Source organism: Bacillus sp. JK62, assembly GCF_053663455.1.
Genome location: NZ_JBSJQA010000002.1, coordinates 170,657 through 228,327, shown reverse-complemented (window position 1 = coordinate 228,327; position 57,671 = coordinate 170,657). Strand labels below are relative to the sequence as shown.

The 57,671-nt window shown below is 48.3% G+C and carries 54 protein-coding genes and 1 other annotated feature (1 of these 55 cut by a window edge); of the genes, 10 read left to right on the top strand and 44 right to left on the bottom strand.

The window, feature by feature from the left end; all coding sequences use genetic code 11:
• From ACWJJ4_RS06275 to ACWJJ4_RS06265, 3 genes are all read right to left on the bottom strand, one after another.
• Positions 1-162 carry the start of an enoyl-CoA hydratase gene (locus ACWJJ4_RS06275; RefSeq protein ID WP_102421648.1) on the bottom strand. It extends 618 nt beyond the left edge of the window, so only the first 162 of its 780 coding nucleotides appear in the window; the start codon lies at positions 160-162; the stop codon falls past the left edge of the window.
• 13 nt (positions 163-175) lie between these two features.
• The gene (locus tag ACWJJ4_RS06270; protein WP_007408119.1) at positions 176-760 is read right to left on the bottom strand and encodes a TetR/AcrR family transcriptional regulator; all 585 of its coding nucleotides are present in this window, start codon (positions 758-760) and stop codon (positions 176-178) included.
• Between the two features lie 88 nt (positions 761-848).
• Positions 849-2,537, bottom strand: a complete 1,689-nt coding sequence (locus ACWJJ4_RS06265) for an AMP-binding protein (RefSeq protein WP_003152545.1) — start codon at positions 2,535-2,537, stop codon at positions 849-851.
• Between the two features lie 105 nt (positions 2,538-2,642).
• On the opposite strand from ACWJJ4_RS06265, the gene ACWJJ4_RS06260 reads away from it, so the two are divergent.
• Positions 2,643-3,320, top strand: coding sequence for a DUF2711 family protein (locus tag ACWJJ4_RS06260; RefSeq protein WP_353575168.1), 678 nt, complete (start codon positions 2,643-2,645; stop codon positions 3,318-3,320).
• Positions 3,321-3,459: 139 nt separating this feature from the next.
• Here ACWJJ4_RS06260 and ACWJJ4_RS06255 read toward each other — a convergent pair whose 3' ends face one another.
• The 5 genes from ACWJJ4_RS06255 to zapA all read right to left on the bottom strand — a co-directional run bounded on the left by ACWJJ4_RS06255 (position 3,460) and on the right by zapA (position 8,875).
• On the bottom strand, positions 3,460-3,864 hold the full coding sequence (locus tag ACWJJ4_RS06255) for a DUF350 domain-containing protein (protein WP_003152541.1): 405 nt from the start codon (positions 3,862-3,864) through the stop codon (positions 3,460-3,462).
• Between the two features lie 16 nt (positions 3,865-3,880).
• On the bottom strand, positions 3,881-6,238 hold the full coding sequence (locus ACWJJ4_RS06250) for an endonuclease MutS2 (protein WP_454021514.1): 2,358 nt from the start codon (positions 6,236-6,238) through the stop codon (positions 3,881-3,883).
• Positions 6,239-6,258: 20 nt separating this feature from the next.
• Positions 6,259-7,971: a DNA polymerase/3'-5' exonuclease PolX gene (gene polX, locus ACWJJ4_RS06245; RefSeq protein WP_077723170.1), complete on the bottom strand. Its 1,713-nt coding sequence runs from the start codon at positions 7,969-7,971 to the stop codon at positions 6,259-6,261.
• Between the two features lie 105 nt (positions 7,972-8,076).
• Positions 8,077-8,610: a CvpA family protein gene (locus ACWJJ4_RS06240; protein WP_003152534.1), complete on the bottom strand. Its 534-nt coding sequence runs from the start codon at positions 8,608-8,610 to the stop codon at positions 8,077-8,079.
• A 7-nt stretch (positions 8,611-8,617) separates the two neighbouring features.
• Positions 8,618-8,875: a cell division protein ZapA gene (gene zapA, locus ACWJJ4_RS06235; protein ID WP_003152533.1), complete on the bottom strand. Its 258-nt coding sequence runs from the start codon at positions 8,873-8,875 to the stop codon at positions 8,618-8,620.
• 133 nt (positions 8,876-9,008) lie between these two features.
• Here zapA and rnhC point away from each other — a divergent pair, with 133 nt between their 5' ends.
• A complete protein-coding gene (rnhC, locus tag ACWJJ4_RS06230) occupies positions 9,009-9,950 on the top strand; it encodes a ribonuclease HIII (RefSeq protein ID WP_012118136.1) in 942 nt (313 codons plus the stop codon).
• Between the two features lie 36 nt (positions 9,951-9,986).
• Here the strand turns inward: rnhC and pheT are convergent, their stop codons facing one another.
• From pheT to ACWJJ4_RS06215, 3 genes are all read right to left on the bottom strand, one after another.
• A complete protein-coding gene (pheT, locus tag ACWJJ4_RS06225) occupies positions 9,987-12,401 on the bottom strand; it encodes a phenylalanine--tRNA ligase subunit beta (RefSeq protein ID WP_146277289.1) in 2,415 nt (804 codons plus the stop codon).
• Positions 12,402-12,414: 13 nt separating this feature from the next.
• Positions 12,415-13,449, bottom strand: coding sequence for a phenylalanine--tRNA ligase subunit alpha (gene pheS, locus ACWJJ4_RS06220; protein ID WP_003152530.1), 1,035 nt, complete (start codon positions 13,447-13,449; stop codon positions 12,415-12,417).
• A 361-nt stretch (positions 13,450-13,810) separates the two neighbouring features.
• Positions 13,811-14,557 (bottom strand): TrmH family RNA methyltransferase, encoded by a 747-nt coding sequence (locus ACWJJ4_RS06215; RefSeq protein ID WP_003152529.1) that lies wholly within the window; start codon positions 14,555-14,557, stop codon positions 13,811-13,813.
• Between the two features lie 120 nt (positions 14,558-14,677).
• Here ACWJJ4_RS06215 and sspI point away from each other — a divergent pair, with 120 nt between their 5' ends.
• The 4 genes from sspI to ACWJJ4_RS06195 all read left to right on the top strand — a co-directional run bounded on the left by sspI (position 14,678) and on the right by ACWJJ4_RS06195 (position 18,876).
• Positions 14,678-14,893, top strand: coding sequence for a small acid-soluble spore protein SspI (gene sspI / locus ACWJJ4_RS06210; RefSeq protein ID WP_003152527.1), 216 nt, complete (start codon positions 14,678-14,680; stop codon positions 14,891-14,893).
• 60 nt (positions 14,894-14,953) lie between these two features.
• A complete protein-coding gene (locus ACWJJ4_RS06205) occupies positions 14,954-16,039 on the top strand; it encodes a CdaR family transcriptional regulator (protein WP_102421654.1) in 1,086 nt (361 codons plus the stop codon).
• 99 nt (positions 16,040-16,138) lie between these two features.
• The gene (gene glcD, locus ACWJJ4_RS06200; protein WP_094247674.1) at positions 16,139-17,551 is read left to right on the top strand and encodes a glycolate oxidase subunit GlcD; all 1,413 of its coding nucleotides are present in this window, start codon (positions 16,139-16,141) and stop codon (positions 17,549-17,551) included.
• Complete coding sequence (locus tag ACWJJ4_RS06195) at positions 17,548-18,876, top strand: (Fe-S)-binding protein (protein WP_025649708.1); 1,329 nt, start codon at positions 17,548-17,550, stop codon at positions 18,874-18,876. The genes glcD and ACWJJ4_RS06195 overlap by 4 nt, the downstream gene beginning before the upstream one ends.
• Positions 18,877-18,944: 68 nt before the next feature.
• On the opposite strand, the gene cstA is transcribed toward ACWJJ4_RS06195, so the two are convergent.
• The 12 genes from cstA to ACWJJ4_RS06135 all read right to left on the bottom strand — a co-directional run bounded on the left by cstA (position 18,945) and on the right by ACWJJ4_RS06135 (position 33,731).
• Complete coding sequence (cstA, locus tag ACWJJ4_RS06190) at positions 18,945-20,741, bottom strand: carbon starvation protein CstA (RefSeq protein WP_071391525.1); 1,797 nt, start codon at positions 20,739-20,741, stop codon at positions 18,945-18,947.
• A gap of 111 nt (positions 20,742-20,852) precedes the next feature.
• Positions 20,853-22,352, bottom strand: coding sequence for an arabinosylfuranosidase ArfA (arfA, locus tag ACWJJ4_RS06185; protein ID WP_278071220.1), 1,500 nt, complete (start codon positions 22,350-22,352; stop codon positions 20,853-20,855).
• Positions 22,353-22,370: 18 nt separating this feature from the next.
• Positions 22,371-23,198, bottom strand: a complete 828-nt coding sequence (locus ACWJJ4_RS06180; RefSeq protein WP_007612991.1) for a carbohydrate ABC transporter permease — start codon at positions 23,196-23,198, stop codon at positions 22,371-22,373.
• 18 nt (positions 23,199-23,216) lie between these two features.
• The gene (locus ACWJJ4_RS06175) at positions 23,217-24,158 is read right to left on the bottom strand and encodes a carbohydrate ABC transporter permease (protein ID WP_003152513.1); all 942 of its coding nucleotides are present in this window, start codon (positions 24,156-24,158) and stop codon (positions 23,217-23,219) included.
• 41 nt (positions 24,159-24,199) lie between these two features.
• Entirely contained in the window at positions 24,200-25,495 is a 1,296-nt protein-coding gene (locus tag ACWJJ4_RS06170) for an ABC transporter substrate-binding protein (RefSeq protein WP_454021513.1), read from the bottom strand.
• A 31-nt stretch (positions 25,496-25,526) separates the two neighbouring features.
• Positions 25,527-26,711: a sn-glycerol-1-phosphate dehydrogenase gene (locus ACWJJ4_RS06165; protein ID WP_156735632.1), complete on the bottom strand. Its 1,185-nt coding sequence runs from the start codon at positions 26,709-26,711 to the stop codon at positions 25,527-25,529.
• Positions 26,708-27,514, bottom strand: coding sequence for an HAD-IIA family hydrolase (locus ACWJJ4_RS06160; RefSeq protein WP_454021610.1), 807 nt, complete (start codon positions 27,512-27,514; stop codon positions 26,708-26,710). Before ACWJJ4_RS06160 ends, ACWJJ4_RS06165 begins: the two co-directional genes overlap by 4 nt.
• Positions 27,492-28,181 (bottom strand): L-ribulose-5-phosphate 4-epimerase, encoded by a 690-nt coding sequence (gene araD, locus ACWJJ4_RS06155; protein WP_102421661.1) that lies wholly within the window; start codon positions 28,179-28,181, stop codon positions 27,492-27,494. The genes ACWJJ4_RS06160 and araD overlap by 23 nt, the downstream gene beginning before the upstream one ends.
• Positions 28,174-29,859, bottom strand: a complete 1,686-nt coding sequence (araB, locus tag ACWJJ4_RS06150; protein ID WP_454021512.1) for a ribulokinase — start codon at positions 29,857-29,859, stop codon at positions 28,174-28,176. The genes araD and araB overlap by 8 nt, the downstream gene beginning before the upstream one ends.
• 1 nt (position 29,860) lies before the next feature.
• Positions 29,861-31,354 carry an L-arabinose isomerase gene (gene araA, locus ACWJJ4_RS06145; RefSeq protein ID WP_454021511.1) on the bottom strand — a complete coding sequence of 498 codons (1,494 nt, stop codon included), beginning with the start codon at positions 31,352-31,354 and terminating at the stop codon, positions 29,861-29,863.
• 184 nt (positions 31,355-31,538) lie between these two features.
• Positions 31,539-32,504, bottom strand: a complete 966-nt coding sequence (locus ACWJJ4_RS06140; RefSeq protein ID WP_015387871.1) for a glycoside hydrolase family 43 protein — start codon at positions 32,502-32,504, stop codon at positions 31,539-31,541.
• Between the two features lie 141 nt (positions 32,505-32,645).
• Positions 32,646-33,731, bottom strand: coding sequence for a M42 family metallopeptidase (locus ACWJJ4_RS06135; protein ID WP_007408096.1), 1,086 nt, complete (start codon positions 33,729-33,731; stop codon positions 32,646-32,648).
• Positions 33,732-33,914: 183 nt separating this feature from the next.
• Between ACWJJ4_RS06135 and ACWJJ4_RS06130 the strand changes: the two genes are divergently transcribed.
• A complete protein-coding gene (locus ACWJJ4_RS06130; RefSeq protein ID WP_003152498.1) occupies positions 33,915-34,307 on the top strand; it encodes a hypothetical protein in 393 nt (130 codons plus the stop codon).
• A gap of 13 nt (positions 34,308-34,320) precedes the next feature.
• Here the strand turns inward: ACWJJ4_RS06130 and ACWJJ4_RS06125 are convergent, their stop codons facing one another.
• From ACWJJ4_RS06125 to ACWJJ4_RS06090, 8 genes are all read right to left on the bottom strand, one after another.
• Positions 34,321-34,587 carry a DUF1294 domain-containing protein gene (locus tag ACWJJ4_RS06125; RefSeq protein WP_063174678.1) on the bottom strand — a complete coding sequence of 89 codons (267 nt, stop codon included), beginning with the start codon at positions 34,585-34,587 and terminating at the stop codon, positions 34,321-34,323.
• Between the two features lie 57 nt (positions 34,588-34,644).
• Positions 34,645-35,004, bottom strand: a complete 360-nt coding sequence (gene rplT / locus ACWJJ4_RS06120; RefSeq protein ID WP_003152495.1) for a 50S ribosomal protein L20 — start codon at positions 35,002-35,004, stop codon at positions 34,645-34,647.
• Between the two features lie 31 nt (positions 35,005-35,035).
• Entirely contained in the window at positions 35,036-35,236 is a 201-nt protein-coding gene (gene rpmI, locus ACWJJ4_RS06115) for a 50S ribosomal protein L35 (protein ID WP_003152493.1), read from the bottom strand.
• Between the two features lie 12 nt (positions 35,237-35,248).
• Positions 35,249-35,770, bottom strand: a complete 522-nt coding sequence (gene infC / locus ACWJJ4_RS06110; protein ID WP_071543361.1) for a translation initiation factor IF-3 — start codon at positions 35,768-35,770, stop codon at positions 35,249-35,251.
• Between the two features lie 58 nt (positions 35,771-35,828).
• Positions 35,829-35,959 (bottom strand) — a sequence feature (ribosomal protein L20 leader region).
• A gap of 181 nt (positions 35,960-36,140) precedes the next feature.
• Positions 36,141-36,824 (bottom strand): antiholin-like protein LrgB, encoded by a 684-nt coding sequence (lrgB, locus tag ACWJJ4_RS06105; protein WP_063174677.1) that lies wholly within the window; start codon positions 36,822-36,824, stop codon positions 36,141-36,143.
• Between the two features lie 12 nt (positions 36,825-36,836).
• Positions 36,837-37,277, bottom strand: coding sequence for an antiholin-like murein hydrolase modulator LrgA (gene lrgA / locus ACWJJ4_RS06100; protein ID WP_003152485.1), 441 nt, complete (start codon positions 37,275-37,277; stop codon positions 36,837-36,839).
• A 129-nt stretch (positions 37,278-37,406) separates the two neighbouring features.
• Complete coding sequence (locus ACWJJ4_RS06095) at positions 37,407-38,141, bottom strand: LytR/AlgR family response regulator transcription factor (protein WP_058906272.1); 735 nt, start codon at positions 38,139-38,141, stop codon at positions 37,407-37,409.
• On the bottom strand, positions 38,119-39,900 hold the full coding sequence (locus tag ACWJJ4_RS06090) for a LytS/YhcK type 5TM receptor domain-containing protein (protein WP_454021510.1): 1,782 nt from the start codon (positions 39,898-39,900) through the stop codon (positions 38,119-38,121). The genes ACWJJ4_RS06095 and ACWJJ4_RS06090 overlap by 23 nt, the downstream gene beginning before the upstream one ends.
• 184 nt (positions 39,901-40,084) lie before the next feature.
• Between ACWJJ4_RS06090 and ACWJJ4_RS06085 the strand changes: the two genes are divergently transcribed.
• Positions 40,085-40,879 (top strand): HAD family hydrolase, encoded by a 795-nt coding sequence (locus ACWJJ4_RS06085; RefSeq protein ID WP_454021509.1) that lies wholly within the window; start codon positions 40,085-40,087, stop codon positions 40,877-40,879.
• Positions 40,880-40,932: 53 nt separating this feature from the next.
• Here the strand turns inward: ACWJJ4_RS06085 and thrS are convergent, their stop codons facing one another.
• The 9 genes from thrS to ACWJJ4_RS06040 all read right to left on the bottom strand — a co-directional run bounded on the left by thrS (position 40,933) and on the right by ACWJJ4_RS06040 (position 50,264).
• On the bottom strand, positions 40,933-42,864 hold the full coding sequence (thrS, locus tag ACWJJ4_RS06080) for a threonine--tRNA ligase (protein WP_015417978.1): 1,932 nt from the start codon (positions 42,862-42,864) through the stop codon (positions 40,933-40,935).
• A gap of 407 nt (positions 42,865-43,271) precedes the next feature.
• The gene (ytxC, locus tag ACWJJ4_RS06075) at positions 43,272-44,102 is read right to left on the bottom strand and encodes a putative sporulation protein YtxC (RefSeq protein ID WP_326359619.1); all 831 of its coding nucleotides are present in this window, start codon (positions 44,100-44,102) and stop codon (positions 43,272-43,274) included.
• A 65-nt stretch (positions 44,103-44,167) separates the two neighbouring features.
• Positions 44,168-44,809 (bottom strand): TVP38/TMEM64 family protein, encoded by a 642-nt coding sequence (locus ACWJJ4_RS06070; protein ID WP_070082726.1) that lies wholly within the window; start codon positions 44,807-44,809, stop codon positions 44,168-44,170.
• A 31-nt stretch (positions 44,810-44,840) separates the two neighbouring features.
• The gene (gene dnaI / locus ACWJJ4_RS06065) at positions 44,841-45,776 is read right to left on the bottom strand and encodes a primosomal protein DnaI (RefSeq protein ID WP_166706028.1); all 936 of its coding nucleotides are present in this window, start codon (positions 45,774-45,776) and stop codon (positions 44,841-44,843) included.
• A 24-nt stretch (positions 45,777-45,800) separates the two neighbouring features.
• Positions 45,801-47,210, bottom strand: coding sequence for a replication initiation and membrane attachment family protein (locus ACWJJ4_RS06060; protein WP_454021508.1), 1,410 nt, complete (start codon positions 47,208-47,210; stop codon positions 45,801-45,803).
• A gap of 111 nt (positions 47,211-47,321) precedes the next feature.
• On the bottom strand, positions 47,322-47,780 hold the full coding sequence (nrdR, locus tag ACWJJ4_RS06055; RefSeq protein WP_003152473.1) for a transcriptional regulator NrdR: 459 nt from the start codon (positions 47,778-47,780) through the stop codon (positions 47,322-47,324).
• Positions 47,781-48,027: 247 nt separating this feature from the next.
• Positions 48,028-48,408 (bottom strand): adenosylmethionine decarboxylase, encoded by a 381-nt coding sequence (gene speD, locus ACWJJ4_RS06050; protein WP_003152471.1) that lies wholly within the window; start codon positions 48,406-48,408, stop codon positions 48,028-48,030.
• 238 nt (positions 48,409-48,646) lie between these two features.
• On the bottom strand, positions 48,647-49,669 hold the full coding sequence (locus ACWJJ4_RS06045; RefSeq protein ID WP_077722684.1) for a glyceraldehyde-3-phosphate dehydrogenase: 1,023 nt from the start codon (positions 49,667-49,669) through the stop codon (positions 48,647-48,649).
• Positions 49,670-49,877: 208 nt separating this feature from the next.
• Positions 49,878-50,264, bottom strand: a complete 387-nt coding sequence (locus ACWJJ4_RS06040) for a winged helix-turn-helix transcriptional regulator (protein ID WP_003152469.1) — start codon at positions 50,262-50,264, stop codon at positions 49,878-49,880.
• 183 nt (positions 50,265-50,447) lie between these two features.
• Between ACWJJ4_RS06040 and ACWJJ4_RS06035 the strand changes: the two genes are divergently transcribed.
• On the top strand, positions 50,448-51,647 hold the full coding sequence (locus ACWJJ4_RS06035) for an MFS transporter (RefSeq protein WP_077722685.1): 1,200 nt from the start codon (positions 50,448-50,450) through the stop codon (positions 51,645-51,647).
• Between the two features lie 57 nt (positions 51,648-51,704).
• Entirely contained in the window at positions 51,705-52,547 is an 843-nt protein-coding gene (locus ACWJJ4_RS06030) for an aldo/keto reductase (RefSeq protein WP_003152464.1), read from the top strand.
• Between the two features lie 38 nt (positions 52,548-52,585).
• Here the strand turns inward: ACWJJ4_RS06030 and coaE are convergent, their stop codons facing one another.
• From coaE to polA, 4 genes are all read right to left on the bottom strand, one after another.
• A complete protein-coding gene (coaE, locus tag ACWJJ4_RS06025; protein WP_077722686.1) occupies positions 52,586-53,179 on the bottom strand; it encodes a dephospho-CoA kinase in 594 nt (197 codons plus the stop codon).
• Positions 53,180-53,194: 15 nt separating this feature from the next.
• A complete protein-coding gene (gene ytaF, locus ACWJJ4_RS06020; RefSeq protein ID WP_014305562.1) occupies positions 53,195-53,827 on the bottom strand; it encodes a sporulation membrane protein YtaF in 633 nt (210 codons plus the stop codon).
• A 136-nt stretch (positions 53,828-53,963) separates the two neighbouring features.
• The gene (gene mutM, locus ACWJJ4_RS06015) at positions 53,964-54,794 is read right to left on the bottom strand and encodes a DNA-formamidopyrimidine glycosylase (RefSeq protein ID WP_003152460.1); all 831 of its coding nucleotides are present in this window, start codon (positions 54,792-54,794) and stop codon (positions 53,964-53,966) included.
• Positions 54,795-54,818: 24 nt separating this feature from the next.
• Positions 54,819-57,458 carry a DNA polymerase I gene (gene polA / locus ACWJJ4_RS06010; RefSeq protein WP_077722688.1) on the bottom strand — a complete coding sequence of 880 codons (2,640 nt, stop codon included), beginning with the start codon at positions 57,456-57,458 and terminating at the stop codon, positions 54,819-54,821.
• Between the last annotated feature and the right edge of the window lie 213 nt (positions 57,459-57,671).

Genomic DNA, 57,671 nt, shown 5'->3' with positions numbered 1-57,671 from the left:
CTCTCCGCGAATGATGATGCTTCTGACACTGTCATCTGTTTCACAGCGGTCGAACAGACCGGACAACTCATCTAAAACCGCGCCGGACAGCGCGTTTGCCGGCTGATGATTAATGGTGATCACCGCAACAGATTGTTCTACCGCCATCGAAAGGCTGTTCATCCGTCAACCCCCTTTAGTTTTGATGAATCCCTGACACCAACAGCTCCAATACCTTGTCTGACAAATCCGGAAGATCATATTTCTGATCGTTCATCACCCATGTTGTCACTGTTTCATCTATCGTCCCGAATATCATCTGCCGGGCGAGGCGGACGTCGAGATTGTCTTTCCATTCCCCCGACTTGATTCCTTCGGTCAAAATGGTGTCCAGCATGTTTAAATAACCTTTTAAAATATCATTGATTTTCAGGCGCAGCTTGATATTCGACTGTCTGAGCTCAAGCTGGGTCACAATCGCGAGGTGGCGGTCATTGCCGAGCAGTGTGAAATGCTGCTTAATAACGAGAGCGAGTTTTTCTTTTGCCGTCGTTTTTTCTTTCACTTCTTCTTCCATGCGTTCAATGAACTGGCCCATCTTTTCTTTAAAAAGAGAAATGAGTATATCCTCTTTGTTTTTGAAATATAAATAGATGGTGCCGTCCGCAACGCCGGCCTGCTTGGCGATTTTGGACACCTGTGATTGGTGATAGCCGTTTTCCGCTATGACTTCTACTGCTGCATCAATAATCTGCATATACTTTGGCCGTTTTTGGTTCAATGTCATCGTTCCTTCCTTCGATAAATGAATGACCATTCATTCATAACTTCATGATAAAAAGGAATCCGGATTTTGTCAAGTTTTTCTTTTAAGGCACCTTGTTTTCATGGGAAGCATCTTCCTCTTCGACTAAACGCCTTCTTAATATTTTTCCGACGGCCGTTTTCGGAAGCTCTTTTCTGAATTCGTACAGCTTCGGGACTTTGTACGGCGCAAGCCGCTCTCTTGCAAACGCATCAAGCTCATCGGCATCTGCCTCGGCGCCTTTTTTCAAAACGATAAATGCTTTCACCGTTTCCCCCCTGTAGGAATCAGGAACGCCCGCTACGACGATTTCCTGAACGGCTTCATGCTCATAAAGCGCCTCTTCCACCTCCCGGGGGTAGATGTTGTATCCGCCGGCAATGATGATGTCTTTTTTCCTGTCGGCGATGTAGAAAAATCCTTCCTCATCCATATATCCCATATCTCCGGTAAACAGCCAGCCGTCTCTGATGACACGCGCCGTCTCCTCCTGTTTATTCCAGTAGCCTTTCATGACCTGAGGGCCTTTTACGATCAGCTCGCCGTGTTCATACGGCTCCGCAAGCCCGCCTTTTTCTTCTGAATAGATTCCGGCATCGGTATTGGGCCAGGGACAGCCGATGCTGCCGGGTTTATTTTTTCCCCAGATGAAGTTTGAATGGGTAACCGGTGATGCTTCGGATAATCCGTAGCCTTCCACAAGCTTTCCTCCGGTCACTTTTTCAAATTTCTGTTTGACCTCAACCGGAAGCGCCGCTGAACCGCTCGGACAGCTTTCAATGGAGGACAGATCATACTTATTCAGCTCCGGGTGATGCAGCAGCCCGATGTAAATCGTCGGCGCCCCGGGGAAAACCGTCGGCTTCAGCCTGTCGATTGTTTTCAGGGTATCAAGAGGATTGAATTTAGGAAGAAGGATCATTTCACATCCCTGCATAATGGAAAAATTGAGCACGGCGGTCAATCCGTACACATGAAAAAAAGGCACGATGCCGAGCACCTTTTCGGCTCCCTTTTTCATTTTGTACATCCAGGCGGCGCACATTTCTGTATTGGCCTGAATGTTTCGGTGTGTGAGCATGACGCCTTTCGGATAGCCGGTTGTTCCGCCCGTGTATTGAAGCACGGCGATGTCATGCGCAGGGTCAATATCAAATGGCTCCGCTTCCTCCGCTTTTTCGTTTTTTAAAATATCCGCTAATTTGTGAATTTGTTCGCAGCCGTCATAATCAATATGCACCTGTTGTTTTTGCGTGAGCGTATAAAGCATATTTTTCGGAAACGGCAAAAAGTCTTTTATACTTGTTGTAATAATGCGTTCGACGAGTGATAACGTTTTCATTTTTATCACTTTCGGAAACAGCATATCGAGGGTGATGATCACGCGCGGCGCACTGTCTTTCAGCTGATACTCAAGCTCGTGTTCCGTGTAGAGAGGATTGGTCTGAACGACAATGCCGCCGGCAAACAATACGCCGTAAAAAGCGATGACCGACTGCGGACAATTGGGCAGCATAATGGCGGCTCTGTCACCTTTTTTCAGGCCTGTTTTGCGTAAAAAAGCGGCTAGCTTTAATGAATCTGTGAGAACGTCTTGGAATGTGAGTTTTTTTCCTAGAAAATAAATGGCGGTATGGTTCGGGAATTGAGCTGCGGAGTTTGTCAGATTGGATGGCAGGGTTTGATCGGTAAATTCAAGCTCATGCGGAATCTCTTCGGGATATTGAGAAAGCCATGGCTTTTCAGACTGCATAATACCTCTCCCTTCTGTTTTCCTATACGCTATTATTATAGCAGAAGGGTGATTGGAATGGGAAAGCGTTTCATGTGAAATTTTGAGTTTCAGGAGGTGTTGAGTTTGCTGGAAACGCTGCATTTTGAAGAGGGAGTTCCTATCCTGCGCCAGCTGCCGAAGCCGTTTACGTCGGCCGCCTTTTTGCTCCATCCCTTTGTCCGGATGCCGGATGGGCGGGAAGAGCAAAAGCGCAAACGGCCTTATGAACATATGTATCCGAGTGATGAGGAGATCATCGCGATGGGCAGGCCCGTTTCCTGGCAAACCGTCATGACCGTTTGCGGCCTGCGTTCTGAAAAAGAAACGGCGCTTGCGCTTATGACTGCTGTCACGGCATTGCGGGAGGAATATGCACATCCTGAATCCGCCGAGCGGTTAAATCGGCTCCATCATCCCGATCTGTACTTGCCGAGCGATGATGTCACTTCGCCATTTTTGATTCCGGGACTTTTGGATGTGTTCCGTTCAAAAGGCATAAAGCGCTGCACTTATTATGAGCCGTTCGAAGAGAAAGGCATATTTTTACTCAATCAAACGGCGGCTTCGGATGTATGCGGACTGCTGCGGGCTGACATGATCATTGCCGATGTAAAGCGGCGCGCCGCTTTTATGAGCATATATGATTCTTTTACGACACTCTTTCTTATGGAAGAACAAGACATGCCGTCTGTTGTCCACGCCATGAATTGGGAAGCCGTCATTTGCTCTGATACGGCCTGCATAAACTGGTATTCTCAATAAAAAAAGGCCGCCGATTTGAGTTCGGCAGCCTTTTTTCAGTATTAAGATGTCATGACCAGATAAATAAGTCCGATGAACAGAAAAATCCCCGCTGCCGACAGCAGCACTTTCGCAAGCTTCTCCATTTTTCCCCGTCCCCTTAAATCCCGGCGGCCACCACAAATGACAGGCCGACTGAGATGACAAATGAAATAAAGCCGACAGCTCTGTTATCTTTTTCAATTTCTTTATCAATTTTAAACCGGGGCGTCAGAAATTCAAAGATAAAATAGCTGATTAAAAGCATAATAAATCCGTATACGCCCCAGCCGATCATTTGCAAAAGCGAATTATGCTGGGCGATGCTGTGCTGAAAGACATTCGCGATACCGAGAATTTTCCCTCCGGTCGCCATTGCCACCGCAAGATTGCCTTTTTGGATTTCCACCCAGTTTTTATAGGATGTCACCAATTCAAACACGGTCAGAAAAATGACGAGACACAAGACGGCCACACTGTAATAAGCCGCGATTTCAACAAGCTCATTTTCCCAAAAAGCATTCATGACGTTTTCTCCCTTTTTATTTTAGTTCGACAATCGTTACGCCTGATCCTCCTTCTCCCGCTTCCCCGAACCGCGAGCTTTTCACGCTGCGGTGGTTTTTCAGAAGATCCTGCACCCCTTTTCGGAGGGCGCCCGTGCCTTTTCCGTGAATGATGGACACTCTCGGATAGCCGGCAAGCACCGCGTCATCTAAATATTTTTCGACGCGGCTGAGGGCGTTTTCGTAACGCTCTCCCCTGAGGTCAAGTTCAAGGGATACGTGATAATCCTTCCCTTTTACGGCGGTGATTGCTTTTTCTTTTTTCGGTTCAGGAGCCGATTTGAGAAACTCGAGATCTTTTTCCTTCACCTTCATTTTGAGGATGCCGATTTGGACGTTCCATTCTTTCTCGCCGGTTTTTTCAAGCAGCGCCCCTTTTTGTCCGAATGTGAGCACCTTTACTTCGTCGCCCGGCTTCAGCTCGCGTTTTTTCTCTGTTTTTCTTTCCGGCTGCTTTGATTTTTCAAAAGCCGGCATCGCGTCTCCGAGACGTTTTTTGGCGTCAATCAGCTCGTGTTCCTTAAAGGATCTGTGTTCTTGCTTGATGGACCTGAGCTCGCGGATAATCTGTTCGGCTTCATTTGCGGCGGCTTCCAGTTTTTCAGCAGCTTTCCGCTCGGCTTCTTCCATCATTTTATCTTTTTGGGCGTTCAGCTCAATGATTTGCTGCTGAAGCTCTTTGTGCAGTTTTTCTGCTTCTTTTCTGAGTGATTCGGTTTCAGAAAGCTCTTCATCCGCTCTTTTTTTGCTTTTTTCAAGCGATGCGATCATCAAATCGACTTCGTTATGTTCGGCGGTCATTTCTGACTTCGCCTGGCCGATGATATGCTCCGGAAGCCCAAGGCGTCTTGAGATTTCAAATGCGTTGCTTCGGCCCGGCACTCCGATCAGGAGCTTATAGGTAGGCGAAAGCGTTTCAATGTCAAATTCAACGCTGGCATTCATGACGCCTTGTCTGTTATATCCGTATGCTTTCAGTTCCGGATAATGCGTGGTCGCAAGCACTCTGGCGTTTGTCCGGTGAACTTCGTCAAGGATGCTCATGGCAAGCGCCGCCCCTTCCTGCGGATCTGTTCCGGCACCGAGTTCATCGAACAGCACAAGACTGTTTTCAGACACGTCTTTTAATATATTGACGATATTGACCATGTGGGATGAGAACGTACTCAGACTTTGTTCGATCGACTGTTCATCGCCGATATCGGCAAACACATTGTCAAATACGGCTGCTTCCGATCCCTCGTCAGCCGGTATGTGCAATCCTGCCTGCGCCATTATCGTCAGCAGCCCGAGTGTTTTTAACGTAACGGTTTTACCGCCCGTATTCGGTCCCGTGATGACGATCGTTGAATAATCTCCGCCCAGTTCAATATCGTTGGCCACGACTTGATCTTGGGGCAGCAGCGGATGGCGCGCTTTTTTCAGACGGATAAAGCCGTCTCCGTTCATGAATGGTTTTGTCGCCTTCATCGCTTTTGCGTATCTCGCTTTGGCGAAAATGAAATCCAGTGTCTGCAGCACTTCCACATTTTGAGCGATTTCTTGTGTGTGTTCAGCGGTATGCTCCGTCAGCATCCGGAGAATCCGTTCGATTTCCTGTTTTTCTTTTACTTTCGCCTGCTGAAGCGAGTTGTTCATATCTACGATCGCCTGCGGTTCAATAAACAGTGTCGCACCGGATGAAGATGTATCGTGGACAATTCCGCCGTAGCTTGATCTGTACTCCTGTTTGACCGGGATGACAAAGCGGTCATTCCGAATCGTAACGATGGTGTCAGACAGCATTTTAGAAGCGGAAGATGAACGCAGCATCGATTCAAGCCGGTCTCTGACTCTTGATTCAAGCGTCCTGAGCTGTGTGCGGATTCCCCTTAAAGCGGGAGACGCATGATCAAGCACTTCACCATGGTCATCAATGCAGGAGTTAATCTCCCTTTCCAAATCGCCTAATGTAATCAGCTCTTCTACATGGGCCTGTATCAGCGGAATGCCGACGCCGTCTTCTGTCATTTGGCTGATAAAATGCTTCATTTGTTTAACGGCATACAGCAGCCCGGACAATTCGGTGAATTCCGCCGGCGTCAGCACACTGCCGATTTCCGCCCGCCGTAAAGCGGATCTTATGTCGGTCAGGCCGCCGAACGGAGCATGGCCTCTCAAGCGCATGATTGCGGATGCTTCTTCGACTTCATCCAGCTGTTTTTGGATGTCGGTTAGATCCGTCAAAGGTTTCAGCTGCAGAAGCTTCTCCCGGCCGAGCGATGAGGCGGCATGTGCGGTAATCTGTTCTTTTACTTTATGAAATTCAAGTGATGATAACACTTTTTGCTGCACGGTTTTATGGTCCTCCTTACTTAATCATTGCGCGTCAGAAATGCTTTGACCTCATGTAGCGGCCGGGCGTTTAACACATGTTTTGTCTCCGTCCAGCCTTTGCGCGCAGCGGTCACGCCCGTTTTCATATCATCGAGCATCTCGATATTATGGGCATCGGTATTAATGACCAAAGTCACACCTTTTTCATTTGCTTTGATCAGATGCTCAGTCCGTAAATCGAGGCGCGCGGGGTTTGCATTCAGTTCAAGCGCCGTATTTGTTTTGGCGGCGAGCTCAATCAGCATATCGATGTCGACTTCATAGCCGGCCCGTCTGCCGATCAGGCGGCCCGTCGGGTGGGCGATAATGTCCACGTGCTTATTCGTCAGCGCCTGTTCAAGCCGTTTCATAATGACATGCTCCGGCTGGCTGAAACTTGAATGAATAGATGCGATGACAAGATCCATTTCAGACAGAACACTGTCATCATAATCAAGCGAACCGTCGGGGAGAATGTCCATTTCTACGCCTTTAAAAATATGAAAATGTTCAAATTCAGCGTTTAACGCGTCAATTTCTTCCGCCTGTTTTTTGAGCCGTTCGGCCGTTAACCCGTTGGCTACCTTTAAATATTGGGAATGGTCGGTGATCGCCATGTACTGGTAGCCTTTTGCCATACACGCTTCTGCCATTTCTCTGATGGAAAAAGCGCCGTCACTCCAGGCTGAGTGCATGTGGAGATCGCCTTTTATCGCTTTATGCTCCACAAGGTCCGTTTCTTCCCGGTACGTGTCGACCTCCTGCCCGCTTTCTCTGAGCTCAGGAGGAATAAACGGCAGACCGAAGTGGGCGTAAAACGCTTCTTCGCTCGGGAATGTTTTGACGTCTCCCGTTTCTATGGTTTCTACTCCGTATTCACTGATCCGTTCACCGCGCTCTTTCGCCAGCTGGCGCATTTTAATGTTGTGATCTTTAGAACCGGTAAAATGATGCAGTGTGGTGGCAAACTGTTCCTCTGTCACAAGCCGGAAATCCACACTCGTCTCATATTCAAATGTGAGGATAACCGATACTTTTGTATCCCCGCTCGCTATCACGTCTTTTACGTTCGGGAGGGAAAGAAGCTGTTCTCTGACAGCCTCCGGATGATCTGTAGCGATAATGTAATCCAGATCTTTTACGGTTTCCCGCGCTCTTCTGAGACTGCCGGCCCGGGAATATTTCTGAATATCCGTCAGCCGGGCCAAATGTTCTTCAATGACTGAAGCAATGCTGAGCGCATAGCCGATCGGAAACCGTTCCGGCTGTTTTCCGGCTTCTCCGAGAGCCTGAAGGATTTTCTCCTCCGTTTTTTTGCCGAAACCGGCGAGCCCCTGTACTTTTTGCTGCTCGCATGCTTCTTTCAGCGATTCCGCGTCATGAACACCCAGTTCCTGGTACAGCTTGGCGATTTTTTTGCCGCCGAGGCCCGGAAGCTTCAAAAGAGGAACCAAGCCTTCCGGGACTTCTTTCTGCAATTGGAGAAGCGTGCCGGACACACCTTCCTGCATATATTCACGAATGACGCCGTAGGTGCCTTTTCCGATTCCGGATAAAGACATCATGTCGTCGATTTCCGACAGGCTGCGGTCATCCTGCTCAAGCGCCGCTGCCGCTTTTCGGAAGGCTGATATTTTAAACGGGTTGTCCCCTTTCAGTTCCATATAGACCGCGATCGTTTCAAGCAGCCTGATGATATCTTTTTTATGCATACTGTTAACCCCCAGTCGTTTCCTGCTTTTCATCATACAAATTTTTCTCCTCCGGCACAACTGACGCAGAGCTTGAAAAAAACTTCTCCGGTCAAGAGAAGTTTTTTATGCCCCGTACTGGGCCCACAGTTCTTGCAGGAGCCCTGACAGATACGGCGTATGATGTGTGATGATATTTGCAAGCGTCGATTGTGCGAGCATATCCTGAAGCGCGCTTACCGGCAGTACGGATGCGACGTATAACAGGATAAACGCAAATAAATAGACTTCCAGAAATCCAAGCACCCCGCCCAGCAGTTTGTTGATCTGTTTAATGACCGGAATGCCGGCGATGATATTAAGCGCCGCTCCGATAATCCGGAGCAGAATCTTTGCGATGATAAACAAAATGACAAACGCGATCGCGTTGTAATAAGCCGTCTCCACGTTTCCTTTAATAAAAGACAGAGCCGCCTGCCCGCCGGAAAAATCAGGCGCGGGTATAAAACTCAGATGCGGGGCCAGATTTTTGTAAAAAAGCGCCGCAAACGCAATCGAGAGGATGAAGCTCGTTAAATATATAAATTGGAGGATAAACCCTCTTTTTAATCCAAGCAATGTGCCCATTAAGAGCAGAACTAAGATGATGATATCTATCATATGGTGTTCATTCCTTTTCTTTAAGCTGCCGCTCCAGTATTTCATATTTTTCTTGCAGTTTCATATAATCATGCACGACATTGACCGCAGTCAATACAGCGAGCTTATTTATATCAAGATATGGATTTTTCTCGTTGATTTCTCTCATTTTATCATCAACCATTCCGGCCACATGGCGCATGTGCGCTTTGCTTTCTTCTCCGATAATGGTGAAGTGCTGGCCGTAAATGTTTACTGTCGTTTTGGTTTTTTTGCCGTCAGACAACGTTTCTCCTCCATTCCGCGAGAATCCTAGTTCCTATCATACCACGATTATCGTTTGAATGGAAAGACGAGCCTCGGGCTGTTATGATACACTGGTATATACAGTGAAAAGTGCCAAAAAAGGAGATTATATCGTGTCCCATTCTGTTATAAAAGTATCCGCTTCCGCTATGGAACAAATGAAACAATCCTATGCCGGCTCCCTAACTCCCGCCGTTCCGCAGGGCGCCGTCTTCCAGGCCAAGCCTCCGGGCTGTACCATTACAGCCTACCGCTCGGGCAAGGTTCTCTTTCAAGGAAAAAACGCCGGCACAGAAGCGGCCCGCTGGGGAACGGCTGAGGCGCCGAAAGCAAAGAAAACCGTCAAAAAAGCGGCCGACCCGCTTTACGCTCCCCCGGCGGGCATTGCCTCCATGTCAGTGATCGGCTCTGATGAAGTCGGAACAGGCGATTACTTCGGGCCGATAACGGTTGCCTGCGCTTACGCCGACAAAACAAAGCTTTCTTTAATGAAAGAACTCGGTGTGAAGGATTCGAAGGATTTAAAAGATCCGCAGATTATTGAAATCGCCAAACTGTTAATTAAAACCATTCCTTACAGCCTGCTTGTGTTAAAAAACGAAAAATACAATCAGATGCAGGAAAAAGGCATGAGCCAAGGAAAAATGAAGGCGCTCCTTCATAATCAGGCGATTTCCAATCTGCTGAGAAAAATGAACGGCGTTAAACCGGAAGCGATTCTGATTGACCAATTCGCAGAGCCCGGCATTTATTTTAAGCATCTTTCCGGACGGGATATCGTAAAAGAAAAAACGTTTTTCAGCACGAAAGCGGAAAGCATACATCTTTCCGTCGCCGCAGCCTCTATCATTGCGCGATATTCTTTCTTAATTGAAATGGATAAGCTTTCCCGTGAGGCTGGGATGACGATTCCAAAAGGCGCGGGGCCGCACGTCGATGAAGCTGCCGCCAAGCTGATCATCAATAAGGGAGAAGGTGCGCTCAGAACGTTCACCAAACTTCATTTTGCCAATACGCAAAAAGCGAAACGCCTTGTAGAACGGAAACGGTCATAATAAAAAAGCTTGCAGAATGATCTGCAAGCTTTTTCTTTATCCTCTTAATACCGCTTGATACGTTTCTTCCAGCGCTTTCAGCACGTTTTCATGTACTTTTGTCACTTCTTCTTCTGTCAATGTTTGTTCAGGGTTAACATATTGGAGCGAGAAGGCGACGGATTTTTTGCCCTCTTCCATATGCTCACCTTCGTACACATCAAATACGGTGACTTCTTTCAGCAGCGCGCCGCCGGCTTCTTTGATCACGGCTTCGAGCTGTCCGCTTGTAACGGTTTTATCTGCCACAAGCGCAATGTCGCGCGTGACGGACGGGTACTTCGGAATCGGCGTATACACGACAGGTTCTGTTTCCTCGGTCAGAAGCGCGTGCAGATCAAGCTCGAACACATACGTTTCTTTGATATCCAGCTCTTTTTCCATTGCCGGATGCACCTGGCCGATAAATCCGGCAAGCGAACCGTTCAATAGAATGTTTGCCGTCCGGCCGGGATGCATGTTTTTGCGTTCAGACTGGACAAATTCAACCCGGTCTGACACATTCAATTGATGCAGCAGGCCTTCAACGATTCCTTTGGCGACGAAGAAATCAACCGGCTTTTTCTCACCCTGCCATAAATTTTTGCGCCACAATCCGGTTACAGCTCCGGCAACCCGTTCTTTTTCAACCGGTTTTGTGTTTTCTTCTTTCGTCAGAAATACAGAACCCGTTTCATATAAAGCAACGGAATCAGTCTGTCTGGCCAGATTGTATGAAACGGCTTCAAGAAGATTCGGCACGAGGCTGTGTCTGAGAATGCTTCTTTCTTCGCTCATCGGCAGAGAAAGCATCGTGTTGAATGATTTTTCGATCGCAAAAGCGGCCGCTTTTTTATCATTCGTTAATGAATAAGTGGTCGCTTGTGAAAGACCCGCTCCTTCAAGGAAACGTCTCACTTTCCGGCGTTTTGCCTGATACGGTGTCAAGCCGCCTGTCGTGCCGGCCGTTTCCGGAAGCGTGGACGGAATATTGTCATACCCGTACAATCTCGCCGCTTCTTCAATCAGGTCTTCTTCTATTCTAATATCTCCGCGGCGCGACGGCACCGTTACGACGAGAACGTCTTCAGCTTCACCGACTGCAAACCCGAGGCGCTTGTAAATGCTGATGATTTCTTCTTTAGCGATTGCCATGCCAAGCACGGCGTTCACTTTTTCAACAGACACGTGAATGTTGTTTGCTTCGATTTTCAGATGGTTTTCTTCAACCGTGCCTGAGAGCACTTCTCCGCCGGCATATGCCTGAATGAGACTGCAGGCCCGTTCAGCCGCCAGCAAAACGCGGGCCGGATCAATGCCTTTTTCATATCTGGCGCTCGCTTCGCTTCTCAGTCCGAGGTCTCTCGATGCTTTGCGGACGGTCTGTCCGTCGAAATAAGCGGCTTCCAGTAAAATCGCAGTGGTGTCTTCACGGACTTCAGACTCAGCTCCGCCCATGACTCCCGCAACGGCTTGCGCTTTTTTTCCGTTTGTGATGACCAAATGGCTGCTTGACAGCTTGCGCTCTTGTTCATCCAGCGTCACGATGGTTTCGTTTTCCGCCGCTTTTCTGACGACGACCTCTTTTGAACCGAACCGGTCGTAATCGAAAGCGTGAAGCGGCTGTCCGTACTCAAGGAGGACGAAGTTTGTAATGTCCACGACGTTATTATGCGGGCGGATGCCTGCATTCATCAGCTTCGTCTGCATCCAAAGCGGTGACGGGCCGATTTTGACGTTTTTAATGATTTTTGCGGCATAATGCGGATTGGCCTGCGTATCTTCAATCTTGACGGAAACAGCATCCGCCGCTTTTTCTGCCGCTTTTTCATATGAAGCCTCCGGAAGCTTTACCTCTGCGCCGAGGATAGCCGCAACTTCATAAGCCACGCCAAGCATGTTCATCGCGTCGGCGCGGTTCGGCGTTAAGCCCAATTCTAAAATCGCATCATCAAGCTGAAGGGCCGCCATTGCGTCAGCTCCCGTTTCAGCATCATTCGGAAAAACGAAAATGCCTTCCGCATATTCTTTCGCCACGAGCTTGCTTTCAATGCCGAGCTCCTGAAGGGAACAGATCATGCCGTGAGACGCTTCGCCGCGCAGCTTGGCTTTTTTAATTTTGAAATTGCCGGGAAGCACGGCTCCGACCGTTGCAACGGCAACCTTTTGTCCTTTATCAACATTCGGGGCGCCGCAGATAATCTGAACGGGTTCCTCCGCACCGATATCAACAAGGCATTTGTTGAGTTTGTCGGCATTCGGGTGCTGTTCACGCTCAAGCACGTGTCCGATGACAACGCCTTTTACGCCTTCCCCTTTATACTCAATACCCTCAACTTCAATACCGGCTCTTGTAATTTTTTCTGCAAGCACGGCCGGGTCGATTCCCTGCAAGTCAACGTAATCTTCTAACCATTTATATGAAACAAACATGTGTATCCTCCTCTTACGCCTGTTTAAACTGCGAAATGAATCTGACATCATTGGTATAGAAATGGCGGATATCTTCAATGCCGTATTTCAGCATCGCGATACGTTCAACACCCATTCCGAAAGCGAAACCCTGGTATTCCTCAGGATTGAAACCAGCCATCTTCAGCACGTTCGGGTGAACCATGCCGGCGCCGAGAATTTCGATCCAGCCTGTTTTTTTGCAGACGGAGCAGCCTTGGCCGCCGCACTTAAAGCAGGTTACATCCACCTCGACAGAAGGCTCTGTGAATGGGAAGAAGCTCGGACGGAGCCTGATTTCACGGTCTTGGCCGAACATTTTTTTGGCAACCAATTCAAGCGTGCCTTTCAGGTCGCTCATGCTGATTTTGCGGTCCACGACGAGACCCTCGATCTGCATGAACTGATGGGAATGTGTCGCGTCATCGTTGTCGCGGCGATACACTTTACCGGGACAAATGATTTTGACGGGGCCTTTTCCTTTATGCTTTTCCATCGTTCGCGTCTGCACCGGTGACGTCTGCGTTCTCATCAGCATTTCTTCTGTAATGTAAAAGCTGTCCTGCATGTCGCGGGCCGGATGTTCCTTCGGCAGGTTCAGCGCCTCAAAGTTGTAATAATCCGTTTCCACTTCAGGGCCTTCTTCGACGGTATATCCCATGCCGATAAATAAATCTTCAATTTCTTCAATAACGACCGTCAGCGGATGGCGCCCGCCGATGTTTACCTGACTGCCCGGCAATGTGACGTCAATCGTCTGGCTGCTGAGTTTTTTATTCATCTCTTCTTGTTCAAGCTGTTCATTTTTCGCCGTAATGGCTGCTGCAATGCGCTCTCTCACTTCATTGGCGAGCGCTCCCATTTTCGGGCGCTCTTCGGCGGACAGTTTGCCCATGCCGCGGAGAACTTCTGTAATCGGCCCTTTTTTTCCGAGATATTGCACCCGAATGTCGTTAACTTCTTTTAATGAACCCGCCGCTTCTACTTTTTCTGCAGCTTCCAGTTCAAGCTGTTTAAGCTTCTCTTCCATCATGCATCCTCCTTTTATGTAAACCAAACCGTTCTATGCCTTTTTCAGAAAACAAAAAAACCCGCCCCTTGAGAGAAGGGACGAGTTGTGGCCGCGGTACCACCCTTTTTAAGGCAGACTTCATCTGCCGACAGCTTCATTGACATAACGGAAACGATCGTTCCGGTTCACCTTTACGCGCGTTTGGCGCGGTCCCGGTGACAACTCGAGAGGTGAAAATCAATTTCTGTGCTGCGATAAAAATGCTCTCAGTCAGCGGCATTTTCTCCCTGGAAGGCAGCGTGTGCAAAAATTGACGTCCTCTGTCACGGTTTTTACATTATTGCTATCTATTATAGTGAAATCCAAGGTTTTTCGCAACCTATCCTCTGAGATGATAAACGAGGATGGCGGCCGCTACCGCCACATTCAGCGATTCCGCCTGTCCGTACAGCGGAACGTACAGGTTGAGATCGGTTTTTTGCAGAAGGCCGGCGTCCACTCCCGCCCCCTCGTTCCCGACGATTAACGCGAACGATTCTTCAGGCTTCACGCTTTGATAAGCGGCACCGTTTTCAAGCGCCGTGCCGTAGATCGCGACGCCTTGTGATTTCAGCTCAGCGGTAAACTCATCAAGCGGACGTTTCAAAATGGGAATATGAAAATGAGATCCCTGTGCTGAACGCAGCGTTTTTCCGTTGTACGGGTCTGCCGTTCCCTCACCAAGGACAACGGCGTCGATTCCCGCCGCATCTGCCGTTCTGATCATTGTTCCTAAATTCCCCGGGTCCTGTACGGCATCAATCAGAAGCAGCCGCTTCAGCTGATCAGGCCGCTTATCCGGCATATGGCAGACCGCGGCGATCCGCTGCGGCGTTTCCGTTTCCGTCACGGCTGAAAACGCGTCTTCGCTCAGCACGTAGCACGGAATGCTCATGTCCAGATCGGCCGGGATGGCGCTCTCATCGTTTACGAGAATTTCTTTTACCGTTCCCTTTGATTTGAGCGCTTCTTCTGCCAGATGCTCTCCTTCTATCAGAAATGTATTCGTTTTAAGTCTCTCTTTTTTTGTGTGAAGTTTTTTCCAGTCCTTCACTTTTTGGTTTTTTGCAGAGTCGATTCGTTTCACTTTATGTCTGTGCTCTCCTTTTTTCATGCATGTTGTTATTATATCTCAAGAACAGCACATAATAAACCGCGTGCGCGGTAAGAATATGCGTATCACATTCAGGAAAAAGGAGCGGTTGTAATGGATCTTAATTTACGCAACGCCGTTATTGCCAATGTAACCGGCAATAACCAGGATCAGCTGGAGCATACTATCGTTGACGCCATCCAAAGCGGTGAAGAAAAAATGCTTCCGGGCCTCGGCGTCTTATTCGAAGTTCTTTGGCAGCATGCGTCAGACTCAGAAAAAAATGAAATGCTCAAAACACTTGAAGGCGGATTAAAACCTGCGCAATAAGCATGAACCGGGTGATGGCACACCCGGTTTTTTTGTATAATAATGGCGAGGGGGATCGCCATGCAGTTACAGCCGGAACTGGCAAAGAAATTGATTGCCGAAGTCAAACATATGTACAGCCGCGAAGTGATTATTGCCGATACAAAAGGGATGATCATCGCAGGCACCAACGAGGCGCGCGCCGGATGGTTTCATGAAGGCGCACTGATCTGCGCCCGCGAAAAACGGAATGTCATCATTACGAAAGAAGATGAAAAACGGCTCCAGGGCGTAAAAGCAGGACTGAACCTCCCCGTTTTTTCAGGCCATGAGGTGATCGGAGTGTTCGGTCTGACAGGAGACCCTGACGATATCCTGCCTTTCGGAGAATTGCTCAGGAAAATGACGGAGCTGTTTATTAAAGAAACGCGCCATATGGAAGAAGCGCAGTGGCGTGCGAGAATGCTTGAATCCTTTATGGTTGATTGGCTGCAGCTGAAAGAATGGTCTCCGGGCTTTTTAGAAAAAGCAAAGCTCATCGGCGCAGACCTTCACGCATACCGCCGGATCATACTCATTCAAGGACGTTATGAGCAATATAAAGCGGAGGAGCTCGGGCGGCTCTGGCAGAACGAATGCCCTGAAGACCTGTTTGTCCGCTGGGGAAATGAACGCATTCTCATTAATCATGAAGCAAATTCGGCTTCCAAAACACAGCTCATCAAAAAGATCGGCGCCGTTTTTGGGCAGCCTGTCACCGCCGGCATCGGACGGATCGTTCCGGGAGAGCGCCTCGCGGAATCATACGAACAGGCGGATAAAGCACTTTCAGCCGGAATCGGTGACAAGCAGGCCGTCTTTGAAGAAGATTTAAAACTGGATATGTGTATTGCCGATATCGCACCCGGCACGCGGTCGGAATTTTCACGGCGGGTTCTCAAGCATGTACTCGGCCGGGAAGAACTTCTGGATACGCTGCGCGCCTTTTTCGACCGGCAATTATCGTTAAAGCGCACCGCCGACGACATGCATATTCATATCAATACATTGCGCTACCGTCTTTCCAAACTGGAATCACTGACAAATATGAAGCTTGACCATCCCGAAGACATAACGGCTTTTTATTTGGCGCTCCGCTTTTTAGATCAACATACAAAAAGTACGTAATCATATCATCATTTTTCATATGTTTCTCCATAGTGTGCGGAATCGTTTTTCTTTACAATTAAATGAAAACGCTTTTCTTATCAGGGAGGTTGGGAGAACATGATTTCACGAGAGGCAAAAGAAGCGTTCATCCGGACGGTCGGGAAGGAGAATTATGATGATTCGGCGGCGGGGCGTCTAGTGTATTCTTATGATGCGGCTCCTCAGCTGCAAGCCATGCCGGATGCGGTAATCGCCCCCCGCAGCGCGGATGACGTGTCCCGTATATTAACGATTTGCAGCAGGCATGACATTCCGATCGTGCCGAGGGGTTCAGGCACAAACTTATGCGGCGGCACATGTCCGTCTGAAGGCGGGCTTGTGCTTTTATTCAAACATATGAACCGCATTCTTGAAATTGATGAAGAAAATTTGACGGCAACCGTCCAGCCGGGCGTGATTACGCAAGATATGATCCGTGCGGTTGAGCAAAAAGGTTTATTTTATCCGCCTGATCCGAGCAGCATGAAAATATCGACGATCGGCGGGAATATTAATGAAAATTCCGGCGGACTGCGCGGTTTGAAGTACGGCGTCACCCGGGATTATGTCCTCGGCCTTGAAGCCGTCTTGGCTTCAGGCGATATCATCCGCACAGGAGGAAAGCTGACAAAGGATGTCGCCGGTTATGATCTGACCCGGCTTTTCGTCGGATCAGAAGGTACGCTCGGCGTTGTGACGGAAGCGACTTTAAAGCTGGTTCCGAAGCCGGAAACGAAAAAAACGCTGCTCGCACTCTATGAACATATTGAAGCGGCTGCGGAATCTGTTTCTGCCATCATCGCTGAAAAAATCATTCCGGCCACACTCGAATTTCTGGATCAGCCGACACTGCAGGTCATTGAAGATTACGCCAAGATCGGGCTTCCGACCGACGCAAAAGCGGTGCTGCTGATCGAACAGGACGGTGACATCGAAACGGTCAGACGGGATATGGAAAAAATCGAAGCCATCTGTAAAAACGGAGCAGCCGTATCCGTCCAAACGGCCGAAACCGAGGAAGAGGCATTCGCGCTTACAGAGGCCAGACGGTCCGCATTATCAGCCCTTGCCCGGCTGAAACCGACGACGATTCTGGAAGACGCGACCGTGCCGAGATCACAAATTGCCGGCATGGTCAAAGCCATTAACGAGATTGCAGAAACATACGGCCTGTCCATCTGCACATTCGGCCATGCCGGAGACGGCAACCTTCATCCGACGTGCACCACAGATATCCGAAATACAGAGGAGATGGAACGTGTCGAAAAAGCTTTTGCCGCCATTTTTGAAAAAGCGATTGAGCTGGGCGGGACGATAACGGGTGAACACGGGGTCGGCATCGTAAAAGCGCCGTATTTAGAAATGAAGCTGAAAACAGAAGGCATCACCGCCATGAAAGCGATCAAACAAGCGCTTGATCCCCAAAATCTGCTGAATCCGGGAAAAATATTCGCCAATTCATCAAGGAAACGCGTGGTGGTGATGAAATGACAACGGCTAAAGAGCAGCAACACATTCAAACAGAATTCAAAACCCGCATGGATGAAGGTGAATTGCTGAACTGTATGCGCTGCGGCTTTTGCCTTCCTTCCTGTCCGACCTATATCGAATCGGGATTTCAAGAATCCCATTCGCCGCGCGGCCGGATCGCCCTGATGAAAGCCGTCACAGACGGACTGATCGAACCGGATGAAGATGTCGAACGCTCACTTTCGCTGTGTCTCGGATGCCGGGCATGCGAGCCCGTTTGTCCGGCAGGGGTCAATTACGGACAGCTGCTTGAAGAAGCGAGGGATATCATTCATCAAAATAAAAAACATAAGCCGGGCGTGCGCCTCTTGCGGAAAGCCGCCTTCACCGGGCTTTTCCCTCATCAAAACCGCATGCAGGCAGCCGTGAATCTTCTCGGAATATACCAAAGATCGGGACTGCAGACAGCCGTCAGAAAAACCGGTATGCTGCGCGTTTTGCCTGAACATCTGCGCACGATGGAACAAGTGCTCCCGCCCGCCCCGAAACGGAAAGACATGAAGGAAAGGCCGCGTTTTCTTCCTGCCGCGGGTCCCGTCCAAAAACGGGCCGCTTTTTTCTCGGGCTGCTTAATGGATACGATGTTTTTAGCGACAAATCATGCGACAACGGCGCTTTTACAGGCGGCCGGGTGTGAAATCGCGGTTCCGGACGGCCAGGCGTGCTGCGGCGCGCTTCACGGGCACAGCGGAGAAAAAGAGATGGGAAAAGAACTGGCCAAGCGGAATATCGCCGCTTTTGAGGCGCTTGACGCTGATTATATCATTACAAACGCCGGCGGATGCGGCGCCTTTCTTCAGGAATATCCGCATTTACTGAAAGATGAACCTGGATGGGCGGAACGTGCCGAACAATTCGTCCGGAAGCTCAAAGACTTTTCATCCGTACTGGTTGATCTGAAGTTCCATCAAAAAAACCTGCGGGCGCAGTCTCCTCATATCGTCACATATCAGGACTCCTGCCATCTCCGCAATGTGATGCATACGTCAGAGGAACCGCGAACGCTTTTGAAAAGCATTAAAGGGGCTGAGTACAGAGAAATGGAAAAGGCCGACAGCTGCTGCGGGTCGGCGGGAATTTATAATATAACAGAGTCAGAGATGTCTATGAAAATATTAGACAGCAAGATGAAAGCCGCCGGAAAAACGGAGGCGGCCGTCATCGTGACAGCCAATCCCGGATGCCTTTTGCAAATGCAGCTCGGCATTTTACGCGAAGGATTAACAGACCGTGTCCGCGCGGTTCATTTGGCGGATTACCTTTTGGAAGCGGCGGATTTGTCATAAGCCGAAAGCAGAGAGACCGATCGGCTCTCTGCTTTTATGATGCTGCAATGTTCGGGTCGGCCGCGGATTTATCCGGGTATTGAAGCTTCCAGTCTGGCACTCGGATCACGCCATACATTCGCCCATTTTTTCACAGCCGCAATGATAATCACAAGCCCGAGAATGAGCATGATAATGGATAAAACGCCATTCAGCACGTTGTATCCCGCCGCTTCGGGGTTCAAATACACATACCGCACCATCCAATAACCCGCATAGTTGACGGTCACGTACAAATAAGCGAGAGGAATCAGGCATGTCAGCATATAGCGCCGCTTATCCGCTATTTTTAATACGACGGTCGCACCGATGATTAAGCCGACAGATGCCATAAGCTGATTGGATACGCCGAACAGCGCCCAAATGGAACTGATGTCGCCCGAATACAGAAGATAGCCCCACAGCAGGCAGGCGAGCGCGCTTGAGAAAATCGAGCCCGGCAGCCAGTCTGTTTTTTTCAGCGGCTTATAGACCTCTCCGAAAAACTCTTGAATCAAGTACCGGGCGACACGGGTTCCCGCATCAATCGCCGTTAAAATAAACACCGCTTCAAACATAATGACGAATTGAAAAAAGTATGAAGCCAAATGACTGAAAAACGGAATCTCCGTAAAGATATACGTCATTCCGACGGCAAGCGTAACAGCGCCGCCCGTTCTTCCCTCCAGACTGAGCCCGATTTCTTTGCTCAATTCAGGCAGATGGACGACATTCATCCCGAGGGCGCGGAATATTTCAGGCGTGCTGTTAATAGCAAAATAGTCGGCGGGCTCAAGAGCGGCAGCTGCAATGAGCGCCATAATTCCGACGAGACATTCCACAAGCATCGCTCCGAAAGCAACCGGTTTTATATCACTCCATTTATCCAGCATTTTCGGCGTTGTGCCGGAACCGACAAATGCATGAAAGCCCGAAATGGCGCCGCAGGCAATCGTTATTGAAATAAACGGCCAGACAGGACCCGCGATCACCGGCCCTCCGCCTTGAATAAACTCCGTTACGGCCGGGAATTTAATGGCGGGATTGACGAAAAAGACGCCTGCGATCAAAGCGGCAAAAACCCCGATTTTCATAAAACTGCTTAAATAGTCACGCGGAGCCAGCAAAAGCCAAACCGGAAGCGCCGCGGCGAAAAACGCATAGACGGGAAGCGCCACTGCAAGCGTTTTCGCATCCAGTGTCAGCATGTCCCCGAGAGCCGTTGTCTGCAGCCGCGGCCCGATTACAACACCGGCCATTAACAAAAGAAACCCGACTGTTGATGCGAGTTTGAGATTGCCCGTTTTTTTATAGTAGAGGCCGACCCCCATCGCGATCGGAATCGTAATCCCCACCGCAAACGTTCCCCACGGGTTTTTCTCAAGCGCGTGCAGCACAACCATGGACAGACCCGCCATCGTGATCGTAATGATAAACAGCATGGAAAGACCGGTGCAAAAGCCCGCCACCGGGCCGAGCTCTTCTTTGGCGACTTCAGAAAGCGTTTTCCCGTTTTTCCGCATTGATGCAAACAATACGACAATATCGTGCACGGCTCCCCCGATCACCGCTCCGATTAACAGCCATAAAAGCCCGGGCAGATAGCCAAACTGAGCTGCCAGAATCGGTCCGACAAGCGGGCCGGCAGCGGCGATTGCCGCGAAGTGGTGGCCGAATGACACCCACTTATTCGTGGGCACATAATCTTTCCCATCCTCAAGCACATGGGCCGGAGTCGGTGTCTGATCATTGATTTTTAATACTTTGACCATCATAAAGGTACCGTAAAGCCGATAGGCGATCGCCAAAATACATATAGACGCTATGACGATTGTAATCGCATTCATTTAATCCCAGCCCCTTTTCTCTTTTTCTAAATATTATCACAATTATCAGATAACAGGAGATGATTTTTGCGTAAAAAAAAGCCGGCTGCGGCAGCCCGGCTTTTCGGAACACTATTTTCCTGATAAACGGATGACATTCCAGGACAGCGGAGTAAAATGTGCCGTTATCCCTTCAGCGTTTGCCGAAGACGTTCCGTTGGAGTGGGGAATGACTTCTTTTCTGTTTTTTTGATTGGTTGCTTTCATATCCTGATGCTCCAGCACGATATGCTCAATGATGCGGTAATCTTCAAACCCTCTCAGTTTGATCTCCGTTTCCATCAGTTCCTTGCTTTTGTTGACGGCAAAAATGGTCAGGGCTTCATCCTCTTCATGGTAAACGGCCGCGGCATCAACATACGGCACATCCGTAAAGTCCGCCGAGTCGTATTTCGGGGAGGTGACCAGCAGTTTCATTGAAGCCCCTCTCCCGTAGACTGAGGCGTGCATGTAAGGGTAAAAGATCGGCTGCCTCCATGCTTCTCCGCCCTTTTCAGTCATGATAGGCGCAATCACGTTGACAAGCTGGGCGAGACAGGCGATCTTTAGTCTGTCCGCATGCTGCAGCATCGTAATCAGCAGTGAACCGATCAACAGCGCATCTTCAAAATTGTAGATGTCTTCGAGAATCGGCCGGGCCGTAATCCATGGCTCCACTTTTTTATCCGCTTCATTTGAGTGATACCACACATTCCATTCATCTAAAGAAAGGTGAATCGTTTTTTTGCTGCGTTTTTTCGCTTTCATATAATCACATACGGCTGTGACGGATTTAATAAAATGGTCTAAATCCATAGACTTCGCCAAATAGTTCTCAAGATCATTTTCATGGTTGCCGTAATACGTATGCAGTGAAATGTAATCCACATGCTCGTACGTATGCTCAAGCACCTCGGCCTCCCACTCGATGAAGGACGGCATGCCGCTGTTTGAGCTTCCGCAAGCCACCAATTCGATCGTCGGGTCCGTCCATTTCATCACCTTTGCTGTTTCAGCGGCAAGCCGTCCGTATTCATGCGCCGTTTTATGACCGATCTGCCAAGGGCCGTCCATCTCATTTCCTAAGCACCATGTTTTGATGCCGTAAGGTTTTTCATATCCGTGCGATTTTCGTAAGTCGCTCCAGTATGACCCTTCCGGATGGTTGCAGTACTCGACGAGGTTCCGGGCGGCATCGATCCCTCTCGTCCCGAGATTGACCGCCATATTCACTTCGGCGTTCACTTTTTTCGCCCACGTTAAAAATTCATTCGTCCCCACTTCGTTCGTTTCTGTCGTCTGCCATGCCAAATCAAGCCTCCGCGGGCGGTTCTTCACCGGCCCGACGCCGTCCTCCCAATTGTAGCCTGAGAGAAAATTCCCTCCCGGATAGCGGATGAACGGCACTTGCAATTCCTTGATTAACTCCTGCACGTCTGTTCTGAAACCGTCCTTGTCGGCTTTCGGGTGTCCGGGCTCATAAATGCCTTCATACACCGCCCGGCCCATATGTTCTATAAAAGATCCGTACATCCGTTTGTCCACTTCACCGATGATATATTCTTTATCTGCTGTAATCCCCGCTTTTTTCATTACATTTCCTCCCTCTCTCTATCCCTTCACTCCGCCTACTGTGAGGCCGGAAATGAAGTATTTTTGGAAAAACAAGAATATGATGATCACCGGCAGTATCGCAAAAACGGACCCGGAAATCAGCATGTCATAGTTGTTGCCGTACGGACTCAGCAGCCCTGAAAGTCCGATTGGAAGCGTAAACATTTCTTTCGACCGAAGCACGATCAGCGGCCATAAAAAGTTATTCCAGCTGTTTAAAGATTGAAGAATGATCATTGCTCCGAATGCCGGTTTCATGAGCGGCGCCATTATTCTGAAGAAAATGCCGAATTCGGTGCAGCCGTCCATTCTCGCTGAATCAAGCAGATCCTTCGGAAGTCCGAGCGCATATTGCCGGAAAAAGAACACGGCGACAGGCGACACAATAAACGGCAGAATCACCCCCGTATAAGAATCGATCAAATGAAGACCCACCGTCAATTTGAACAACGGAAGCATCATCACTTCAAGAGGCACCATCATAATGATCAGCACAAGAACGAAAATAATATTTCTGCCTTTAAACTCGTAGACACCGAGTCCGTAGCCGATCAAAGAGGAAAAAAACAGCGTGAGAACCGTGGTGAGGACGCCGAGCAGCAGGCTGTTAAAAAACCATTTGAAATAAATGCTCCCCCCGTTGAACAAATAGGTGTAGTTATCAAGGCTCATCACATCCGGATCAAGACGCAGATTCAGCCCGATGCGCATCAGCTCAGATGACGGCTTTAAAGAACCGAGCAATAGACAGATCATCGGAAAGATATACAGCAGGCTCAGCATGATAAAAAACAAGGTAAACGCGACTCTGTACACGGAAAACATGTGATTGTTACGCAACGCTTATCCCTCCCCTTTAAACGAACCGGACAGTTTCAGTGAAACAAGGCTGACTAGTAAGATGACAAGCAAAAGCACAATTCCGATTGCGGCCCCGTACCCCATTTCGTTGTATGCAAGCCCCTGCTGATATAAATAACCGACAAGCGTAAGGCCGATATTGCCCGGGGAATTATTCTGCCAAAGCACATAGCTTTCCTCAAACATTCTGAAACCGCCGATCATACTGATCGTTAACACATAAACGGACACCGGCTTTAAAAATGGAAGGGTGATATGCCGGAACTTTTTCCACGTACTCGCCCCGTCAATTTCAGCCGCCTCATACAATTCTTTCGGCACGTTTTGCAATCCGGCCAGAAAGTAAAGAATGTTAATGCCCATCCACCTCCATGACGCAAGCAGCACCATTAAAAACATGCCGGTACCTTTGTTGTTGAGCCAGTTTTGGGGTGATGCGCCAAGCTTCATCATCAGCTCGTTTGCAAGCGACGTATTCATTTCTCCGAACATCAGCCGGAAAATAATCCCCGCTACGATCGTCGATGTTAAAGCCGGTACAAACAGAGCCGATTTAAACACATTTCTGAACCTGACGAGCTTCGAATTCAGAATCACCGCCAAAAGAAGCGGCACCGGAATCAGCACGATCAGCGTCCAGAAAGTATATTCCAATGTGTTAAATAATGCCGTATAAAAGGTTGGATTAAGAAGAGCGGTATAATTGGAAAACCCGACAAATGTAATTTCTCCCGGCAGTATCCGCTGAAAGCTCATGATAAACACGCTGATGATCGGATACAAAAAGAAAACGAGAAACGAAATGATAAATGGCGCCGTAAAAAGATAAGGCGCCGCTTTTTTTGAATACAGCACATTGCGCCGGCGCGGCTTCTTCCGGACTGCAGAAACGGTTTGCGCTGTCTCTGTCTTTACAGGTCTCATAAAAGCTCCCCCGCTTTCACTGTTAAATAGGGCGGCTTCTCCTATTTTTCCAATTGCTCTGCCGCCTCGTCCAAGGCTTCCTCAGGTGTTTTTTCCTGCGTCTTCAGCGCATCGAACAGCACCTGTCTGACAACGAGATCAGCCGCTTTAGAGAAGTCTTCATGCAGATAAATCGGATTGATCTCATCTTTTATTTCAAGAAGCGAGGAAAAAATTGACGTACCGTTCCGGAAGAAATCCGTGTACTTGTTTTTCTCCTTCAATTCTTTTGAATCCCACACGTCCCAGCGGAGCGGGTCAAAGCCGAGCACCGTCCACAGCTTTATGTTCCCTTCCTTTGAACCTTTCGCAAATCCGAGAAATTCTTTCGCGAGCTCCAGATGTTCAGCCTGCTTCGGCACGACGGTGGCTGTTCCGCCTAAACCCGCTGATCTGTCACCGCCTTCTTTCCAGGCCGGCATAGGGTAAATCGCCATTTTTCCTTTTAAATCAGGCATATAATCGATAAACCGTCCCATGTACCAAATGGGCATCAGCACGGAGGCTGCCCCGCCCTGATTCATAAAACCGTAGTATTCTTCGCTGTGATGGCCGCCGCCGGGAGCCGGCAGAAGGGTTTTATCATTCACCATGTCCTTTACATCATTCAGTGTATCTATATTCTTCTTGCTGTTCAGAATCAATTTTCCGTTTTTGCTGTAGTAGCCTGACCCTTGCTGCGAAATCATGGATAGGAATGTGGCGGAGTCGTTTGTTTCAACCGTTCCCATCGGTTTCCCCGCGGCCTTACGCACTTTTTTCCCTGCCCGCCGGTAATCTTCCCATGTCTTAATGGAGGCGGGATCAACGCCCGCTTTTTTCATGATATCCATGTTGTAAAACATGACGGTCGTCCCCACATGTGTATCAAGGCCGTACAATTTTCCGTTTTTGCTGTATAAGGCCAGACGCGCTTCCACAAACTTATCGCGGTCTTTTTCAATCAGCGGCGTCAGATCGGCAAGCGGGATATCCTTCCCCTTCAGAAAGTTCGAGAACCGGCTTAATTCCACGTCGGCTATATCGGGAAGCCCCTCACCCGCGATCAGCGAAACCGATAAATTATCATGCATTTGTCCATAAGGATAAACAACGGTATTCAGCTTGATTTTGCGATCCGGATACTTCTGATTCCATTCTTTGACCATTTCCTGATAAAACTGTTCGTGCAGGCCGTTAAACGTCCAAAACGTCAGCTCCGTTTCTCCCGGCCGGCCGGCAGTCCGTTCTTGTGAACAGCCGGCGGTAAACAAGAAGAGCATCATCAGCACCAAACATACAGCGGTTGTTTTTTTCATGTCATTACCCCTTCCACTTTAGGCCGTGCGGCTATTGATGCAAATGATGTGCAAAGAGCGCTGCATTTTCATTTATGATGGTTAAACCGGTATAACGGTCTCGCAGTGTGTGCGCATGCTTAAGCGCATCGCTGACAAGGTCCTTTTTTACACCGATCTCATCGAAACAGGCGGGACCTCCCGCAGATGAGAGCCACCCGGCAATTGTTTTGCCGTCGGGAAGCCCTTCATATGCGGACTGAATCGCCTCGCGAAAGTGCGGCGGCAGTTCAGCAAGCTTTTCGTGACAAGCCAGTTCTTTGTAAATATCACTCAGCACCGCGCACGCACAGCCGACCTTCGCACCGTGGAGAATCGGAGGCTGTTTTGCCTTCAGCATTTCCATCTCAATCCAATGCGAGATGTGATGCTCTCCTCCTGAGGCGGGGCGGGAGTGGTCAAGAGCAAGCATGACAAGACCCGAAACGATCAGCGCTTCCATCAGTATCTGAATGCCGGCCTCCGTTCCCATGGCAATGTCAGCGCGGTGATCAATGCACTGCCAAAGCGCGTCTTTCACAAGCTTCTCCCCGGCTTCTGAGTACGGCTCACCCGCAAGCCTGCGGGAAATCTCCCAATCAGCCAGCGATGTTATTTTCCCGAGCATGTCACCGAAGCCCGCGGCTGTCATTGAACGGGGCGCTTCTTTTAATACATTCGTATCGGCAAATAAGGCGATGGGCGCTTTCGTTTGAATCGTCGTTTTGATTCCGTTTAATATGAGCGGCGCTCCCGCCGATGTAAAACCATCGACTGACGGAGCGGTGGGGAATGAGATAAACGGCAAACCGCGCTGATAAGCGGCAAACCGCGTAATGTCGTGAATCGTTCCTGAACCGGCCGCAATGATGACATCCGTCTCTTCCGCGAGATTGATCAGCGTATAGACCAATGTCCTCTCATCAGCCGCGGCGGCCCCGGCTTCATGCTCCGGAATGATGACTTTTGATGCTTTGATTCCGCCTGCCCTTAATTCGTCCGCAAGCAGACGTCCCGCCGCCTCGTACGTGTTCCGGTCACAGACGAGGACCGGATGATTCCAGCATTTTTTTTGCAGAAATCTGAGAAGCTCTTCTTTTGCATTCGCCCCGATCACGATATCTTCTATTTGAATCGGTGAGCGGCTGGCCCCTTCCTTGTCAAACTCGGATTGAATGTCCTCAGGAGAACGTTTCATAAAAGGATTCCCTCCTTCGCTAATTCTGTCAGGTCTTTAATAGAATCAAGGACGATGTCAGGTTCATATAGACGGGGCTCCCCAAGTTTGGCCGACCCCGTCAGAACCAATACGCTTTTCATTCCGTACAGCCTGCCCATTGCGATATCAGATTCGAGGCTGTCTCCGATAATGGCGCATTCCTCAGGGGGAAGTCCGAGCGCTTCACATGCCGCCTCAGCCATCAGCCAAGACGGTTTGCCGATGACAAGCTCCGTTTTTGCTCCGGCGGATGCTTCAATGGCCCCGATCATTCCCGCGACATCCATGGCATGGCCGCCTTCATTCGGAAAAGAGCGGTCCCGATTCGTGGCGATGATGCGCGCGCCGGAGGAAGCCGCCTTAAAAGCGAGATTCAGATCCTCATAGGTGACGGTTTCATGCAGGGAGATGACAAGCCAGTCTGCCGCCTGCGGATTTTGCGCCAGGGTGACACCCGCTAAAGCGAGTTCATCAGTCAGCCCTTTCTCTCCTAACACCCAGACCTTTGACAAAGGATAATGCTTCTTTAAAAATGATGCCGTCACACTGGAGGACAGCACGATGCTCCGTTCATCCGTGCGGATACCTGCACCCAGCAGTTTCTTTCGGCACATTGCTCTTGATAGATTGCCGCGGTTGCTTAAAAAGACAACGGCTTTGCCCAGTGACTGAAGGGTATGAACGGCTTCTTTTGCGCCCTCAATCAGCTCCCGCCCCCTGAATACGGTTCCGTCTAAATCAATCAGAAACCCGGCTGCGTCAAGTTTGGCCATAATAAGCATTCGCCCCGTGTTTTCTGTAAAAATGCTTATCATGCAGCACTCTGTCGATCGGACTGAGCTGTTTGTTCAGCATAAGCGAATGGTAGGCCATTTCCGCTACCGTTTCGAGCACAACGGCGTTATGCAGGGCATTCAGCGCGTCCGTTCCCCAGCAGAACGGGCCGTGGCTGTGGACGAGGACACCCGGATTTTGTTCATACGGTTCGTTTTGAAAGGTTTCGGCTATGACTTTGCCTGTATGATATTCGTAATCTTTGACAATTTCTTCTTCATGCATTTCCCTCGTGCAGGGTATAGCGCTTTCAAAGTAATCCGCGTGAGTCGTTCCGAGAGCGGGTATGTCTCTTCCGGACTGCGCCCAGCTCGTCGCCCAGCGGGAGTGAGTATGAACGATTCCGCCGATAGCCGGAAACGCTTTATACAGATAAAGATGGGTCGGCGTGTCAGAAGACGGTTTCAGCGAGCCTTCGAGAATGTCTCCGTCCTCATTCAGGACGACCAGTTTGTCAGCGGTCAGCTCACTGTAATCGACACCGCTCGGTTTAATGACGATTCTCCCGCTCTCTCTGTCAATGCCGCTGACATTCCCCCATGTAAACGTGACAAGGTTATGTTCCTCGAGCTTCAGATTGGCCGCGAGCACTTCTTCTTTTAACGCTTCAAGCATGGCGGCTCCCCCCTTTCGCAAAATCGCGGTTTTTAATGGCTTTCAGGCGTTTCATGACATTGTTTTCTTTACCGAAGTAGTGTACGAGCTCTTTATATTCCGCATATAAGCTGTCATAAATCTCAGCTCTTTCCCGGTTCGGGGCATAAAAGCCGTCTTTTAATTTCCCCATATGCGCGCATGCTTCAGCAATATTGGAGAATCCCCCGTTTTCCCGTCCCGCGGCGAGCGCTCCGAAAATCGCGGAGCCCAGTGCAGGCGCCTGCGGAGACCCGGATAATTGAATGTCCATATTTGTGACATCTGCGTAAATCTGCATGACAAACGGATTTTTTTCGGCGATTCCTCCGGCTGCGTAAAGCTCTTCGACCGGAACGCCGTTTTCCCGGAACGTTTCGATAATCATCCTCGTTCCGAACGCCGTCGCTTCAATCAATGCCCTGTAGATTTCTTCCGGCTTCGTGTGCAGCGTCATGCCGAGCATCATGCCCGTCAAATCGGCGTCCACCAGGGTTGACCGGTTTCCGTTCCACCAGTCAAGCGCGAGAAGGCCGCTTTCCCCGGGAACAAGTTCAGCCGCTTTTTTGCTGAGCAGCTCGTGAATGTCTATGTGTTTATCCTCAGCTTCCTTCTCATAGTCTCTCGGAACGCACGTTTTGACGAACCATTCAAAGTGGTCGCCGACACAGGACTGCCCCGCTTCATATCCCGCATATCCGGGCAAAATGCCGTTATTGACGACCCCGCACATACCGGGGACGATATGTTCTTCCTCGCCGAGCAGCACATGGCAGGTAGACGTTCCCATGATCATCAGCATTTTCCCCGGCTCTGTAATACCGACCGCGGGCACTGACACGTGAGCGTCGACATTGGCGACGGCAACGGCCGTCCCCGGAAGAAGCCCGGTCAGCTCCGCCATTTTTTCGGTCAAACCTCCTGCTTTTTCCCCGACTGAATAAATCGTGCCGCTTAATTTATCCTTTGTAATCGTTTTCATTAACGGGTTGAGCTTTTCGAAAAAATGATCCGGCGGATATCCCGTCTCCTCATTCCAGATTGCTTTGTAGCCGGCCGTGCAGTTGCTTCGCTTCAATGAACCGCACAATTGATAGACGATCCAGTCTGCCGCTTCCACAATCCGATCTGCCGCCTTGTATATATGCGGCGCTTCTTCCGCGATTTGCATGATTTTCGGGATCATCCATTCAGAAGAAATTTTACCGCCGTATCTTTTAAGGAATGGTTCTTTTGTGCCTTCGGCAATCGTGTTCAAACGGTCTGCATGTTTTTGAGCCGCATGATGCTTCCACAGCTTCACATAACTGTGGGGCTCCCGTTCAAATTCCGGCAGCATACAAAGCGGCTGCCCCGCGCCGTCTATCGGCAAAATCGTGCAGGCGGTAAAATCAATTCCTATGCCGATCACGTCTTTTGGATCAGCACCCGCCTGCTCAAGCAGGTTCGGAATCGCCGTTTCCAGAACTTCGATATAATCGGCAGGGTGCTGAAGCGCCCAGTCCCGAGGGAGTTTTTCACCCGTCTTCGGCAGCTTGCGGTCGATGACGGCATGAGTGTATTCTTTTACCGCAGAGGCGATTTCTACGCCCGTGCGGACATTGACAAGCACCGCCCGGCCGGACAATGTGCCGAAATCAACACCAATCGTATACGCCATATCAATTCCCTCCCAACCGGTATAATACGTCATTCCATTTCAGCTCTTTTTTCAGCTCATGTATTTCAGTATTGCGGGAAATAAAGATGCTTTCAATGCCTGCCATCTCAGCCCAGTCAAGCATCTGTTCAGCCGTAATCCGGAAGGACATACAGGTATGGTGGGCGCCCCCCGCCAAAATCCATGCTTCCGCAGCTGTTTTCAGTGATGGCTCCGGCTTCCACAGCACCCGCGCCACAGGGAGATTCGGCATATCATGATCAATTTCCATGCCTTCCGCTTCATTCAGAATGAGACGGAATCGCCCGCCGATATCAATGATGCTGGCGATGATGGCTGAACCGCCGATTCCGTTAAAGACCAGCCGGGCCGGATCTTCCTTCCCTCCGATTGAGAGAGGATGGACTTCGATTTTCGGCTGATCAAGGGCGATCGTCGGACATACTTCAAGCATATGTGATCCGAGAATCATCGCACGCCCCGGTTCAAAATGGTACGTATAATCTTCCATGAAGGAGGTTTGTTCTCCGTCCGCCATTATTTTCATCATTCGCACAAGGGCAGCCGTTTTCCAATCGCCTTCTCCGGCAAATCCGTACCCTTTTTCCATGAGACGCTGAACGGCAAGACCCGGAAGCTGCTTCATTCCGTGCAAAACTTCAAAGGAGGTCGAAAACGCTGTATATCCGCCCCGTTCGAGAAAGGCCGTTAATCCGAGTTCAATTTTCGCCTGTTCTTTAATGGAAGCAACTTTTGCTTCATCCCGCTTCGTTTCGTCGCTGATGACATACAATTTGTCGTATTCCTCATAAAGCGCCTCAATTTCTGCGCCGGTGACATTGTTCATCACCTCGGTAAGATCGCCGATTCCGTACCCGTCAACCTGCCAGCCGAATTGAATGTGGGCGCCGACTTTGTCTCCGTCAGTAACCGCCACATTCCGCATATTGTCGCCGAACCGGGCTACTTTAATATTCCTGCTTTCATTCCAAGCGGCAGCCGTGTTCATCCATTGTGAAATGTCATGTTTGACTTCCTCATCATTCCAATAGCCTGCGATGACTTTTCTCGTCTGCCCCATTCTTGACTGGATATATCCGTATTCCCGGTCTCCGTGAGCGGATTGGTTGCTGTTCATAAAGTCCATATCAATCGTTTCCCACGGGATGTCGCGGTGATATTGGGTATGCAGATGAAGCATCGGCTTTTGAAAAGCGGAAAGACCTTCAATCCACATTTTCGCAGGGGAAAATGTATGCATCCATGTCACGACCCCGGCACAGTTTTCTTGATACTGCGCTTCCCGCAAAACCTCTCTGATCGTTTCAGATGACGTGACAACCGGTTTATGCCTGATCTTGTATCTTGATGACACCCCGCAGAGACCGTCACATATTCCCTTTGCGTGTTTATCGACAAGCTGAAGCGTTTCCTCTCCGTATAAGTGCTGGCTTCCCGTTACAAACCAAAATTCATATTCTTTGTTCTGAAGCACATTCATTTCCCCTTCCCATCAAAATAAAGCGCTTGCATTTTTAAATAAATATACGTACGAATATAAATAATAAAACTTTTATTCTTTTATTTGTACGAACAATTTCATTATAGTTAAGGAGGAATCAAACTGTCAATCTTTTATTGCAAGTAAAAAAGCCGGACACACATGCCCGGCTGATCAATTAATAGGAAGGCCAGCCTGAACTCCAATCGATATCATTGATGAGCATCTTCGGAATTCCGCTGTTTTCGGCATCATACGCATGACGCACTAAAATATTCCCGTTCACAATATCTTGACCGCCCGGGCCTTTCCAGCGGTCATTGCCGGAATCAAGAATCGTCCCTCCGCCTTCAGACATGCTTTTCCCGCTTTTATCGAGATATGGGCCGGTGATGCTTTTGGATCTTCCATAAGCGATTTTGTACGTACTATTCACGCCTGAACAGCATTTATCAAACGACACCATTAAGTAATAGTAGCCGTTCTGGTAGGTGATGGCCGGCGCTTCCAAAGCTCCGCCGTTATTCGGTCTGGCAGCGATGGAATAAAGTGATCCCGTCGGTTTCATTGTATTTTTATCAAGCTTTGTCAGCTTAATGCCGCTCCAAAAAGAACCGAAGGCAAGCCAGGGGTTTCCGTCTTTATCAATTGTCAGCTCCGGATCAATTGCATTGTAGTTATTGGCGCTTGTTGAACGGATGACGAGCCCTTCGTCCTTCCAGTTTCCCGAACTGAGGCTTGTAGATGATGCAAGACCGATCGCGGAGGTATTTTTGCCGAATGAAGAAACGGCATAATACAGCCAATACTTTCCGTTAAAATATTGAACATCGGGGGCCCATTGATTCAGCCCGTAATTCGGCACATAATTGCCCCACCATGACAGCGGGGAAGTAAAGATTGATTTCTGAACGGTCCATACGCCGCCGCTGCCCGCCTTTAAGACGCGAAGCCCCCTCTCCCCTTCCAAACCGGTTCCGAAAGCGTACCACGTGTTTCCTTCCTTCGCCATTGTCGGATCATGAAGCAATTCATTTGATGCCCCCCAAAACGCGGCAGATGCCGGAGATGAAGACATCAGAAGCAGACCGGCTGTAACGGCTGCGCATGAAAAGCGGATCATGCGTCTGAATCTGTTTTTCATTTGTAAACCCTCCCCTTTTTAAAGCGCTTTCAAAAACATGTTGTCAGATTTTTCTATGTCTTCTCTTATTGTAGACGCACGGCTCATATTTGTACAGACAAAAAAAAGAATCTGCTTAAAAAAGCAGATTCTTCCGTATCTTTATTGATAAGTAATACGGTCAACCGTTTCCCGGTCTAATTTTTTAATCACTTCTGTGATCAATTTTACCGTATTCTCATAATCATCCCGATGCAAAATAGCGGCATGAGTGTGAATGTAGCGCGTCGCGATCGTAATGGACAGCGCCGGCACTCCGTTTGCGGTTAAATGAATGGAACCTGAATCCGTGCCCCCTCCGGCAATGGAATCGAATTGATACGGAATTCCCGCTTCTTCCGCCGTGTTCACGACAAGGTCGCGCAGCCCTTTGTGAGATACCATTGACGCGTCATACAGAATAATTTGCGGCCCTTCACCGATTTTGCTTTGCGCCTCTTTTTCAGAAATTCCCGGTGTATCTCCGGCAATTCCGACATCCACACCGAACGCGATATCAGGCTGGATCGTATGTGCCGCTGTTTTCGCCCCGCGCAGCCCGACTTCTTCTTGAACCGTTCCGACCCCATATACTTCATTCGGGTGATCACTGTTTTTCAGATTTTTTAATACATCGATGGCAATCGCACAGCCGATACGGTTGTCCCATGCTTTCGCCAATAAATGCTTTTCATTGTTCATCACTGTAAATTCAAAATACGGCACAATCTGGTCACCCGGAAGAACGCCCCATTCCATTGCTTCTTCACGGCTGGACGCCCCGATATCGATGAACATCTCTTTAATATCGGCGGCTTTTTTTCTGGCGTCAGGAGGCAGAATGTGAGGCGGTTTCGAACCGATGATCCCCGTGATGTCCCCTTTTTTTGTCACGACGGTGACGCGCTGGGCCAGCATGACCTGAGACCACCAGCCGCCGACGGTTTGAAAGCGGAGAAAGCCTTTATCAGTGATTTGCGTCACCATAAAACCGACTTCGTCTAAATGCCCTGAGATCATGATTTTCGGACCGTTTTCTTTGCCGGTTTTTTTGGCGATTAAACTTCCCAGCCGGTCTGTTGTGACATCATCGGCAAATGGTTCTATGTATGATTTCATCACTTGTCTTACTTCTCTCTCATTTCCCGGTATCCCTTTTGCATCCGTTAAGGCTTTCAGCATGGTGAGCGTTTCATCTAATTTTGTCATCAATAAACCTCCTTTTTTTCACTACCCTTCTTATTATACAAAACCAATGCTGAAGCATACGATTAATTCGCCTGAAAAACGGGTAAATGTTTTTATCTATTTCTTTTAAAAAAATGAAACTTTTTGTTTTGTTTTTCGTATTACATCAGATCATGACAAAGGTGAGGAGGTGCCTTCACACATATGGCCATTACAGTATTGAGGATTGTCTTGCTTGCACTTCTTATTTATTTTATTTACATGTGCGTCAAATTTTACGCAAACCCGAAAAGAAGGCTCAGACTGGCGCAATCAAAAGAGAATTTTTATTTTATTGACGAACAGAAAAACACGCGAAAAAATCTCCAGCTTACTTATAAAGGAGTGCTCTTTGAAGGAGAAAAGCATATCCCTTCCAAAGATCATCCGCTGTTTATTCATACGATATTTGTATGGACCGAAAATCCGGAAAAGCTGAACCGCTTTTCTGCAGGTGATTTTGAAGAAGTCGAAAAAAAGGTATTGGAGCGGTACCCGAATTGCAAGATTGATTGGGACCAGCCCATCAAAAAAGCGAAAAAAGCAGGCGAGCGATAAGCTCTCCTGCTTTTTATTTTTTAGACATCAAATACATGAGCACAAGGGCGGCTTCAGTGAGAAAAAGCAGCGGCACCCCGTATAAAAAGGATTTGTGCTTCGTCTTATGCCTGAAGGTGCGCATGCCGATCCATACGCCGAGTGAGCCGAACATGGCGGCTGTGAGCCATATTCGTTTCTCTGATATTCTCCACCTGTGCGCCTTTGCTCTTCTTTTATCAGCGCCCATGATCCAAAAGCCGTATCCGTTTATCAATACGGCGTAAATGAAGAGAGCCATTGATTGTCACCCTTTACGTAAAAAAACCGCTCCCGGAAAGAGAGCGGCTTTTTCAACTTACTTGTCTAACTGAGCTTTAGCAGCATCAGCAAGCTGATTGAAAGCAGTAAGATCGTTTACAGCAAGATCAGCAAGCATTTTGCGGTTTACTTCGATGCCTGAAAGCTTAAGACCGTGCATTAAACGGCTGTAAGAAAGACCGTTCATACGTGCAGCAGCGTTGATACGAGTGATCCAAAGCTTACGGAAATCACGTTTTTTCTGACGGCGGTCACGGAATGCATAGTTTCCTGATTTCATGACCTGCTGGTTTGCTACTTTGTATAATGTATGTTTTGAACCGAAATAACCTTTTGCTAATTTAAGAACCTTTTTACGACGCTTACGTGTAACAGTTCCGCCTTTTACTCTTGGCATTAGATTTCCCTCCTAATTGTTCCTTGTCCGATTACTTGATGTTGGCAAGCTGTTGTTTGATGCGTTTGAAGTCTCCTGCGCTCACAATAGCACCCTTGCGAAGCTTACGCTTTTGCTTTTGGGATTTGTTGGCGAATAAGTGACTTGTGTATGCATGAGAACGTTTTAACTTCCCAGAACCTGTCTTTTTAAAACGTTTAGCAGATCCGCGGTGAGTTTTCATTTTTGGCATGGGATTTCCTCCTTATTGCTTTTCGTTTTTCGGCGCGAGCATTAAGAACATGCTGCGGCCGTCCATTTTTGGTTTTGTTTCGACTGTCGCAACTTCCGCACATGCTTCAGAGAAACGGTCCAATACGCGCTGGCCGATTTCTTTATGAGTGATTGCGCGCCCTTTAAAGCGGATAGAAGCTTTCACTTTATCGCCTTTTTCAAGGAATTTAATCGCATTGCGCAATTTCGTGTTAAAGTCATGCTCATCGATCGTCGGACTTAATCTAACTTCTTTTAAGTTAATGATTTTTTGATTTTTGCGTGCTTCTTTGTCCTTTTTCTGCTGCTCGAATCGGAACTTACCGTAGTCCATGATGCGGCAGACAGGCGGTTTTGCATTTGCTGCAACTAACACAAGGTCAAGATTTGCGCGGCCGGCGATTTCAAGTGCTTCCTGACGGGACTTGATGCCGAGCTGATCGCCATTTTGTCCGATCAGACGAACTTCACGTGCACGGATACCCTCATTAACCAATTGATCTTTGCTAATAATGAGCCACCTCCATAGTTTCTTCGAATTGATTCACAACGCTTTTTGACTGCATTCTGCAGGCAAACAAAAAGTGCGGGCATGACAACACACCCACACTACGAACATCTGCATAAATAAAAATGTACGGTCAACCTGCCAACTACATGAATGTGTCAATCAGGTGAGAAGCGGGTGCCTCTGCTTGTGATTTATATTCAATTCAATAACTATTCTACACAATACCGGATCATTAGTCAAGAATGACTTCTCCGGATCAACTTTTTCATTTTAACACGATGCCGGGGTGAGCGCAAGGAAAAATGTGAAATTTCGTTCTTTGCCGCCCGCGGACGTGCCAACACAATAAAAAACCCGGGTCTATAACCCGGGTTTATCCCCCGATGAGCTGAACGAATACCGGAATGACCAGCACCGTCACCACTCCTACGACGACAACCGCGATACTTGCCATTGCCGCTTCTACTTCCCCCATCTCAATGCCGACCGCAACACCGAGTGCGTGTCCTGATGTGCCGAGAGCCAGTCCCTTAGAGATTGGGTGCTTTACTTTAAACAGTTTTAAGAATAAAGCGCCAAGAGCATAGACGATAACGGCGTTGAAAATAACGGCGAAAGCGGTGATGTCGGTGATGCCGCCGATCCCTTTTGACAGCGGAAGGGCAATTGCCGTTGTCGCCGCCTGCGGAAGCATGCTTTTCATAACGGCCGCGTCAAGATGAATGCCTTTTGCGATCAAATAGACAATCGTGACTGAGCAGATAGAGCCGACAATGATGGAAGACATGATCTGCCACCAGTATTTTCTCAGCTTGTCACGCTGTTTGTATAAAGGGATGGCAAAAGCGATCGTCGCGGGCTCCAGGAAGAATTTAATAATGTCTCCTCCGCTTTTATAATCTTCATATGAAAAACCGCCGAGCTTCAGAAAAAGGATTCCAAGCACCATCGCGACAAACAGCGGGGTGAAGAGGAAAAAGCCTCTCGTTTTTTTAAATAAATACGTGCCGATGCCAAAGGCCGCAAGTGAAACGACAATACCGAAATATGGACTCATCCGTTTTCCCTCCTAATGCTGCACAAGTTCGTTTTCCTGATTGGAACGGCGCACCGTTTGTTTATCAGCCGGAGCAGCCTTCTGACGTTTTTGGCTGACAGACAAGATCAGCTGAGAAAAAAGGCCCGTCGCCCCTAACAGAATGATGGTGGCGAGTAAGATGACGAGTGCGATCTGCACGCCGTACTGCTGCATGACGCCAAGTGAATTCATCACGGAGATGCCCGACGGGACAAATAAAAATCCGATCAGTGACGTTAATGATGTTCCCAGCGTTTCTACTTGTTCAAGCTTAATCACTTTCAGGCATAAGAGGACAAATAATAACACCAAACCTACTACGGAAGCGGGTATAGGAATGGGGACAATCGCTGCAATCCCATTAGATATGAGCATAATTACGGCAAAAATAAATGCTTGTGTCAGAAATCCGTACACTTTTTTCGCACTCATTTTCTTCACCTCTTTCTCTTTGTTAGGTCCATTATAAAAGAGAAATTGATTTTTAAAGCGCTTTCATAACAAACGGCTGAATATTCATTCTGAAATGCAAAAAACGGCTGCTGAAATGCAAAAGCCGCCTCATATAATATGAAGCAGCTTTTTTAAGTCCTTGGCGTATGTACGGCTGACGGGAATTTTAGAGCCGTCTTTTAAGATCAGATTGTAAGTCGAATTAAACCACGGATGAATTTCCGTAATATGCTCCGTATTCACGATGAACGCGCGGTGCACTCTCAAGAAACCCGTATCAGGCAGTTTTTTCTCAATGACCGCCAAAGTTTCATGAACGGAATAAGACGCGGCAAACGTTTTGACGGAAACGTGTCCGTCCTCCATGCCGGCGTAAATAATGTCCTTCGTATCTAAAATGACAATAGATTCACCGGCTGATACAGCCAGTTTATGCGCTCCGGCTGCGGACGGCTGCTCCGAGACGGCTCCTGCCCTGTCCAGCTTCACTCTTTTAAACTTTCTGATCGTCTGGCGCACTCTTTCTTCATCAAAAGGCTTCGTTAAATAATCGAGCGCGTCGACTTCAAAAGCTTTTAAAGCAAATTGGTCATACGCCGTCGCAAAAACGACGGCGGGCGGATTTTTCATGTTTTTCAGCCGTTTGGCAATGTCAAATCCGTTTTCTCCTGACAAATCAACGTCCAAAAACAGCAGATCCGGTTTTTGATCCATCATACTGTCAAAAGCGGATTCAATATTTTCAGCTTCGTTTATGTCACTTACTTCATTCGTCCGTTTCAGCAAATAAGCTAATTCATCTCTTGCCAGCATTTCATCATCAACGATTAACACCTTCAGCATGTTCTTCTCCTTTAGTCATCAGTTTCAAAGGCAGCTCAAATGATACGTCCGTACCTTTGCCGGCCTCACTTTCCAATCGCAGGGCTGCTTGTGGGCCGAACAGCCCGATCAGCCGCTGATTTAAATTGTAAAGCGCGGTTCCCGTCCCTTCTTTAGACGGGAGCGGACGGTTTCCGAGCACGGACAGCAATTCCGGATCAATTCCCCTACCGTTATCTCCAACCCGCATTAAAACCGACTGACCGGCGGATACCACGCTGACATTGACGGCACAGCTGTCCTGCTTTCTTGAAAATGCATGGCGAAGCGCATTTTCGACGAGAATCTGCAGCACAAAAGGAGGAATTTCGATGTCCTCCAAACCGCATTCGATTTCAAGACTGATTTTATATTTCCCGGGAAAACGGGCCTGCTCCAATGATAGATACGCCTGCAGATGGTTCAGTTCTTTAGAAAGCGGGATGAGCAGCTGCCTTGCCCCCTGCAGATTGGAACGGAAATAGACGCTGAGCTGCAGCAGAAGCTTTCGGGTTTTTTCCACATCCGTACGGCAAAGAGCAGAAATCGTATTGATCGCATTAAACAGAAAATGCGGATTGACCTGTGCTTGAAGCGCCTTTATTTCTGCGTCTTTCAGCAATTTGCTCTGCAGTTCCGCCTCGCCGAGTTCAAGCTGGGTGGAAAACAGCATGGCGAGTCCTTCTGCAAGCTCTTCTTCAACCCGGCTTAAACCTGACGGGCTTTTAAAGTACATTTTCAGCGTCCCGATCGTTTTGCCGTTTGACGTCAGCGGCAATACAATCGCCGCATGCAGCGGACAGGGATCGTGCGTGCATTCAATTTCTTCCTTTGATGTCGCTTTCATAATATGACCCGTTTTAATGACGCGTTTTGACAATCCGGTGATCAGGCTTTCAGACGGAATATGATGGTCGGCACCCGCGCCGACGTGCGCCAAAATCTTTTCGTTATCCGTAAGCGATACCGCGTCCGTTCCTGTTTGCCTGTGGATGATGGCGGCGACGCTTTTGCATGAGCTTTCATTCAGCCCTTGGCGGAAAAACGGAAGCGTCTGATCGGCAATCATCAGCACCCTGTGGGTTTCAAGGGCTCTCGCCCGTTCTTCCTTCCGGATAATCGACTGAATGATCGAAAGAAAAATAAAAGTCCCTGACCCGTTTACCAATATCATCGGGATGCCGATGATGCTCACAAGCGTCCAAGCATCAGAAAACGGCTTGGCCATCAAGAGGATGAGCAGCATTTGCAGCGATTCCATTCCGAGTCCGACAAGCGCGGCCACACGCGGTGTCGGCATCGCATAGCGTTTTCTGAAATACCGTCCGATCCAGCCGGACAAAATGCCCGCTAAAACGGATGAGACGGCACAGCTGACTGCGGTCGCGCCGCCGAGTGATAAACGATGCAGGCCGGCCAGTATGCCGACGCCGATTCCCACATACGGACCGCCTAAGAGTCCGCCGATTTCAACGCCCATAATTCTTGTATTGGCAATTGAACCGGACGGATTAATTTGAAACACCCAATCATTATTCATGATTGTATTCCGCTGAATTTCTATTCCCGTATAGTTGCTGATGATACTGAACAGCGAGAAAATTGAAATCAGCACCGCTTTGCCTTTATAGCTCTCAGGCTGCTGGAGCGCCTGTCTGAACAATCTGGTATGAGCCAGAACAAATCCCAATATGACGATAATTCCGACTCTTTCCAGCATCATGATGATCAAATGCAGCATACTTTTCACCTGTTCTTTCAAATTGTATTTTATCACGTTTTAGAGCCTGAGACAGAATCTGACACAAACCTGCCTGTTTTTTTCAAATCATCTGAAAACATCTTTCACAGTCTATGTATCTATTGTAGAATAAACGGGAGCCTTGCGGCAGAGAGTTTCAGAATATAACAAAGAGGAGAAGATCATGAAAGCCGTATTTTTTGATTTGGACAATACACTGTTATGGGATGAAAAAAGCGTCAGAACAACATTCAGGGAAACATGTTTACAAGCGGAAAAAAAATATGGCCTTGACCCGCATACATTTGAAGAGGCGGTACGGAAAGCGGCACGGGAATTGTATATGTCATACGAAACCTATCCTTATACGGTCATGATCGGCATTAATCCGTTTGAAGGATTGTGGGCGAATTTTTCCGAGCCGGTCAGCGAAGGATTTAAACAGCTGAATCGGATTGCGCCGGAATACAGACGAAACGCCTGGACGAACGGCTTAAAAAGCGTCGGTATAGACGATGCGGCTTACGGCGAATATTTGGCGGAGTTTTTCGCGGCGGAACGCAGACAGCGTCCGTATGTGTATGATGAAACGTTTGCGGTGCTTGATAAGCTGAAAGGTGTTTATGAATTGCTTCTGCTGACAAACGGCGATCCCAGCCTGCAGAAAGAAAAACTCGCCGGCGTTCCTGAGCTCGCGCCTTATTTTAATGAAATCGTCATCTCAGGCGCTTTCGGAAAAGGGAAACCCGATGCCTCCATATTCGAACATTGCCTCGGCCTCCTGAACCTGAAAAAAGAAGACGCCATGATGGTCGGAGATAACCTCAATACTGATATATTGGGAGCGAAACGGGCAGGCATTACGACAGTCTGGGTAAACCGGACACAAAAGAAAAATGATACGGACATTGCGCCTGATTACGTGATCAGCGATCTTCACGAGCTGTTTGCGATTATAGAGAAACAAAAAGAAAGATAATTTTATACGCTAAAAAACCCCATTCTGAATGAACGGGGTTTTTGTATTTCCGGTTATTTTTTCGCTTCGGCTACAGCCTTTTTCACAAAATCGTCCAATGAGACGGTTTCTGATTTCTGCTCGCCGTATTTCCGGACGTTTACCGCGCCGTTTTCCGCTTCTTGGTCACCGACCACAAGCATGTACGGGATTTTTTGCATTTGCGCTTCACGGATTTTATAGCCGATTTTTTCGTCCCGGCTGTCAAGCTCGACACGCAGGCCTTCGCGCTGCAGGCGCTCCTGCACTTTTTTCGCATAGTCAAGATGCACGGACGGTGATACAGGAATGACTTGGAATTGCACCGGCGCAAGCCATGTCGGAAGGGCGCCCTTGTGCTCTTCGATTAAGAAAGCAACGAAACGCTCCATCGTTGACACGACGCCGCGGTGAATAACGACAGGGCGGTGCTGTTTGCCGTCTTCTCCGACGTAAGTGAGATCAAAGCGTTCCGGAAGAAGGAAGTCAAGCTGTACAGTTGACAATGTCTCTTCTTTGCCGATCGCCGTTTTCACCTGCACGTCAAGTTTAGGGCCGTAAAACGCCGCTTCGCCTTCCGCTTCATAATAGTCGTGCCCCATCTCATCCATTGCCGCCTTCAGCATGGATTGCGCTTTGTTCCACATCTCATCATCATCAAAATATTTTTCCGTGTCTTCAGGATCGCGGTAAGACAGGCGGAATGTGTAATCATTCAGGCCGAAGTCTTCGTATACGTCTTGAATCAAACGGACGGTGCGGATGAATTCTTCTTTAATCTGATCAGGGCGGACGAAAATGTGCGCGTCATTTAACGTCATGCCGCGTACGCGCTGAAGACCTGAAAGCGCCCCGGACATTTCGTATCGGTGCATCGTTCCCAGCTCTGCAATCCGGATCGGAAGCTCGCGGTAGCTGTGAATGTCCTGTTTGTAAATCATCATATGGTGAGGACAATTCATCGGACGGAGCACGAGTGTTTCATTGTCCATTTCCATCGGCGGGAACATTGTATCCTGATAATGATCCCAGTGGCCCGATGTTTCGTACAGGTCTTTGCTTCCGAGAACAGGCGTATAGACGTGCTCATAACCGAGGCTCAGCTCTTTATCCACAATGTAGCGCTCGATCACGCGGCGGATGGTCGCGCCTTTCGGCAGCCAGAGCGGCAGACCTTGTCCGACTTTTTGAGAGTTGGCAAACAATTTTAATTCTTTGCCCAGTTTTCGGTGGTCACGCTCTTTCGCTTCTTCAAGCATGCGCAAATGCTCTTTCAAGTCATCCTTTTTAAAGAAAGCCGTGCCGTAAATCCGCTGAAGCATTTGGTTTTTGCTGTCGCCGCGCCAGTATGCGCCCGCAAGGCTCAGCAGCTTAAATTCTTTAATTTTGCCTGTAGACGGCACGTGCACGCCGCGGCACAGGTCAAAAAATTCGCCCTGCTCATAAATAGAGACCGTTTCGTCTTCTGGAATCGCATCCAGCAGTTCAAGCTTCAGATTATCGCCGATTTCCGCAAACATGGCTTTTGCTTCATCACGGCTCACTTCTTTTCGGATGATCGGCAGATTTTCACCGATGATGCGTTTCATTTCTTTTTCAATCTTCGGAAGGTCATCCGGCGTCAGCGCCTGCTCCATTTCAACGTCATAATAGAACCCGTTTTCAATGACGGGGCCGACTCCGAATTTCACATCTTTATAAATGCGTTTAATCGCCTGGGCCAATAAATGCGCCGTGCTGTGCCGCATGATGTTCAAACCTTCTTCTGTGCCTTCTGTAATGATTTCTACGGCACCGTCCTCTTGAATCGGCGTTCTTAAATCAATTTCCTGTCCGTTCAGTTTTCCGGCTAAAGACTTTTTCTTTAATCCCGGACTGATGGATGCCGCGATATCTTCTGTTGTTGTTCCTTTCGGAAATTCCTTTACCGCTCCGTCCGGAAATGTGATGTTGATCATATCTGACATCTTCGTCACTCCTTTTTTTATGCAAATCAAAAACCCCGCCCCCTATGAAAGGGACGAGGTTAAATAAACGGAATCGTGGTTCCACCCTTTTTTCCGCGCGGCCGATTGCTTCGGCACTGCGGCTCTAAGCTCTGTAACGGGAGTTCCCGTCAGCTATTACTGGCGCTTATTCCGCGTTCACAGCTGAAGTTCAAAGGCGGTAAAGACAATGATCCATAGCTGGAAAGCTTTCAGCCTGGGCTCTCCTCTCTTATAAAGCCGGTATCAATGCTTCATGTCCTTATCAATACGTGTAGCAATCATTAATCTTTTATGTATTATAAAATGTCTGTGAGAAAAATGCAACTCGGTTTTCCGTCTGATTTCGCACAGACAGCCCCGCCGCTTACACAAGGCCGTCCGTGCGGCTATCCTTCCGTCTTCTCGGCTGCAAACGCGCCCAGCGGAAAAAGGCGCACCCTCTCCTGAAACACGTTTTGAATGGTTCTTGACATCATATGTTCCGGTTTGTCCGTATACAGTTCGACCGTCTCAGGCGCAATGGAGATCAGCGGCGCAAGGAGATGGGAATCTATATACATCGGGTGCTCCCGCACAAACCGTCTGTCTATGTATTTTTTCTGTTCCCGTTCAGACACATAGCGCAGCTCCCACAGCGTAAAAGCCCGGTCATGTACGATGCGGACTTTCTTCATCCGCGGCGGATTGGATGTCACATAATCTCTCAGAGACTGGATAAAGTTTTGATATTCCTGTTCCATCCGGTATTCATCTATCGCGGCCTCCGCATATTCTCTGAGCCTCTCATAATACCTGCCGAGCCGGAACGTCTGAAACGAACGCACGGAAAAAACACCCGCATCAAGTGAAATCGTCCGGAGCGCATCTGAAATAAACTGTGCGCGCGGCTCTTTCTTCGGCTCAAACGGATGATCCTCAAGCTCTCCTTCCATAATGCTGTGTGCAAGCTGAAGGATTTGCTGCTGTTCATCCTGATCGGTGAAGCAGTATGCGTCCTCAATAAGCGAAAGCATATGCTCGTCTTCTTTGCATTCCAAAAAAAACCTGACAAGTATCGGCTCAATAAAGCGCTGAACGCAAAAAGCCGTTTCAGACCTTGCGATTCCGACTTTTTTTATGCCTTCACGGACAATAAAATGTCTCCGGTCGTCCGATTGCTGAATGAGATGTAAAAAAGCGGCGGTATCGTGGTCATCTTCAAAGATCACTTCAAGCATATTTGTCCCCCCTTACGGCATCTGTTACAAGTATATGGGGGATGTTTTTAAAATAGACGTAAAGGTTAGCTTTCACCGCCGAACAAATGACGCACCTTCTTTTTAAATATAACGGGAAGCGATAAAAATACGACGTAAAGACAGATCACGCAGAGTACGGTCAGCACATTGCCGGACATAAAGCTCGCGCCGAGCACATTCAGGACGATCGTCCCCGGAATGATGCCCGCTGCGGTCGCCAAAAAATACGTTACCGGCCTGACTTTCGATAGGCCCGCGGCATAGCTGATCACATCAAAGTTAACAGGCAGAATGCGCAAGATAAAAATATAAAAGAAGCCATTGGTTTTCATCTGCTTTTGAATGGCTTCCATTTTTCCATGACGGCTTTTCTCATTAAAGGCAAACAGCCCCGCCGCAAAAAAAGACGCGGCGGCAGCGCCCATTGAGCCCGCCAGCGTATACATGGTGCCGAAAAACGGGCCGAACGCCAATCCTCCGGCGACGGAAACGATTGATACGGGAAACAGCACAAAAGGCCTGACGATGGAAATTCCGATAAACACAAGCGGCGCAAAAACACCGAACGATAACACCCACAGCCGGATCTCCTTAGGCGACAGATTCAGATATTTGCGGTTTGCCCACAGCAAAAGACCCGCTCCCGCCGCAGCCGCAGCCCAAGTGACAGCCTTCTTATTCCTCATTCCCTCAAATCCTTCCCATTGGACGCCGGCATCATGAACGGCGGCGGTTTTCCCCGTCAAGACGGACGGGCGAAGCCAAATATAAAATCCGCTCCATCAGTCTTGCCGCTTTTACTTCTTCCTTTTCTCCCCGCTGTGAATACGTAAAATGATGCTTCAGCTCGTCTGGTGAAAAATTAGACGAGAAGAAAGTGGGAAGCTGCTGGCTCATTCTGTGCTGAAGCACGGTGCCGATGACTTCATCCCTGACCCAGCTTGTCATTGATTCCGCTCCGATATCATCAAGCATCAGTACGGGCGTCGTTTTCACCATATTCAGTTTCGCCTCCAACGACTGATCCTGGAGCGAGTTTTTCAGCTCTCTGACAAATTCGGGAACATATACGATCATTGATGAATACTCTTTTTCCGCCAGTTCATTGGCAATGGCGGCTAAAATAAATGTCTTTCCGATTCCGAATTTTCCGTACAGATACAGCCCTTTGCCTTTTCCCGTTTCATTATAGCTCTTCAGAAAATCCGTCACATGCTGGAAAATGCCGAGTCTGCTCGGATCGGTAATGTCGATCTGCTGAAACGTCGCGCCGAGAAGATCCTGCTGGATATACATGCTCTTCATCAGGGACTTTTGCCTTTTCTGGCGGTCGAGCTTTCTCTTTTCCGGACATTCGAAATATTCAATATCAATGGAACGCCCGTTGATCACAAGCTTCGGATGGTAGCCTTCAAGCAGGCTGTTCGTCCGGCTGTCTTTCGAACAGAAGGCGCACTGTTTGCTTTGCTGAACGAATTCGTACAGTTTATTTAACCCTCTGTCAATCATGCTTTGATTGATTACATCTTTCTGTTCCTTCAAAAAAGCCTGGACGTCTTCGTCGGCCATAACTTGCTGCTGCATTCGTTCCAGGCGTTTTTGAAAGTCAGGTCTTTTCGTCACGCCTTCTAAGGATCGGCTGATCGGTTCCATTCAATATCACCCCGCTTCTCTGTCTCAATAGGCAGAGTATTTTTTCAGTTTTTTCATTTCTTCCATCATTTTTTTCTTCTGTTCTTCAAGATCCTGTGCGGAAAGAGCCGTCTGTTCTTGTTTCTTCCCGGTTTCTTCTTCTTTCATCCAATCAGGGCGCTTTTCTTCCCGGACGGTTTTTTTGCCGCGCGCCGCGCCGTTTGTTTTGCCGTCCGCCCAATCAAGATATTGCCTGTGCTCTTCGATTGCGAGCTTCATTGCTTCCCGTACCGTTTTGACTTTCTTTCTGGCCCAGTGGGCGGCGATTTTTTGGATATAGTTTTTGGACAGCTTCATATCCGTTTTCAGCATGACATAATAAATCAGCACATTGGTGACGCCGGGCTCAAGCTTTTGTTCGAACATAATATCGGCGATAATCTGCAGGTCGGCTTTTGACGGCTCGGTGCCGTCCGCAATGTCCTGAAGAAGCTTTCTCGGTGATATGGTCTCAAGCTGTGCGATGAGTTCGCCGTTCAATGAATCGTCCTTTTCCGTCCGGTTTTCTCTCAAGGTGACAGGCTGTGTTTTATCAATCAGTTCCGGAAGCTTGCCGCTTCTTTCAATTTGGTACCAGTCGCTGGCCGCTTTCCTCAGCGCTTCTGCCGTTATCGTATCCTGTTCATTAATTGCGGTCATGACGACGTGCTGCATGGAGATAGGATCTATTCCGTATAAATATGAAAGCTTTTTAATGCTCTCCCGCACATCCTGTGTGATTGATTTGCGCGGTATCATCGTTTCTGATAACCCCGCCAAAAACAGCTCAAAATCAAACACTTCCTCCGTCACCGTATAGGAAGGCGCTTGTCCGACAGACGCCGTCTCATAGTCCTCGGGGAGCTTCATCGCCTCTTCCATATCAGGCGTCATTTTCCATTCACTCGGCTGAAAAGAGGCAAAGGCGTGATTAAACGGACGGGTAATTTCCCTTGCGCCCGCGCCGACGGAAGGGTGCGTGTAAAATTGTCTCAGCTGCTGGTATTTCGTTTTACCGACTCTGTTATAAAGAAAGACATTCAGCATGCCGTCTTCAAAAAAATCATTCGGCCTGAGCGGGGGCAGCAGCTCATAAATAAACATCCGCTCTTTTTGCTCGAACTCCCGGATATACACTTTCAGCAGCCCGATTCCTTCAAGCTTTCCCTGTTCATGATGAATCTTTTTTAAATTTGACTGCATCATGCCCATCAGCTGCCTGTGCGTGGATTCCGCTCCCCACAAGCGGTTCTGCTCAAGCTCCCCCCATAAGGTCATATAAAGGGAGAATGCAAAAGAACCGATCAGCGGCTGGTACAGATGTGTCAAAACCTGTCTGTCGACATCCTGAAGAAGCGAACGGCTTTTGACCGTATAAGGATCTACAGGCAATACGTCATTCCAATAGTCAGCCATGATTCTCAAACCTTCCGATATGTTTCTACTCTCATTTTACACCGTTTCTGCGATCTATCAAATGCCAATTTTGCTCATGAGAAAAGAGCCAGACACAATCTCTTAGCTCTCTCAGCGTTCTTTCTTTATTAAATCTTTCAATTCATCGATAAACACGTTTATATCCTTAAACTGCCGGTAGACGGAGGCAAAGCGGACATAAGACACCTCATCGATTTTCGCCAGGCGGTCCATTACCATTTCTCCGACAAGTTCGCTTTTGACTTCAGATACGCCTTGGTTTCTCAGCTCTTTTTCAATGTCAAAGCACATGTCTTCCAATGTTTTTAAAGGAACGGGCCTTTTTTCACAAGCTTTAATTAACCCGCGCAGCATTTTTTCACGGCTGAATTCTTCCCGGACGCCTTCTTTTTTCACGACGATCAGAGGCATCTCTTCAAACTTCTCAAATGTAGTGAAGCGGTAATGGCAGGCTTCGCATTCCCGCCTTCTGCGGATTGATTTCCCTTCGTCCGCAGGCCGTGAATCAAGTACGCGGGAACCGTTATGCTGGCATGAAGGACATTTCAAATTGGATCAGCTCCCATCTGTTTCGTTGCTGTAATGCGGTTCGCAAGCTTCCGGTAAATGCCCGCCAACGTTTCTAGGATGAGCCTATTTGTTGGGAGAGCCGATAGACCGGCCTTATCTTTTCTATTTTACAAAAAAAATGCTTAAAGAAAAAGCAATGCTGTTTTTTTACATTAGAAAAGGAGCATCAGCTTCAAAGCGCGTAATGGCTTTTTCAGCTTAGCTCCCTTGTGTTTGCGTTTTGAAATTACAGTACTTTCGCTTGTGCCTGTTTAATCTGTACAGGCCCCATTCCTCTCGGTATTTCAATGTTTTCTCTTGTATCTGCATGTAATGCGTCCGCAATGTAATCCGCAGCCACATTAGGATCCAGGTCTCCACAAGTATAAACATCAATGCTTGCATATCCGTGTTCAGGAAAACTGTGAATCGTTAAATGTGACTCAGAGATAATAACGACTCCGCTTACGCCTTGCGGTGCAAATTTGTGAAATGCGACCTCGCGCACCTCAGCTCCTGATTTCAAAGCAGCATTTACAAACGTTTTTTCAATAAAATCCATGTCATTGAGCTTATCAAAATCGCATCCCCACAGCTCGGAGATGACGTGACGCCCCATTGTTTCCATAATCATGGACCCCCCTTAACAAGAATTAAAAAAGTGAATTTCCGAGAACTGACCCGGCCATTTACCACGGGGGAAAGTTAGTCCGGAGAGGTCCTAACCCTTTAAGTAATTCCGAAGCAGTCACGAGCAAGAAGTTCACGAAAGATAGTATACTGTGTTTAAGTTTATTTTGCAAGGTGTGTTTTTTGCGAATATGCCGTTAAGGGTTTTTTTCTAACAAATGTCCATGATCTTTAGTCTACACAGCTGACGGGTGTTTCATTCGCGCGGCGACGTGACGGATAAGATCAACGACCCGGCAGGAATATCCCCATTCATTGTCATACCAGGCGAGCACCTTTACTTTTCGGTCTTCCATCACCATCGTTGTCAGTCCGTCGATGATCGCAGAGTGTGAATTCGTATTATAATCCGAAGAAACGAGCGGCTCATCCGAATAATCAAGAATTCCATACATCGACGTTTTTGCGGCTCTTTGGAAAGCGGCGTTCACTTGCTCGGCAGACACATCTGTTTTCAGATCGCAGACAAGGTCCACTAATGACACATTCGGAACGGGAACACGCAAAGCAAGACCGTGAAGTTTTCCTTTCAAATGAGGCAGCACGAGCGACAGCGCTTTGGCGGCGCCTGTAGAAGTCGGAATGATGGATTCTCCGCACGCTCTCGCCCTCCGCAGATCTTTATGCGGATTGTCGATATTTTTTTGATCATTCGTGTAAGCGTGAACAGTCGTCATCAGGCCGCTTTCAATCCCGAATTCCTGATCAAGCACTTTGACGACCGGCGCAAGACAGTTTGTCGTGCAGGATGCATTTGAAATAATGACATGTTCATCGGGATTGAACTGCTCTTCATTTACTCCCATGACAATGGTAACGTCTTCATTTTTGCCCGGAGCCGTTAAAATGACTTTTTTCGCCCCTGCTTCAATATGGCTCATCGCTTTTTCTTTTGAATTAAATTTCCCCGTTGCCTCTACGACGATGTCTATTCCGCATTCTTTCCACGGAAGCTCTCTCGGGTCCCGGCGATTGAACAGCATAATATGTTTTCCGTTGACGATCAGGCTGTCGTCGGCAATCTCAACTTCTTGATCGTATTTGCCGTGAATTGTGTCATACTTTATCAAATGAGCAAGCGTTTCCGGGGGATAGCTTGCATTAATGGCTGTTATTTGAATTTGATCATCTTCCATTGCTTTTCTGAACACCATTCTTCCGATTCTTCCAAACCCGTTGATTGCTACTTTTACCTTCATGCTCAGGTCACCCCTTTTTAATATGCCACTCTAATTTACCTTTATTTATATATAGTATAACACATTAAAAGAAATCCGCCAGTACAACTTGATAAAAATCCACCCTTATACCGATCAATATGTTGTTCAATCGGTTTTTTTGCATATAAAATGATCTTTCTTCCATAAAAAAAGCAGGATCAGCGTCTCAGGCTGCCTGCTTTTTTTCTTATATTTGTCCCGGTTCTTTAAATTTGTCATTTAAAATGCTGTCCTCTAAAACGGAAGACACCTCGCCGTACCGTTTAGCAATATGCATCGCGCCCCAGTCACACAGCGCATTTAAAATTCTTTCCAGACTGTGCCCGTATTCACTCAGCTCGTATTCCACTTTCGGCGGCACCTGATTGTACACGATCCGGTTGATGACGCCGTCAGCTTCCAGCTCCCGCAATTGCTGTGTCAGCATCTTCTGGGTGATGTCCGGCATAAGCCGCTTCAATTCGCTTGTCCGTTTTTTCCCGCGCATGAGGTGGCAGAGGATCACACACTTCCATTTTCCGCCGATCACTTCAAGCGCCGCCTCTACGGATATATTGTATTTTTTCTTCAGCAACGGTAATTCCTCCTCATCTATAGGAACTAAAAAGTGCCTATGGCACTTAAAAGTACGTTCTTTTCAATGACACTTCTATCAATCATAATGACATTTGCCGGCTGAAAAGGAATGTACTCTTATACTTATATCGTTTACCCGGCATCATTTCAACCATACATTATCGTTCAAGGAGGAAAACAGATGTCTTCACATCGCCAAAGCTATTTACCAGCGCTGCTGGCATTAGCCGTCAGCGCTTTTGCGATCGGCACAACCGAATTTATCAGCGTCGGACTGCTGCCGCTTATATCTCAAGATCTGCATATACCTGTGACAACGGCGGGACTTACCGTTTCCATGTATGCTCTGGGCGTGACTTTCGGCGCGCCGGTTTTAACGTCTCTCACATCCGGCATGTCGCGGAAAACGCTGCTGCTCTGGGTGATGTTGATTTTTATCGCCGGAAATACACTCGCAGCGAGCGCTTCCTCAATCGGCGTCTTACTGGCGGCACGGGGCATTTCGGCTTTTTCCCACGGCATTTTCATGTCAATCGGGGCAACGATCGCCGCCAATATCGTGCCGGAGCATAAAAGAGCAAGCGCGATTTCTATCATGTTCACGGGGCTGACGGTGGCTACGGTGACCGGCGTTCCGTTCGGCACCTATCTCGGCCAGCAATTCGGATGGAGGATTGCCTTTGCCGTCATTGTGGCGGTAGGAATCATCGCATTCCTCACAAACGCGCTTCTCGTTCCGTCACATTTGCGAAAAGGGACGAAAACCGCATTTTCCGAGCAGGTCAAACTCGTCACAAACGGCCGGTTATTGCTTTTATTTATTATTACGGCGTTAGGCTACGGCGGAACGTTTGTCGTGTTTACGTATTTATCTCCGCTTCTTCAGGAGGTAACCGGTTTTCAGAAAGAAACCGTCGCGGCCATCCTGCTCATTTACGGAATTGCGATTGCCATCGGAAACATGATTGGCGGCCGTTTATCAAACCGGAATCCGCTGAAAGCCTTGTTTTATATGTTCATTGTCCAGGCTGCTGTGCTGTTTGTCCTGACTTTTACCGCGCCGTTTAAAACAGCCGGGCTGATCACCATTATTTTCATGGGGCTGTTGGCGTTTATGAATGTGCCGGGGCTTCAAGTATATGTCGTGATGCTGAGTGAACGTTTTGCGCCAAGCGCCGTTGATACAGCATCAGCCTTAAATATCGCGGCATTTAATGCCGGAATCGCGATCGGCTCGTTTGCCGGCGGAATCATTACAGACTCAATCGGAATCATTCATACCGCTTGGATCGGGGCGCTGATGGTGCTCAGCGCGGTCGTATTAACCGGATGGAGCCGGAAGCTTGAAAAGCGGGACCGCACTGCCATTGAAAGGAGGTGAGTTTTTCTTCAGCGCATTTTGATTTTTTCAACAGAAAATAATAGGAGGAATATATACATGACAACACATTTACAAGCAAAAGCAACATTGCATAACGGAGTAGAGATGCCTTGGTTCGGCATCGGAGTTTTCAAAGTAGAGGAAGGCGCGGAACTCGTCAACGCGGTGAAAACGGCATTGGTGCACGGCTATCGCAGCGTTGATACCGCCGCGATTTACGGAAATGAAGAAGGTGTCGGCGAAGGGATCCGCCAAGGGCTGCAAGAAGCGGGATTAAAACGTGAAGACATTTTTGTCACGTCAAAAGTATGGAATGCCGATTTAGGATATGAAGAAACGTTAAAAGCGTTTGACACAAGCTTAGAAAAACTCGGTTTAGATTATTTAGATTTATATTTGATCCATTGGCCTGTCGAAGGAAAGTACATCGATGCGTGGCGGGCGCTCGAAACCCTCTACCGGGATGGACGCATTAAGGCGATCGGGGTCAGCAATTTCCAAATTCACCATCTGAAACATCTTATGAAAGAAACGGAAATCAAGCCGATGATCAACCAGGTGGAGTACCACCCGCGCCTGACACAGAAAGAACTGCTTGCTTTCTGCACTGAACAAGGCATTCAGCTTGAAGCGTGGTCGCCATTGATGCAAGGGCAGCTGCTTGATCACCCCGTCTTACAGGAGATCGCTGAGAAATACGGCAAATCAGCCGCTCAAGTGATTTTGCGCTGGGATTTGCAAAACGGTGTCATCACCATTCCGAAATCAACTAAAAAACACCGTATTGAAGAAAATGCAAATGTCTTTGATTTCGAACTGTCAGCTGACGATATGAAGCGGATTGATGATCTGAACGAAAATCTCCGTGTCGGTCCGGACCCTGACAATTTTGATTTTTAACCAGAAAAACACCGTTCGGCTTTCCGAACGGTGTTTGTTTATGCCCAGCCGCTCAATACTTCCTCAAGCTGGTGCTTTGTATGTTCAAGACTGCCGCTGTTATCAATGACGGCGTCAGCTTTTTTTGCTTTGTCCGCTAAAGGCATTTGCGACGTTATCCGGCTCATCGCTTCTTCTTCTGTCAGGGAATTCCGCTCCATCAGCCGTTTGAGCTGAATGTCTGCCGGTACGGTGACGACGAGCACCTTGCCGACAAGATAATCAAGCCGGCTTTCATACAAAAGCGGTATATCCAAAACGACGAACTGCTCTTTTCTCGCAATGGCTTCATCCCGCTGTTTCAGCATTTCCGCACGCACTGCCGGATGAACGATCTGATTCAGCTTCAGACGCTTCTGTTCGTCAGTGAAAACGATAGAACCGAGTATTTTTCTGTCAATATCGCCATTTTCCAGCAGGATGTCTTTTCCGAATGCTTCCACAATTTGTCCGTAAGCCGGCATTCCTTTTTCCACCGCCTGTTTCGCGATGACATCCGCATCAATGACTGTTATTTTTTTGTCGATCAGCATACGCGCTACCGTGCTTTTGCCGCTTGCGATGCCTCCCGTTAAACCGATGACCAAGCTCAAAAAGCCCACTCCTTCTTACATTTTCCAAATCCCGATGATAATCAGCAGGACTCCAGGCAAAAATGTCATTTTATCTATCCAATTCCATCTTGAGAGCAAATGCCCCGCGTTTATGCCGAGTGAAACAAACAGCGAGCTCATCACCCCGACAGTCACGCTCATCATAACCGGAGAAAAGCCGAGAATGGCCGCTCCCAGCCCGGCGCCAAACGCGTCAATGGATAAGGCGATACCGAGCAGAAGCGCCTCGACTCCGTTAATGGTTCCGGATTGATCAATATCGGCGCTGGTCGGTTTTTTCAAAATATGAATGACGATGCCGAGCGATTTCACTTCAAGATTAAGCAGCGTTTTTTCATGCAATAAGTAATCCGGCTCTTTAGCCGGTTTAAAAAATTGCCAGATGACCCATGCCCCGATTCCGATTAAGATCAGCCCGCCCAGTTTCTCCGTGACGGATACGGGAAAAATCTTTGTCAGAAAATGGCCGATCAGCATGGATATAAACATCACAGAGGCTGAACAGCAGGCGATCACGGCAATCGCTTTGAACGGGATTTTCATTTTTCTCAAACCGTACGTAAACCCGACTGAAAAACTGTCCAAGCTGACAGCAAAAGCCAAAAGCAGCAAAGAAACAATCTCCATATCCGTTTCTCCCTTTCTCTTGATCGGCAATTGTGGCATATGCCTATTGGGTGAATCACAATATATATATGGAGAAAGGTCATCAACTGTGTTAGAAAAAAGTCATTCTGCTGCCGCCTGCTTGAACAGCTTCAGTTTATGATTTTTTTTGGCAGCGGGCGCAAAAATGCGTTCCCCTTCCGCCGACCACGATTTTAGAAATCATCGTGCCGCACGTTTTGCACGGTTCATCCTTTTTGCCGTATACGTAATGTTTGAGCTGAAACATTCCGATTTCCCCTTGAGAATTGATATAAGACCGGACGGTGCTCCCGCCCGCGTCAATCGCTTCCTGAAGGGTGTCTTTAATTTCTGTATGAAGCGTTTTTATCTGCCCGTCCGACAGACTGTTCGCTTTTGTCTCAGGATGAATACGCGCCCGGAATAAAGCTTCATCGACATAAATGTTGCCGAGGCCGACGACCGCTTTTTGATCGAGCAGGGCGGTTTTCACCGCGCGGTTCGTTTTTGCAAGCCGCTCTTTTAAATAATCGGCGGTAAATGCTTCATCATCTGGTTCGGGCCCGAGCTGTGAAAGCGGCAATGCAATCCGTTCCTCTCCCGGCGCAAATAAATGCATCGTGCCGAATTTCCGGACATCCCGGTAGCGGAGCTGTGTTCCGTCCGTCATGTGAAACACGACGTGCACATGTTTATCGTCAGGCTCATCGGCCTGATGAAGACCGTATTTCCCCTCCATCCGCAGGTGGGACACCATGACATAATGATCCAGATGGAAAAGCAAAAACTTTCCCCTTCTTCCGATGGATCGGATCGTTTCTCCTGCAATCTGCCGCGCGAATTCCTCCGGCTCGGCGGGTTTTTTGATGATATTCGGCCATCTGATATCCGCCGATTCAATCGTTTTCCCCTTCACAAGACCGGTCAGAGTGCGCCGGACCGTTTCAACTTCTGGTAATTCCGGCACAATCATCACTTCCTTTTTTTCTGTTTATTTTGCATCGTACCAGGACGGCCCTGAAGCATAATCAGCCTTCAGCGGCACGTCTAATGCCAAAGCATGCTCCATCACTTCAGGCACCAGCTTCTCTAATATTTCAATTTCTTCCTTAGGCGCTTCAAAAATCAATTCATCGTGCACCTGAAGCAGCAGCCGCGCCTTCAGTTTTTTCTCTTTCAGCTCAACTGCCATGTCAATCATGGCTTTTTTAATAATATCAGCGGCGCTTCCCTGAATCGGCGTATTCATGGCCGTCCGTTCCGCAAAGCTCCGCAGGTTGAAGTTGCGGCTGGTCAGCTCAGGGATATAGCGGCGACGCTGCATAAGTGTCGTCACATATCCTTTTTGTTTCGCTTCCTGCACCGATTCTTCCATATATGCCTTGACGCCCGGGAAGCTCTCCAAATAGCGGTCAATAAAAGCGCCCGCTTCTTTCCGGGTGATGCCGAGATTTTGCGAAAGCCCGTAATCGCTGATGCCGTAAACGATCCCGAAATTGACGGCCTTTGCCTGGCGGCGCATCGCTTGTGTCACTTCATCTTCACTGACATGAAACACGTCCATGGCGGTTTTTGTGTGAATGTCCATGTCATTCGTAAACGCTTCGATCAGATTTTCATCTTTTGAAATATGCGCAAGCACCCTTAATTCAATTTGTGAATAATCGGCGGCGAAAATAAGCCAGTCCGGTTCGGACGGTACGAAAGCCTGACGGATTTTCCGCCCTTCCTCCAGCCGGATCGGAATATTTTGCAGGTTCGGATCCGTTGAGCTGAGGCGTCCGGTTTGAGTCAATGCCTGATTGAATCGTGTATGCACCTTATGAGAACCCTTGCGCGTGACTTTCAGCAGCCCTTCAATATAAGTCGATTGGAGTTTGCCGATTTGTCTGTATTGCAGAATGTATGCGACGATATCATGTTTGTCTGCGAGCTTCTCAAGCACATCAGCTGAAGTGGAATAGCCCGTTTTTGTTTTCTTTACTGGCGGCAGGCCGAGTTTTTCAAACAGAATGACGCCGAGCTGTTTTGGTGAATTGATGTTAAACGGCTCACCGGCGATGTCATGGATTTTTTCTTCATATTCTTTCAGTTTTGCCTTGAGCTCTTCTCCCATTCGCTTCAGTCTTTCCACATCCACTTTGACGCCCATTGATTCCATTTCTCCGAGAATTAGCGCAAGCGGGAGTTCAAGATCTTCATAAAGCTCAAGCTGATTATTTTCTTCCAAAGCGTCAAGCAGTTTGTCACGGAGGCTGTTAACGGCAGACGCTTTCCGCGCGAGATGATCGGCAAGCTCTTTTTCAGCGGGAACGGCGCGTTTTGCGCCTTTTCCGTATACCGCTTCATCTTTTGAAACGATATTCAGCCCGTATTCTTTCGCTACGCTCGCGACATCGTCGTACGAATTGCCCGGGTTTATAATGTAGGCAGCAAGAAGCGCGTCAAATTCCGTTCCCTTCAGCTCAATTCCCTGCCAGCGCAAAGCGACGACGGAACGTTTGCTGTCGAACACCCACTTTTTCATCGATTCATCTTCAGCCCAAGATTTAAAAGCTTCAGACTGAATGGCGATTTCTTTCGGAATATAATAAAGACCTGTTTCATTCACGATGGAAAAGCCGAGGATCGGTTCTTCGTGATAGTTATCACCGATTTGTTCGACGACCAAAGCGGACGGCGAAACGAGCATATCTTCGGTGATTTCTTCTGCCATTTCGACATTGATGTCTTCAAAATTTTCTTCCGCCGTTTCCCCGCTTTCTTCACCGAGCCGCTCAAGAAGCGTATTAAAACCGAGGTCTTTAAAAATGGCAACAACTTGTTCACGGTCAAACCCTTGGTAATCTAAATCTTCGGGCTTGACTTCAATCGGCGCATTTGTCATAATCGTCGCCAGCTCTTTGCTCATCAGGGCTTGTTCCTTATATTCTTCAAGCTTTTCTTTTAATTTTTTTCCGCTGACTTCATCAATGGAATCAAGCAGTTTCTCAACCGAATGGAACTGCTTTAAGAGCTTAATCGCGGTTTTTTCCCCGACGCCGGGGACGCCCGGTATGTTATCGGATGAATCCCCCATTAATCCCTTCATATCAATGATCTGCAAAGGGGTCAGACCGTACTTTTCCTGCACGTGCTCCGGCGTGTAATCTTCTACGTCGGTAATGCCTTTTCTCGTAATGGCAACGGTCGTTTTCCCGGTGGCAAGCTGGGTTAAGTCCTTGTCCCCCGAAACGACCTTCACTTCAAAGCCGTCTTTTTCAGCAGATACGGCAAGCGTGCCGATAATATCGTCCGCTTCATATTCAGGAAGCTCGTAGCGGCTGATGTTGTAGGCATCGAGGAGCTCACGGATGAACGGCATCTGTTCTGAAAGCTCCGGCGGCGTTTTTTGTCTTCCGCCTTTATATTCTTTAAACGTGCTGTGGCGGAAAGTGGTTTTTCCCGCATCAAAAGCCACCAGCATATGGGTCGGTTTTTCATCTTCCAGCATTTTCATTAAAATCATCGCAAACCCGTATACGGCATTTGTATGAATGCCTTTTTCATTGCTTAAAAGCGGCAATGCAAAAAACGCCCGGTACGCCAGACTGTTTCCGTCGACAAGCACTAATTTTTTTCGTTCCGTCATTCAATATCCTCCTAAGAGCAAAAGCTCGTCATTCCTCTGTTTTTTAATCTCACAGCTTCTCTTATTTTAACAAAGTTCAATTTGAAAGGAAAATGAGCGGACCCCGTGAAAACGCAAAAAAGGACGGGAACAAAAAACGCGTTCCCGCCGTCAAAATTGGCTCCTTGGATGAAGGGGTTCTGTTACATCCTAACAAGATAGGTTTAACAGGTC

Coding starts and splice junctions, on each gene's coding strand:
- ACWJJ4_RS06265 (WP_003152545.1), bottom strand. CDS start 2,537: ATGCAGTCTGAAAAGCCATGGCTTTCTCAATATCCCGAAGAGATTCCG.
- ACWJJ4_RS06255 (WP_003152541.1), bottom strand. CDS start 3,864: ATGAATGCTTTTTGGGAAAATGAGCTTGTTGAAATCGCGGCTTATTAC.
- polX (WP_077723170.1), bottom strand. CDS start 7,971: ATGCATAAAAAAGATATCATCAGGCTGCTTGAAACGATCGCGGTCTAT.
- ACWJJ4_RS06240 (WP_003152534.1), bottom strand. CDS start 8,610: ATGATAGATATCATCATCTTAGTTCTGCTCTTAATGGGCACATTGCTT.
- pheT (WP_146277289.1), bottom strand. CDS start 12,401: ATGTTTGTTTCATATAAATGGTTAGAAGATTACGTTGACTTGCAGGGA.
- pheS (WP_003152530.1), bottom strand. CDS start 13,449: ATGGAAGAGAAGCTTAAACAGCTTGAACTGGAAGCTGCAGAAAAAGTA.
- sspI (WP_003152527.1), top strand. CDS start 14,678: ATGGATCTTAATTTACGCAACGCCGTTATTGCCAATGTAACCGGCAAT.
- ACWJJ4_RS06205 (WP_102421654.1), top strand. CDS start 14,954: ATGCAGTTACAGCCGGAACTGGCAAAGAAATTGATTGCCGAAGTCAAA.
- glcD (WP_094247674.1), top strand. CDS start 16,139: ATGATTTCACGAGAGGCAAAAGAAGCGTTCATCCGGACGGTCGGGAAG.
- ACWJJ4_RS06195 (WP_025649708.1), top strand. CDS start 17,548: ATGACAACGGCTAAAGAGCAGCAACACATTCAAACAGAATTCAAAACC.
- cstA (WP_071391525.1), bottom strand. CDS start 20,741: ATGAATGCGATTACAATCGTCATAGCGTCTATATGTATTTTGGCGATC.
- arfA (WP_278071220.1), bottom strand. CDS start 22,352: ATGAAAAAAGCGGGGATTACAGCAGATAAAGAATATATCATCGGTGAA.
- ACWJJ4_RS06180 (WP_007612991.1), bottom strand. CDS start 23,198: ATGTTTTCCGTGTACAGAGTCGCGTTTACCTTGTTTTTTATCATGCTG.
- ACWJJ4_RS06175 (WP_003152513.1), bottom strand. CDS start 24,158: ATGAGACCTGTAAAGACAGAGACAGCGCAAACCGTTTCTGCAGTCCGG.
- ACWJJ4_RS06170 (WP_454021513.1), bottom strand. CDS start 25,495: ATGAAAAAAACAACCGCTGTATGTTTGGTGCTGATGATGCTCTTCTTG.
- ACWJJ4_RS06165 (WP_156735632.1), bottom strand. CDS start 26,711: ATGAAACGTTCTCCTGAGGACATTCAATCCGAGTTTGACAAGGAAGGG.
- ACWJJ4_RS06160 (WP_454021610.1), bottom strand. CDS start 27,514: ATGCTTATTATGGCCAAACTTGACGCAGCCGGGTTTCTGATTGATTTA.
- araD (WP_102421661.1), bottom strand. CDS start 28,181: ATGCTTGAAGCGTTAAAAGAAGAAGTGCTCGCGGCCAATCTGAAGCTC.
- araB (WP_454021512.1), bottom strand. CDS start 29,859: ATGGCGTATACGATTGGTGTTGATTTCGGCACATTGTCCGGCCGGGCG.
- ACWJJ4_RS06140 (WP_015387871.1), bottom strand. CDS start 32,504: ATGAAAAACAGATTCAGACGCATGATCCGCTTTTCATGCGCAGCCGTT.
- ACWJJ4_RS06135 (WP_007408096.1), bottom strand. CDS start 33,731: ATGACAAAATTAGATGAAACGCTCACCATGCTGAAAGCCTTAACGGAT.
- ACWJJ4_RS06130 (WP_003152498.1), top strand. CDS start 33,915: ATGGCCATTACAGTATTGAGGATTGTCTTGCTTGCACTTCTTATTTAT.
- ACWJJ4_RS06125 (WP_063174678.1), bottom strand. CDS start 34,587: ATGGCTCTCTTCATTTACGCCGTATTGATAAACGGATACGGCTTTTGG.
- rplT (WP_003152495.1), bottom strand. CDS start 35,004: ATGCCAAGAGTAAAAGGCGGAACTGTTACACGTAAGCGTCGTAAAAAG.
- rpmI (WP_003152493.1), bottom strand. CDS start 35,236: ATGCCAAAAATGAAAACTCACCGCGGATCTGCTAAACGTTTTAAAAAG.
- lrgB (WP_063174677.1), bottom strand. CDS start 36,824: ATGAGTCCATATTTCGGTATTGTCGTTTCACTTGCGGCCTTTGGCATC.
- lrgA (WP_003152485.1), bottom strand. CDS start 37,277: ATGAGTGCGAAAAAAGTGTACGGATTTCTGACACAAGCATTTATTTTT.
- ACWJJ4_RS06095 (WP_058906272.1), bottom strand. CDS start 38,141: ATGCTGAAGGTGTTAATCGTTGATGATGAAATGCTGGCAAGAGATGAA.
- ACWJJ4_RS06090 (WP_454021510.1), bottom strand. CDS start 39,900: ATGCTGCATTTGATCATCATGATGCTGGAAAGAGTCGGAATTATCGTC.
- ACWJJ4_RS06085 (WP_454021509.1), top strand. CDS start 40,085: ATGAAAGCCGTATTTTTTGATTTGGACAATACACTGTTATGGGATGAA.
- thrS (WP_015417978.1), bottom strand. CDS start 42,864: ATGTCAGATATGATCAACATCACATTTCCGGACGGAGCGGTAAAGGAA.
- ytxC (WP_326359619.1), bottom strand. CDS start 44,102: ATGCTTGAAGTGATCTTTGAAGATGACCACGATACCGCCGCTTTTTTA.
- ACWJJ4_RS06070 (WP_070082726.1), bottom strand. CDS start 44,809: ATGAGGAATAAGAAGGCTGTCACTTGGGCTGCGGCTGCGGCGGGAGCG.
- dnaI (WP_166706028.1), bottom strand. CDS start 45,776: ATGGAACCGATCAGCCGATCCTTAGAAGGCGTGACGAAAAGACCTGAC.
- ACWJJ4_RS06060 (WP_454021508.1), bottom strand. CDS start 47,210: ATGGCTGACTATTGGAATGACGTATTGCCTGTAGATCCTTATACGGTC.
- speD (WP_003152471.1), bottom strand. CDS start 48,408: ATGGAAACAATGGGGCGTCACGTCATCTCCGAGCTGTGGGGATGCGAT.
- ACWJJ4_RS06045 (WP_077722684.1), bottom strand. CDS start 49,669: ATGAAGGTAAAAGTAGCAATCAACGGGTTTGGAAGAATCGGAAGAATG.
- ACWJJ4_RS06035 (WP_077722685.1), top strand. CDS start 50,448: ATGTCTTCACATCGCCAAAGCTATTTACCAGCGCTGCTGGCATTAGCC.
- ACWJJ4_RS06030 (WP_003152464.1), top strand. CDS start 51,705: ATGACAACACATTTACAAGCAAAAGCAACATTGCATAACGGAGTAGAG.
- ytaF (WP_014305562.1), bottom strand. CDS start 53,827: ATGGAGATTGTTTCTTTGCTGCTTTTGGCTTTTGCTGTCAGCTTGGAC.
- polA (WP_077722688.1), bottom strand. CDS start 57,458: ATGACGGAACGAAAAAAATTAGTGCTTGTCGACGGAAACAGTCTGGCG.